Origin of the sequence: Micromonospora sp. WMMD729, assembly GCF_049315225.1 — a bacterium.
Taxonomy (GTDB): domain Bacteria; phylum Actinomycetota; class Actinomycetes; order Mycobacteriales; family Micromonosporaceae; genus Micromonospora.
Map to the genome: position 1 here is coordinate 2917801 of NZ_CP186059.1, position 56565 is coordinate 2974365.

Sequence of the window (56565 nt, forward strand, 5' to 3'; positions counted from 1 at the left end):
GCTGTCGGTGCTCGGGTCGGTCCTCGGGCTCGTCTGCGCCGGCCGGATCCGCACGGCCCGTACCGCCCGCCAGCGCGCCTGGTGGGGCCTGTTGGCCGCGTGGGCGCTCGGCGGCACCGCCATCTGGGCGATGCACTTCATGGCCATGCTCGGCTTCGCCGTCGACGGCACCCGCATCCGGTACGACGTGCCCCTCACCGCCGCCAGCACCGCCATCGCGGTGGTCGCGGTCGGCATCGGTCTGGCCATCGTCGGCACCGGCCGACTGAACCCGGTACGCCTGATCGCCGGCGGCGTGTTCACCGGCGCCGGTGTCGCCGCCATGCACTACACCGGCATGGCGGCGATGCGCCTCAACGGCAGCCTCAACTACGACACCCTCCGGGTCGTGCTCTCGGTGGTCATCGCGGTCGTCGCCGCGACCGTCGCCCTGTGGCTCGCGATGACCGTCCGGCGCGGCCTGGCGATCTTCGGCAGCGCGCTGGTCATGGGCGTCGCCGTGAACGGCATGCACTTCACCGGCATGAGCGCCCTCTCGGTGCACCTGCACGAACGCTCCGGCGGGGTGACCGGTGCGGGCGTGAGCGCCCTGCTGGTGCCGATCGTCGTGGCGGTGATCTTCGGGGTGGTGGGCCTGCTCTACGCCCTGCTCGCGGCTCCCACCGACGACGACCTGGCCGCCGCCGCGTACCTGGACGCGCGGCGGACGCCGACGCCCGCCCCGGCCGCGCCGACGCCCGCCCCGGACCCGGTCGGGCTGCGCGCCCGCTCCACCCTCGGGCAGCCCGGCACCCCGTTCCCGTCGCGCCGGGACACCCCGCCGCGCTGAGACGCGCCCGCGGGGACGATCAGGCCACCGGGACCCGGTCCAGGAAGCCGAGCACCTCGCGGACCTGCCCGTTGCCGTCCAGCACGGCGACGTCGAAGCCCACGACCGGCGCCTCGACCCCGTCGGGTCCCAGCTCCCAGGTGAACCGGACCTGGTCGTGGTGGCCGTCGACCGGGCCGGCCAGCCGGAACGTCAGGCCGGGGAACTGGCCCTGCACGGCCGCGATCGTCGCGTCGATCGCGTCGCGGCCCTCGGCGACCGTGAGCGGGTCGACGTAGCGGGCGTCTGGGGCCCACACCTCGGCGATCTGGGTGCGTCGGCGGGCCGGGTCGGTCTCGTTCCAGATCGCGATGTACCGCTCGGCAAGTGCGTCGAAGCTCGTAGCCATGACTGCTCTCCTCATCGTCGGGCGGCCGTGGGCGCCGCTCTCGGGACAGATGGTTGCGGCCGACCGGGGTCCCTGTCGATTACGTCGGAGGTAATGGTCCGTGCGCCGGCGCGCTCACTAGGGTCGGTCGCGTGACGACGACCAGACCGGCCCGACGGGTCGGAGAGCTGCTGCGCGACTGGCGCCGGAGCCGCCGGATGAGCCAACTGGACCTGTCGATCGAGACGGGGATCTCGGCTCGACACCTGAGCTTCGTGGAGACCGGAAGGTCCCGGCCGAGCCCCGAGTTGATCCTGCGGCTGGCCGAGCAGCTCGACGTGCCACTGGCGGATCGCAACACGATCCTGCTCGCCGGCGGGTACGCGCCCGCCTACCCTCGCCACGAGCTGGACGACCCGGAGCTGGCGCCGGTGCGTGCCGCCGTGCGGCGGATCCTCGACGGCCACGGCCCGTACCCGGCGGTGCTCATCGACCGGCACTGGCAGCTCGTGGAGGCCAATCCCGCCGTGGCGGTGTTCACCGAGGGCGCGGCCCCGCACCTGCTCGTCCCTCCGGTGAACGTCCTGCGGCTCAGCCTGCACCCCGAGGGCATGGCCCCGCGGATCGGCAACCTGCCCGAATGGCGGACGCACCTGCTCACCCGGCTGCGCCAGACGGCCGCTGCCGCCGGCGACGCGGCCCTGCACGACCTGCACGAGGAACTGCGCGGCTATCCCGGCGACAACGACCGTTCGCCGGCCATCGACGATCCGGTCTCGCGGGTCGCCGTCGGGCTCCGGTACCACCACCACGGCCGGGAGCTGTCCTTCCTCAGCACCACCACGGTGTTCGGCACCCCGCTGGATGTCACCGTCGCCGGGTTGGCCGTCGAGTCGTTCTTCCCCGCCGACGCGGCGACGTCGCGTGCCCTCGGCGCACGAGGCCGCGACGGCGTCCCACCAAACTGACCCAGGTGCTCCCGCCGTGCGGGCGGCGCGGCGGGTCGGTGTTGAATGCGGAGGTGTCCGCCACCCCCGCGAGCCAGCCGGACACAGAGGAGGGTGAGATGAACTTCCAGCGCCTCGGCCCGAGTGGCCAGGAGATCCCGGTCGTCCAGCGCGACGGTACGACCTTCGACCTGCGGCCCCTCACCGCCGACCTGGACGGGACGTTCTGGGCGTCGGACGGGATCGCGCGCACCCGGGCCGCGCTCGATCGTGGCGAGCTGGCCGAGCTGTCCAACGCGGACAGCCTGCGGGTGGGTGCTCCCGTCGCCCGACCTCACAAGATCGTCTGCATCGGTCTCAACTACCGCGACCACGCCGAGGAGACCGGCGCCGCGCTGCCCGCCGAGCCGGTGGTCTTCATGAAGGACCCGATGACGATCGTCGGGCCGTACGACGACGTGCTCGTCCCGCGCGGCTCGACCAAGACCGACTGGGAGGTGGAACTCGCGGTCGTCGTGGGGCGGACCATCCGGTACGCCGACTCCCCGGAGCAGGCCCTGCGGCACGTCGCCGGGTACGCGGTGTCGCACGACGTCTCCGAGCGCGCCTTCCAGTTGGAGCGCGGCGGCCAGTGGGACAAGGGCAAGAGCTGCGAGACCTTCAACCCGCTGGGACCGAGCCTGGTGCCGGCCGATGAGGTCGCCGACCCGCAGTCGCTCGGGCTGCGGCTCTGGGTCAACGGGGTACTACGCCAGGACGGGTCCACCAAGGACATGATCTTCCCGGTCGCGCATGTGCTGTGGTACCTCAGCCAGTTCATGGTCCTGTACCCCGGCGATGTCATCAACACGGGAACGCCGGCCGGGGTGGCGCTCGGCCGTCCCGACCAGCCGTTCCTGCGCGCCGGTGACGTGGTGGAGTTGGAGGTCGACGGGCTGGGCCGGGCCCGCCAGGCGCTGGCGGCGGCATGACCGGGGAGTTCGCCGGACTGGCCGCGATCGTCACCGGCGGCGCGTCCGGCATCGGCCGCGCCACGGCGGTGGAGTTGAGCGCCCGGGGTGCCCGGGTCGCCGTCCTCGACCTCGACCCGCGCGGGCTTCCGGAGGGCATCGCCGGCATCACCGCCGACGTGTCGAGCCGGGCGTCGGTGGAGGCGGCGGTCGCCGAGGCGGCGACCGTGCTCGGCGGCCTGGACGTGGTGGTCAACAACGCCGGCATCGGCGCGACCGGCACCGTCGCCGACCAGGGCGACGACGAGTGGCACCGGGTGCTCGACGTCAACGTCGTCGGCATGGCGCGGGTCGTCACCGCCGCCCTGCCCTGGCTGCGTCGCTCGGACCACGCGTCGGTCGTCAACCTCTCGTCCATCGCGGCGCTCAACGGCCTGCCCGGCCGGGCGCTCTACTCGGCCAGCAAGGGCGCGGTGCTGTCGCTGACCCTCGCCATGGCCACCGACCACGTCCGCGAGGGCATCCGGTTCAACTGCGTCTGCCCCGGCACGGCGGACACGCCCTGGGTGCAGCGGCTGCTGGCACAGGCGGACGACCCGACGGCCGAGCGTGCGGCGCTGCGGGCCCGCCAACCCATCGGACGACTGGTCACCCCGGAGGAGGTCGCCAACGCGATCCTCTACCTGGCGTCGCCCCGTTCGGCATCGACCACGGGTACGGTGTTGGACGTCGACGGTGGGGTCACCCATCTGCGGGTCCGGCCGTGACGACGGGCGGGGGTGTGCTTGCGGATCGCGCTCTTCGTGACCTGCCTGGCCGACACCATGTTCCCGCAGGCCGCCACGGCGACCGTGCGGCTGCTGGAACGGCTCGGCCACCAGGTCGTCTTCCCGACCGAGCAGACCTGCTGCGGGCAGATGCACGTCAACACCGGCTACCGGCGCGAAGCCGTGCCGCTGGTACGCCGGCACGTACGGACCTTCGACCCGTACGACGTGATCGTCGCCCCGTCGGGCTCCTGCGTCGGGTCGGTGCGGCACCAGCACGCGATGGTGGCCCGGCACGCGGGCGACGAGGGTCTGGCGAGTCGGGCCGAGTCGGTGGCCGAGCGGACGTACGAGTTGTCGGAACTGCTCGTCGACGTGCTCGGGGTGACCGACGTGGGCGCCTACTACCCGCATCGGGTCACCTACCATCCGACCTGCCACTCGCTGCGGATGCTGCGGGTGGGCGACCGGCCGCGACAGTTGTTGCGCGAGGTGCGCGGCCTCGACCTGGTCGAGTTGCCGGCGGCGGAGCAGTGCTGCGGCTTCGGCGGCACGTTCGCCGTGAAGAACCCGGAGACGTCCACGGCGATGCTGGCGGACAAGATGCGCCATGTGCTGGACACCGGCGCCGATGTGTGCGCCGCCGGTGACGTGTCCTGCCTCATGCACATCGGCGGTGGGCTGTCGCGGCTACGGACGGGGGTGCGTACCGTGCACCTCGCCGAGATCCTGGCCTCGACGGAGACGAGCGGCGCAGCGGCGGCCCGGTCGTGACCCGCCCGACGTTCCTCGGCATGCCGACGACCGCCCCCGGCGGGGTGGGGCACCTGCGCGGCGACGAGTCGTTCCCGACCGCCGCGCGACGCGCCCTGGCCGACCCGCAACTGCGGCGGAACCTGCGGCACGCGACCACCACGATCCGGGCCAAGTCCGGATCGGTGATCGCCGAACAGACCGACTGGGAGCAGTTGCGCGCGGCCGGCGCGGCGATCAAGGCCGACACCCTGAACCGCCTTCCCGACCTGCTCGAACAGCTTGAGGTCAAGGTCGCCGAGGCCGGCGGTGTGGTGCACTGGGCGGCGGACGCCGTCGAGGCCAACCGCATCGTCACCGACCTCGTCCGGGCCGCCGACGCGGACCGCGTGATCAAGGTCAAGTCCATGGTGACCCAGGAGATCGGCCTCAACGAGGCCCTCGACGCCGCCGGGATCACCGCCGTGGAGACCGACCTGGCCGAGCTGATCGTGCAGCTCGGTGACGACCGGCCGAGCCACATCCTGGTACCCGCCATCCACCGCAACCGGGCCGAGATCCGCGAGATCTTCCTGCGCGAGATGCCCGGCGTCGACCCCGCGCTCACCGACGACCCGACGGCCCTGGCCGCCGCCGCGCGCCGGTTTCTGCGCCAGACCTTCCTGAGTACGCCGGTGGCGATCTCCGGCGCGAACTTCGCCGTCGCCGAGACCGGCACCCTCGCCGTGGTGGAGTCCGAGGGCAACGGCCGGATGTGCCTCACCCTGCCGGAGACCCTGATCACCGTGATGGGCGTCGAGAAGGTGGTGCCCACCTGGCGTGACCTGGAGGTCTTTCTCCAACTCCTGCCGCGGGCGTCGACCGGGGAGCGGATGAACCCGTACACCTCGATGTGGACGGGCGTCACCCCGGGCGACGGGCCGCAGACGTTCCACCTGGTCCTGCTGGACAACGGGCGCAGCGCGGTGCTCGCCGACCAGGTGGGCCGGCAGGCGCTGCGGTGCATCCGCTGCTCGGCCTGCCTCAACGTGTGCCCGGTCTACGAGCGGGCGGGCGGCCACGCGTACGGGTCGGTGTATCCGGGACCGATCGGGGCCGTGCTGTCGCCCCAGCTCACCGGCGTCGAGGACAATGCGTCCCTGCCGTACGCGTCGACGCTCTGCGGCGCCTGCTACGACGCCTGCCCGGTCAAAATCAACATCCCGGAGCTGCTGGTGCACCTGCGCGCCGAGGCCGTCGAGTCGCGGCGGCGACCCACCGCCGAGTCGATCGCGATGGCGGCCGCCGCGTACACGATGGACCGACCCCGCCTGTACGCGGCCGGTCAGGGCGCGGCCCGGCTGAGCCGGTTCGCCGGTCGGCAGGGCCGGGGCCTGCCCCCGCCGCTGAACGGCTGGACCGCCAGCCGCGACCTGCCCGACCCGCCGGCGCAGACCTTCCGCGAGTGGTGGGAGGCCCGATGACCTCCCGCGACCTCGTCCTCGGCCGCCTGCGCGCCGCGCTCGCCGCCGGCGGTCCCGCCGATCCGGTGCCGGTGCCGCGGGACTACCGGCGGGCCGCCGACGCGGACCTCGACCAGTTGACGCAGCGGCTCACCGACTACCGGGCGCACGTGCACCGGGTCCCCGAGGCAGGCGTCGCCGACGCGATCGCCGACATCGTGCCGGCGGGCGGCACGGTCGTCGTACCCCCGGGTCTGGCACCGACCTGGCTGCCGCCGACGGTGACCGCGCTGCCCGACGACGGCCTCGACCACGCGCGGATCGGCGCGGCGGACGGCGTGGTCACCGCCGCCGCCGTCGCCATCGCCCAGACCGGGACCGTCGTCCTCGACGGCTCACCCGACCAGGGACGCCGCGTGCTCAGCCTGCTGCCGGACCTGCACGTCTGCGTGGTCCGCGCCGACCAGGTGGTGGCCACCGTGCCCGAGGCCCTGCAACGGCTGACGCCGCAACGCCCGCTGACCTGGATCAGCGGACCGTCGGCCACCAGCGACATCGAGCTGATCCGCGTCGAGGGCGTGCACGGCCCTCGCCGCCTGCACGTCCTCCTACTGCCCTGACCCACGCCTGTCACGTTCTGTGACGGCGCTCATGTGGGCGCCCTTAATCGAACGGACTAGTCTGTTCGATTAAGGGAGGGATCATGGCGACGAAGACCAGGAAGACCACCACCGAGGAACGGATCCTCAGTACCGCCGCCGACCTGTTCTACGCCCATGGCCTACGCGGCGTCGGCATCGAGCAGGTCATCGCCGAGAGTGGGGTGGCCAAGTCGACGCTGTACGTCCATTTCCGTACCAAGGACGAACTTGTGGCCGCCTACCTGCGGCGTACCGACGACTCGTGGATGGCGCAGTTGCAGCGGGCCGCCGAGCGCGCCGGTGATCGGCCGGCGGATCAGCTCATCGGCCTCTTCGACGCCCTCCTGGACGCATTCGACCGACACGGCTTTTTCGGATGCCCCTTCGTCAGCGCCGCCGTGGAGGCATCGTTGGACTCGGAAGCCCGCGCGATCACCATGCGGCACATCGAGCGGCGCCAGACGTGGCTCACGGAGTTGACCAGGCGAGCCGGTGCGAGCGATCCGGCGGGCCTCGCCCGCCAGATCGGGCTCCTGATCGACGGCGCGTTGGCCTCGGGCCGCCTTCTGCAGGACCGATTGGTCGTGCACGAGGCGAAGGACGCCGCCCGGTCGCTCGTCGCCCAGCAGACGGCATGAATCCGAAACGTGCTCATCAGGAACGGAAAGGTGAGGTAGCGCCATGCGCGCGGTAGTGCTCAACGAATTCGGCGGTCCGCTTGTCGTCCAGGAGGTCGACACGCCGGTCCCCGGCGCGGGGCAGGTGCTCGTCCGAGTCGCCGCCAGCGGTGTCAATCCCCTGGACGCCAAGATCCGCGAGGGCAAGGCGCCGCACGCCCGGAACCATCCGCCGGTCGTCCTGGGCCTGGACCTGGCCGGAGTCGTGGCCGAGGTCGGGCCCGGCGTCGTCGGATTCGCCGAGGGTGACGAGGTGTACGGGCTCACCGGTGGCGTCGGCGACGTTCAGGGTTCGCTCGCCGAGTACGCGGCCGTCGACGCCCGGTTGCTGGCCCGTACGGCGGGGTCGCTGAGCCTGCGCGAGGCGGCGGCGCTGCCGCTGGCCGTCATCACCAGTTGGGAGGCGCTGGTGCACCGGGCGCAGGTGCGGGCGGGCCAGCGGGTGCTGGTGCACGGCGGGGCCGGCGGCGTCGGCCAGGCCGCCATCCAGATCGGCAGGGCTCGGGGCGCGGAGGTCTTCGCCACCGGATCGTCCCGGAACCTGGAGACCATCGCCCGGCTCGGCGCGACGCCGATCGACTACAACGCCACCGAGGTCGCGGACTACGTGGCCGCGCACACCGGCGGCGAGGGCTTCGACGTCGTCTTCGACACCGTGGGCGGGGCCACCCTGGACAAGTCCTTCACCGCCGTGCGCACCTACACCGGCCGCGTCGTGAGCGCACTCGGCTGGGGTACGCACAGCCTCGCGCCGCTGTCGTTCCGGGGCGCCAGCTACTCCGGCGTGTTCACCCTGTTGCCACTCCTGACCGGTCAGGGACGCGAGGCGCACGGCGAGATCCTTCGCGAGGCCAGCGCCCTCGCCGACGCGGGCGCCCTGCGGCCGATCGTCGACCCCCGCCGGTTCACGCTGGACACCGTCGCGGATGCCCACGCCGTCGTGGAGTCCGGCACCAGCACCGGCAAGATCGTCATCGACATCTGACTCTTCCGGCGATCTCGTTGGCGATGCGCCGGTAGTCCACTCGCTCGGTCGGCATCAGTCGATGCTCACGGGTCGGAGTTGGCTCAGGACGGTGGGGTCGGTGATGCGGTCGTCGGCGGCCAGCATGATCGCCTTGGACAGGATCGTGGCGAGCATGGGGTCGTCGTCGAAGGGCAGGTGCAGGCGGCCCGTCTGGGTGCGCGCGGCCACGATGCACAGGTACCTGTCGTCGGGCTCCATCATGATGTTTCCCGAACCGAGGTGGATCCGGTACGTGCGCAGGTTGCCCCGCACCCGCAGGTACCGCTCGGCGAGGTCGACCCGGTCGGCGATGGCCATCCGGGGCAGCAGCCGGGCGAGCGCGTCCCGGCGTACCTGCGCGGACGGGGTCAGTTCGGCCACCGCCGTCCGGTGCCAGTAGGCGGAGAAACGGTTCTCACCACGGTCGGCCCACTGCGGGTCGGTGGCGATCGAGGTGACGCCCACGAACAGGTCCACGTCGCGCATGGCCTCGGTGAACACCAGCGGTGGTACGTCGATCATCCGCGCGGGTTGCCACGTCTTCCCGTCGTGTCGGGCGAAGCGCACCTGGTCGGTCGAGCAGTACTCGGCGTCGTAGCGGCGCTCCTCCTGGTCGTCGACGAGCGCGTGGTGGAAGGACGCCCGCCACGCCCCGCCGCCGAAGACCTTGGTGGCCTCGCTGTCGTACCCGCCGTCCCACGTCCCGAGGTAGCCGGCCTGCCAGCCACGAGCCCGTAGCAGGGCGTTGGCCTGCCGGTAACGCAGGATGTGCGCGGCGAACCGGTTGGAGTAGGTGTCCGTCTTCTCCTCGGCCGGCGTGTGCAGGTAGACCTCCCGGAACGCCTGCTTGAACGGTTGCGCCAGGCCGGCGGCGACCAGGTGCGCGCGCCAGGCCAGCACCTCGACGGTGTCCGCGCGGGCCGGATGCCACAACCGGACCGAACCGGGGGCGAGGGCCTGGCCGTCCCGGGCGACGATCATCCACCGGTCGCCGTCGCGCCGGGGCAGACCGGCCGTCCAGCGCCGACCGTCGGCGCTGGTCTCCCAGAGCAGCCGCCGTCCGTAGGTCGCGGTGACCGGGTGGTCGAGCAGGCGCGACGACCAGTCGGGGTACGACCAGACGCGCTCCTCCGACAGCAGCCCCTCCACCCGTTGCCGCTCGCTGACCAGCGTCGCGCCGACCTGCTTGACCAGGCCCCGCAGTTCGGCGAGGTCGTCCGCGTGGGACTGTTTCACCTGCGTCGGGACGCCCTTGAGGGTGACCCCGTCGCGGGCGAAGACCAGACGCGCCCGCTCGCCGACGATCTCGACCGTCGCCTGGTACGGGCCGACCGCCCGGCACAGCCGCCCGTCCGGCCCGAGCCCGTGGTCGTCGACGGCCAACTCCATGACCTCGCTGAGCGACCACCCGCGCCGCGCCCCGAGCTGGGTCAGCGCGGCCTGGACCCGGCTGCGCACGGCCTTGTTGCGGACCGTCACGGCGAGCCGGGCCAGCGTGCGCAGCGGCACGTCACCGTCGCGCTCGGCCAGCAGTCGTACCGCCGCGATCGCCGTCCGCGGGGCGTACGGGAATCCGGCGGCCTGGCGCGGCGCGGACGCCGCGCTCGTGGTGGCCCGGGCCAGCAGCTCCGTCGCCCGCTCGTCGCGCTCGCGGGACAGCGCCCAGACCAGCCCGCGCAGCAGGCGGTCCGTGTCGTCGTGGACGCTGCGCCCGTGGGCGGTGAACGCGTCGAGGAGCCGGCGGACGACCTGCCGGCCGCCGTGCGCGGCCACGAGCAGTTCGTCGAGGCGGCGTAGCCACTTCGCGGTCGCCGCCGGCTTGTCCAGCGCGACGCAGTGTTGCAGCAGCTCCGGCACGCCGGTTGCGGCGAGGTCGACGCCCAGGTCGGCGCGGACGGACGGCCCGAAGGTGTCGCCGTGGTGCAGCAGCGACGACGGCAGGCGGCTGCCGGTGGCGCGGTCGATGGCATGGCCGAACATCGTGACGGCTCGTCGGCGGGGCGCCGCGGCGAGGTAGTAGTCGTCGAGCAGTTTGTTGCTCAGGGCGCGCAGCGCCGGCACCAGGTCGGTCAGCTCGGCGGGCGTCAGGCGCGGCGCGATCACCGCGGGCAGTTCCAGGTGGGCGCCGTTGTCGAAGCAGTGGCCCTCGGCGGCGACGTGCAGGCACCAGAGCAGGTCCGCGCGCGTGAAGGCGACATCCTCGGTGGCGAGGTTGCGCACCACGTCGTTGAGCGCGGTCGGGGTCGACGCGGACGCCGACTCCCGGTGCATGGCCAGGGCGGCGCGGCGGCGCTCCTCGGCCGGCCATGACTCCACGGTGGACCACTCGGGCACGTTCCGCACCGAGGACCCCCAGTAGTGGGTGCTGACGATGCGCAGCACCGCCCGGATCCGTTCGTCGGCCTCGGCGAGACCGGCCTCCACCTGCCGCCGGTCCGCGTCGCCGAGCCGGGGGAGCAGCGCCGTCCAGTCACCCATGTCAGCCACCCACCAACGCGACGAGCCGGACGAACGCCACGTCGGGGTCGGCCCGCAGGTCGATCTCCTCGTCGAGGTCGTCGACCTGGTGGTCGCCGACCAGCAGCAGGAAACCGTTGTGGGCGAAGGCCGCGCAGGCCCGGTCCGCCTGCGCCTCCCAGTCGAGCCGCCGGTCCGGGGCGACCCGGTAGCCGTTCAGCGTGGCCTCCGTGTCGGTCGGCTGCACCAGGCCCCGGAAGTGCCGTGGCCGCTCGGCGTTGAACCGCGCCACCTCCTCGCGGACCCGCAACCGGACCAGCTCCCGCGCGGAGATGCGTTCCGGTAGGCCCGTCAACGGCCAGCTGTCGACTGCCCTTCCGGTCGCCGTCTCGTCCCGAACCATCACCGTGACCATGCGTTGTGCTCCTCGCCCTCAGCTGAGCGGCAGCATGGCACGACCGTCCGACGAAAACGCGCCACCGCGACTCCGACGAGCAGGGACCTCGAACCGGGCGACAAGGAAGGACCGACGGTCCGGCCGCTCAGCCGACGACGAGGGTGGCCAGCAGGGCGGGGTGATCGGTCGCCCCGCCCATACCCATCGACCGGGCGCAGCACAGGCTGACGTCGGCGCCGGCCAGGACGTGCTGCACCGCGCCGTCGCCGACGCGGGAATGACCGGGCGGCACGCAGGACCCCACGTCGTCGAGGCCGAGGTTGAGGTCGCCGCTCAGCAAGGTGGCCGAGTAGCCGCTGCGCCGACCGATGGCGGGCAGGATCTCGTCGACCAGGTGGCCGCACTGGGCGAGCGCGACGGCGCGGCTGGTGGCCGCCAGGTGGGTGGTGCAGGCGGTGAGCGCTCCGTCGACGTGGACGCAGAGCCAGGGTCGTTCCTCGGGGTCCGCGAGGTCCTGCGTCGGAAGGATTCCACTGTGCACGGCGTACCGGCTGGTGGTCGCCGGCAGTCGGGTCAGCAGACCGATGCCGTACGCCTGGCCGTTGCGGCACCGGGTGTCGGCGCCGCTGGGCCGGTCGCCGGCGGCCTGGAAGCCGGTCACGATCCTCGCGCGGCCGTGGACCGCCGCGAACACCGCCTCCAGCGTGGGCACGTCGTCCGCGCAGATCTCGTTGAGGGTGACCAGGTCGGGTCGCTCGGCCCTGATCAGATCGGCGGCCCTGGGCACCGCCCGGCCGGTGTAGCAGGAGGCGCGACCGCTGTTGCACAGGTTCATCTGCGCCACCCACAGGGACGTGGGCGCGGGGGAGGCCGGGACGGGCCGGGCCGGCACACCGGCGACGGCGACCAGGCAGGCGACGGCGAGGGCCCGACGGATCGCACGGTACGTGCCTCGGTGGCGGCTGGTGGCGCCGGGCGGATCTGTGGACATGCGGGCTCCGGCCGGGCGGCGACGATCGTCGCCGAGGTGCCCGCGATCCTACTGCCGGCCGTCGCGGACAAGGAGCCCTATGGTGGATCATGCGCCCGCTCCTGCCCGAAGACGACGGAGCCCTGACGCGCTGACACGGGCCGTGCGGGGAGGGTGGACCCCGCACGACCCGTGCCGGTTCAGCGGTGCGGCCGGGGTGCGACGCGCGGGAGGACGTACGGCGGACCGGCGAAGATCAGGTCCGACTTGATCTCCTGGTACGCCCGCTTGGGCTGGTAGTTCTCGTCGTAGATGGTGGCCAGACCCTCCGGCGGGTCGTTGAACCAGTCCGGCACCCACGAGTACTTGTCACTGAAACCCCAGACCGTGTACGACAGGCAGTCGCGTACGGCGAGACACGCCTTCATCAGCACGCTGAAGTTGGCGGCCGACGCCTGCAACCGGGGGTTGATCTCCTCGGAGTTGCCGGCCTGGACGCCTGCGGTCATCTGGCTACGGACGTCGACCTCGGTGAACGCGGTGGCCAGACCGAGCGCGGAGAAGCGCTTGAGGGCGGCCGTCACCTGGAGGGTGTCGAAGTTGCCGTACTGGGTGCCCAGGTGGCCCTGCGAGCCGACGCCGTCGATCGGTACGCCCTTGGCGCGCAGCCCCTTGGCCATGTCGTAGACGAACTGCGTCTTGTCGTCGGCCGGATTGCCCGAGCCGAACGCCTCGATGTTGTAGTCGTTGTAGAACAACAGCGCCTTCGGGTCGGCGGCGCGGGCCCAGCGGAACGCGTCGGCGATGTAGTCCGGACCCAGGTTCTGCGCCCAGAAGCCCTTGTAGTGCAGTGTCGACGGGGTGTCCCAGGGGTCGCTGACCGCCTCGTTGACGACGTCCCACTGCCAGATCTTGCCCTTGTAGCGGCTCACCACGGCAGTGATGTGCTTGCGCAGCAGCTCGCGCAGCTCCTGCTTGCTGATGGTGCCGTCGGCGACGCCGCTGGTCAGCCAGGCGGGCAGTTGGTTGTGCCACACCAGCACGTGCCCGCGGACGCTCTGGTGGTTGCGCTGGGCGAACTGGATGAGCTGGTCGGCCTCCGTCCAGTTGTAGGTGCCCCGGGTGGGCTCCAGGCTCTCCCACTTCATCGCGTTCTCGGCGGTGACCGAGGAGAACTCGGTGGCGGCGATCTGGCGGTAGCGCGGGTCGGTGGCGTCGTTGAGGGCTTCCGCGTTGACCGCGGTGCCGATCCTCAGGCCGTGGCGCTGGCCGAGGGCCGCGAGCGTCTGGGTGGTCGGGTCGTACGGCCGGCTGGCGGTGGCCGGAAGCGCGTTCAACGCCGCAGCGGTCGCGACGGCGACGACGCCGGCGCTGATCCACCGTCTTGGCTTCATCTGCCTGCCTCTCGATAATGATCGACAGATGTCGATCTTTGAAGGAAGGGTGCGGCCCGGGATGAAAGGGCGCGGGGGCGTGGCTTCGAAGGACCGGAAACTCGTTCGAAACATTATGGCCGTCGATGGGCCCCGTCAACTCTGAAAACTTCCGGAAAAGAGTCGGGTGAGCTGCGCGACTGTGGATAGTCATCGGATGAAAGTTTCGCCGCTGAGCGGCGTGGCCGACCCACCAACGGCAGTGGGGGTGGCACCGACCTTCACGGGTCGGTGCCACCCCCACGCGATGCGGGTCGGTAGCGGATCAGTCGGTCAGCCGCGCCTCGATCGCCTCGATGACACGCGGACGCAGCTCCGCGGCGCGGATCACGGCGTCCACCGAGCCGACCTCGACGGCCCGCTGGATGTTGTGCACCCGGTCGAACTCCGTGGCCACCTCGCCGAGCTTCTCCGCCCGCACCGAGGACCGCAGCTCGTCGAGCTCGGCCGTCAGCGCGGCGCGCTCGGTGCCGGACGCGGCGGCGACGCGGGCCTCCAGGGCACGTACCCGCTCGTCGGCGGCCGTCCGGGCGTTGACGTCGGCGGAGAACACCACCGCGGCGGCGGGAGCGCCACCGAGCACCGAGGCGAACGACCCCTCCAACGCCAGCACCGTCATGCTCGGGTTCAACGCCTTCGAGAACACCACGAACGCGCCACCGTGGTACCGCGAGATCACGCAGAACACGATCGGACCCCGGAAGTTGACGATCGCCCGGCCGATCTCCGCGCCGTACTCCAGTTGCAGCTTGCGCATCGACTCGGGCGAGCCGTCGAAGCCGGACAGGTTGGCCAGCACGACCAGCGGACGGTTGCCGCTGGCCGCGTTGATGGCCCGCGCGGCCTTCTTCGACGAGCGCGGGAACAGCGTGCCCGCCGTGTAGGTGTCCGGGCCGTCGGTGGGCGGGAACCCCCGGCGCGGCACCGACCGGGACTCGATGCCCAGCAGGCACACCGGGATGCCGCCGAGGTGGGCGTCCTGCACGACCGCCGTGTCGGCGTCCGCCATGCCCGCCCACCGCTCCAGCACCGGCCGGTCCTGGTCGGCCAGGGCCCGCAGCACCGTCCGGATGTCGAACGGCTTCTTGCGGTCCGGGTTGGCCTCGGCGGAGAAGATCTCGCCGACCGTGCGGAACGGGCTGCCCGCCACGTCGTGCGGGAACTCCGAGATGTCCCGGTCCACCGGGTCGGTGGTGGTCACCCGCCGCGGGGCGTCCTCGCCGGGCGCGACGTACGTGTGGTCGTAGTGGGCCATCAGCACGTCCCGGGCGGCGGTCAGGTTCGGCGCCCAGTACTGCGCCTGCCCGTTCGGGCCCATCACCCGGTCGTACCCGCCGATGCCGAAGTTGTCCTCGGCGGAGACGCCGCCGGAGAAGTCCAGCGACTGCTTGCCGGTGAGCACCATCGCCGAGTCCGGGGTCATCACCAGCACGCCCTTGGTGTGCATGAGCATCGTGGCCTCGGCGTTCCAGTACGGCTGCGCGCCCACGTTGATGCCCGCAACCACGATGTTGATCTCACCGCCGGCCTGGGTGAACTCGACGATGCGCTTGAGCGCCGCCGCCACCCAGTCCATGTTCTCGGTACCCGAGGTCATCGAGATCCGGGCCCCGGCGGACAGCGCCCACCACTCCACCGGCACCCGCATCCGCTCCGCCAGGTCCAGCGCGGCGATCACCCGCCGGCACTCCGGCTCGGACAGCGCGCCCAACGACTTCGTCGGGTCGCCGAGCAGCACGACCCGGGTCACGCCCTGCGGGTGTCGTGCGGTGGGCGCGGTGACGACGCCGGCGACGATGGCGGCGCGGTTGCGCCCCTTGGGCCGGTCCACCGGCACCAGCGCGTACGCGTCGTCGAGGTCGTGCTCGACGAACTCACCGAGCCGACCGGTCAGCTCGTACGGGTACACCGTGTTGCGGCTGCTGGCCCGCAGCACCTTGAGCCGGTACTCGTCCAGCGGCTCGACCGGCTCGGCCGGCGGCTCGCCCACGGTCAGCTCCGCGCCGCCCTGGGCGTCGAACGAGATCCGTACCGCGATCTTGGTCAGCTCGCCGGTGCGGCGGTCGCGCTGCCGCGCGATGAACAGGATCTCCTCCAGGCCGGCGCCCACCGTCGTCGGGCGTACCCGCCCGGCGATCATCTCCATCTCCTCGCGGGTCAGCTCGCTCGGCGGCCACACGTAGACGACGATCCGGTTGGTGGTGAACCGCGTCTTCGACGGCCGGCGCGACTGGGCCCGGCGGATCGAGTCGAGGCAGGCCGCCACCGCGTCCTCGGCGGTGGGCAGCGCCACCAGCCGGCCGTCCTGCTCGCGCAGCTCGGTCAGGTCACGGACCTGGGCGAACGCCACCAGGCGCTCGTCGGCCGGGTTCTCCCGCGCCACGCACTGGAAGAGGTAGACCTCCTCGTCCGACGACGGCAGCCGGGTCAGGTCGAACTTGTGCAGCCGCTCCAACTGCATCCGCTGCGCGATGTACGGGTGCAGACCGCGGATCAGCCGGTCCTCGACCATCCCCGCGTCCGAGGGGCGGAAGGTGAAGTGGTGGTGCATGACCGCCCCGCCGCGACCCGCGACGGTGGCGGTGAGCCGACGGACCTGCGCCGGCAGCGGATGGGCGGCGAGCACGTCGCGCAGCGCGGCGGCCATCGCGTCGAAGTCCTCCGGCTGGTTCTCCCAGCCGAGGTAGATGTCGGCGTCGACCGACTCCTCGGTGGCGGCCAGCTCGGCGAGCCCGCGCAGCGCGTCGCCGAGCCCGTCGAAGCGGACGGCCGCGGAGACCACACTGGAGTCCGCCCGCTCGGCGACCACGAAGGCGCAGTCGCCGACCTCGCGGGTCCGCACCCGGCTGAGCGCCTTGTTGCCGTAGTAGCGGCGGGTCAGCACCTCCAGCATCACCGTGTTGTCGAGGTGGTGCCGCACGAGCCGCTGGCCGAGCAGCCGGACCAGCGGCTCGGTGCTGCGGACCATCTCGGCGATGCGCTCGGCGCGGTCCGGCGCGTCCGGGTGGGCGTCCAGGTGTCGCAGGTGGGCCCGGACCTGCGCGTAGACGCGGGCCCGGTTGCGGCGCAGCAGCGGCTGCGCGAACCAGGCGAACACCACGCCCCGGGCCAGGTCGGCGATGGCGGGGAAGCGGACCTGCGTCGCGGCGATCAGCCGTTCCAACGCCAGACCGGCGGGCTCGCGCAGCGACTCGTCCGGCGGGGTCTCGCGCAGCCACTCCCGCAGCAGCGCCGCCACCACGGTGGCGTCCACGGACGCGCGCTGCTGGGCCAGGAAGATCCGGAACACGGCGGCTTCCAGGCCGGGGGAGCGCTCCAGGTCGGTGACGCCGTAGTGGCCGAGAGCCTTGGCGAGCTTGGCCTGGAAGGCGTCCGGCAGCCCGGCCCGCTCCACGTCGAGGCTCTGCAGGTAGGTGTGCAGGTACTCCCGGTCGCTGCGCGCGTGGGCGCCGCCGTCCTCGCCGGTCGGCCGGTTACGGCTCAGCTCGGCCAGGTCGGCGAAGACGTCGACGAGGTCCACCTCGGCGGCCAGCGGCCGGTGCCCGTCCTCGGCCGCCAACCGGCGTACGACGAGGTAGTCGTCGAGCACCCGGCGGTCGTCGTGCGGGTCGACGTCGAAGCCGAGCAGCAGGCCGCGCAGGTCCTCCTGACCGCGCCGGCTGCGCTCGTACGCCGACCGGCCGGCGTCGGCGGCGGGCAGGTCCAGCTCGACGGTGGGACCGCTCGGGCCGGCCACGGCGTCGGACGCCTCGTCGGCGACCGGCTCCAGCCGCAGCAGCGGCGCACCGGCCTCCACCTGGCTGCCCACCGAGACGGCGCACTCCTTGAGCCGGGCCTTGAACGGCGCGCGCAGCACCGTCTCCATCTTCATGGCCTCCAGCACCAGCACCGGTGCGCCCGCCTCGACCTCGGCGCCCACCTCCAGCGGGGTGGCGACGACCAGTGCGGGCATGGGGGAGCGCAGGACGCCACCCTCGTCGCGGCTGACCCGGTGCGTCACGCCGTCCACCTCGACCAGATGGGTCGGGCCGTGCGTGCCGGTGAGCAGGCGGTACCGGGCGCCGTTGACGGCGATCTGGCCGGTGTGCCGGTCGAAGCGGTCCAGCTCGACGTCGGCCGTGCGGACGTCGCCGCCCACCTCGATGCCCACCCGGAACCGGTGCGCGCCGATCCGGGCCACCCGCAGCCGGTAGGTGACGCCGCGCAGCTTGAGGTCCAGCGGTCGGCCGCTGGCGTGCTGCACCTGCGGACGTCCACCGGCGGCGGTCGACAGCAGCCGCTGCCGCTCGGCGCGCTCCTCCTCCTCGTACGACTCGATCGCGGCGGCGGCCAGCGCGACGGCGGAGTGCCGGTGCGTGACGAGCCGGCCCTCGCCCCGGACCCGGTCGATCCAGCCGGTGTCGGCGCTGGCGTCGATGACCTCGGGCTGGTCGAGCAGGTCGAGCACGAAGCTCTTGTTCGTGGCGCCACCGTCGATGATCACGGTGGTGTCGGCCATCGCCCGCCGCAGCTTGCCCAGTGCCTCGTCCCGGTTCCGCCCGTACGCGATGATCTTCGCGATCATCGAGTCGAAGTCGGCCGGGATGGTGTCGCCCTCGCTGACGCCGGTGTCCACCCGGATGCCCGGCCCGGCGGGCAGGTCGAGTCGCGCGATCCGCCCCGGGGACGGCGCGAAGTCGCGGTCGGGGTCCTCGGCGTTCAGCCGCGCCTCGATGGCGTGCCCGCGCTCGACGGGCGGGTCACCCACGAGCCGGCCGCCCGACGCGACGTGCAGCTGCGCCTTCACCAGGTCGAATCCGGTGGTCAGCTCGGTGATCGGGTGCTCGACCTGGAGCCGGGTGTTGACCTCCAGGAACGCGAACAGCCGGTCGCCGGGGTGGTAGAGGAACTCCACGGTCGCCGCGCCCCGGTAACCGACCGCCACGGCGAGCCGCTCCGCCGACGTCTTCAGCTCGGCGGCCTGCGCCTTGTCGAGCACCGGCGAGGCCGACTCCTCGATGACCTTCTGGTTGCGCCGCTGCACCGAGCAGTCCCGTACGCCCAGCGCCCAGGCGGTGCCCTGACCGTCGGCGATCACCTGCACCTCGACGTGCCGGGCGCCGGTGACCAGGCGCTCCAGGAACACGATGCCGCTGCCGAACGCCCGCGCCGCCTCCTGGCTGGTGCGCTCGTACGCGTCGGCGAGTTCGGCGTCGTTGGTGACCACACGGATGCCGCGCCCGCCACCGCCGGCCGTCGCCTTGAGCATCAGCGGGTAGCCGATCTCGGCCGCCGCCGCCGTCGCGGCGTCCAGGCTCTCGACGGCACCGCGGCTCCACGGCGCGACCGGCACGCCGACCTCCTCGGCGATCAGCTTCGCGCCGATCTTGTCGCCGAGCTGGCGCATGGCCTCCGGGCTCGGCCCGACGAAGGTGACCCCGATCTTCTCGCACAGCTCCGCGAAGGCCGGATCCTCGGCGACGAAGCCCCAGCCGACCCACGCGGCGTCGGCGCCGGTCTCGGTCAGGGCGCGCTCGAGCGTCGCGAGGTTCAGGTACGGGCGGGCCGACGCCGGACCGAGGTCGTAGGCGATGTCGGCCTCGCGCACGAAGGTGGCCGTGCGGTCGACGTCGGTGTGGAGGGCGACCGTCTCGATCCGGCTGCCCGTCTCCGCTGCCAGCTCCCGGACCGCGTGGATGAGCCGCATGGCGGCCTCACCACGGTTGACGATGGCGACACGGTTGAACACCCGACTGACCCCTTTGGTAGACCATGATGTACGTGCCGAGACACGACGGCTCCCGGCAGTGATCACTTTTCCGGCTCGGAGCGCACGGCGCCATGGTGCAACGGCCGAACCAACCGCCGCTGAATTGTAGAGACCCCACAAAACTTTTTGGCTGTCAGTCGCGGAGCGCCGGATAGATGTCCCCTCTTCGCGATGAACGCCCCGACATCACCTTTCGGCTTCTTCACCCCATTGCGCCCACCCTGGGCGCGTCGCCGACCCCTGACCGAGCGGACGCGCCACGGCCGACCGTTCGCCGTGACGCGCCGCGGCCCACCCCGGGACGGCGAACGGCCCGCGCCCCTGCACGGGCGCGGGCCGCTGGAACGTCTTCGTCCTACTTGGACGGCTCGGGCAGCTTGCAGTCGACCTTGGGGTTGGCCCCGATGTAGTTCAGCGGTCCGGCCACGATCGTGACCAGGATCGTCCCCGCCTCGGCGCAGTTGGTGTCGTCGCCGCTGTAGTAGCCCCGCTGGCCGGCGGCGACCGCGCCGATCACCAGCCAGATCACGACGATGACTCCGAGTATCGAGGTGCCGCGCATCGCTGCCTCCTGAAGGAATGTGGTGTATCTGAGGTGCAGGCGTTGTACCCAATCGGGTCGCGTCGCCAAACGGTGGGCGCGGTGTACCCGGCCGCATCGTCCGTCCGGCCGATGTCGGCATCGGCCGCCCGCACCACGTCTCCCCGCGCGGCTATCGGATCGCCGACCGACCCGGCCGCCGCGCGGGGCATCGGACGTAGAACTGCCTCACGGCCCGCCGAGGAGGACCCATGGACGTCCCGACACCGTCGCTCTACATCGACCGCCCCCAGGACGTCGCGGTCGCTGCCCGCGCGCTCGCCGAAGGCGCGGTCGTCGCGGTGGCGTTCGCCAACGTCTACGCCCTCGTCGCCCGCCCGGACCCGGCCACCGTACGTCGGGTGAACCTGGCCAAGGGTCGGGCCGTCGACCAGGTCGGCAGCATCACCACCGCGATCGGGCGCATTCCGGGGATGTTCGACTGGACCCGCATCTCGCCGCGGTTGCCGGTCGGCCGGGTACGGGCCCTGATGGACACGCTCTACGGGGCCGGGCCGTTCGGCTTCCGGGGTCCGGCCGCCAGCCGGCTGCCCGAGCACCTCACGCAGGTCGACGCCGGACTGCGTACCGCCCAGGTCATCGCTCCCGGCCTCACCTGCCCGTCCAACGCGTTCCTCGAGCGTGCGCTCGTCGAGGCCGGCACCGACCATCTCTACATCACGTCGGCGAACCGGTCCCGACACCACACCGGAGCCCCCGACGAGCCGGCCCACTGGAAGGCCGGGGCGCTCGCCGCCGACTTCGCCCACCTGCGCGACCTGGTCGTGCTGGCCCACCCGGACGAGGCGGTGGCCCGGGCCGCCTACCCGGGCTACCTCACCACCTCGGTCACCCTGCTCTCGTTCCACGCGCCGGTCGGCGAACTGGAGGAACCGCCGGTGCTGACCGTGGACCGGCACGGCTCGCTGCACGTCGACGACGTACGTCGGGCCGCCGTTCCGCTGGGCCTTCAGGTCCGCCTCGGCGCGACCGCCGGGCAACGGCTACGGGCCCGGGGGTACGCGGGCGCGCTGGTGTGACCATGCGGTCGGCTCAGTGCGGCGGTGCGGGGGACTCCGGCGGTTTGCCGCGGCTGCGCCGGTGGTCCGCGTAGGCGACCCCGGCCAGCACCAGCATCGCGCCGACCGAGGCGGCCAGCGGTGGCAGGTACAGCGCCACGGGCGCGATCGTCAGCAACGCGAGGAGCCCGCCGGGGCGGGACGGCGACACCCGGCTGAACACCTCGTACTCGAACGACGACCGGCCGATCAGGAACAGCGCCGGGCCGCCGAGGATCACCGCCACCCAGGCCGGCGGCGTACGACCGAAATGCTCGTGCAGCACCAGGTCGAACCCGGAGGCCGTGGTCACCACCCCGGCGATCATCAGCAGGTGGGTGTACGGGGCGGTGAACAGGAACTTGGCCGGCGCACCGGACATCTTGATGGCCGTTGGCAGCAGTTGGCCGGACTTGTGGACGTAGATCCGCCAGAGCAGCAGGGTGGTCACGAACGCCACCGCGAACGACGCGATGTTCTGCGCCTCGGTGTGCGCCAGGTTGAACATGGTGCCGATGGTCAGGATGGCGTCGCCGAGCGCGATGATGAAGAACTGCTGGTACCGCTCGGAGAGGTGCTCGGCCGTGACGTTGCGCTGCGGCTCCGGCACCACCCCGAGCCCCGGCACCGGGTACGCCAGCCGGAAGCCGGTGTAGTCGATGGCCAGCGCGATGGCCCAGCACGCCAGCCGGGCGTCACCGGCCACGAACGCGCCGATGATCCAGGGGATCGCCGACACCACGAACCAGCTGAAGATGCGCAGCGCCCGGCGCTGGGTCTGCGGTTCGCGACGGACGGCCGGCATCAGGAACAGCCCGCGCCCGAGGTGGATGGCCACGTACGTGCCCGCGAAGACGATGCCGCGCGCGTTGAACGCCTCCGGGATCGCCGTGGTCATCAGCAGCGCGCCGAACATGACGGTGGAGATCAGCAGCTTGATCTCGGTCCGTTCCGGGTCGTACAGGTCGGTGACGAGGGTGGTGATCGCCCACGTCCACCAGACGGCGGCCAGCAGGATCAACGCCTGCCCCGCGCGGTGCCAGTCCAACTGGGTGACCATGCCGCGCGAGATGAGCGCCAGCGCGACCACGTACACCAGGTCGAAGAAGAGTTCGAGCAGCGTCACCCGGCGGGGGGAGTCCGGGTCGCGCACCGGTGGTTGCGTCCTGCCCGGCCCGGGCTCCGGCGCGGAGTAGTGCACGCTCGCTCCTGCAGTGCCGGTGGACTCGGCGGACCGTCCGGCCCACCTCGACCGACGCTAGCCAGCGGCGCACCCGCGCACCCCGGGATTCGTCGCACCGTCCCCCGACCGGGCGCTCGGTCGACGATTTCGCGGGCGGCCGGGTCCGGTGATCGGCCCGGGGTCGACCAGGACGGGCGTCGTCCCCACCGTGCTCGGGCGCCCGGAACGAGCGAACCCCCGGCCGTCCGCACGGACGGCCGGGGGTTCGTGGTGGCGCGTCAGCCCTGGTCGCCGCCGGGCAGGACGGCACTCGCCTGGTCACCGGCGCCGGCCAGCACCCGAGCCTGCTGGGGCCAGCTGGCCAGCCCGGGCGCGGCGCGCAGACCGGCGGCCCGGATCAGGTCGCGCAGCGCCGGCTCGTCCAGCTCGCCGAGCTGGCGGTAGGTGCGCACGCCGGCCGCCTGCAACGCGGCCGCCATCTTCGGACCCACCCCCTGGATCCGGCGGAAGTCGTCCGCCGGGCCGGTCGGGTCGGTGTCCGCCGTGGCTGCCGGGATCGACGCGGCGTCGGCCGCGCGGACCGGCGGCGTGGCCCGCGCCGGCTCGGCCTCGTCGACGTCCGCCGCCGTCCCGGCCGCCGCGACCGCCGGCGTCGTCTCGGCCGGCGTCGTCCCGGTGTACGCGCTCTCGGCGGCAACGCCGTCGGCCTGCTCGGTCGGCGCGGTCTCGACCGGGGTGGCGTCAGTGGCGGTCGGGCCGGTCTCGGCCGGCTCGATCGGCGTGGTGGCGACCGGCGTGGTGTCGGCGAGCTCTGCCGGGGTGCTGTCGGGCGACGGGGTGTCGGTGCTGTCGTCCAGCGGCTGGCGCGGTGCGATCACCGCCGGGGCGGGCTGCTCGTCGACCGTGCCCGGCTCGTCGACCGGGTCGGTCCGCTCGGTCGCCGGAAGGGTCGGCGGGGCTTCGGTGAGGGCCATGTCGCCGGGGTCGACGGCGTTCGGCGCGGAATCGTCCGGCGTGGTCACGGCGGCCGGCGCGCTGACCGTGTCCACCGGAGTCGGCTCGTCGGCGACCGCCGCCGGAGCGGGGTCGATGGTCGCCGTCGGCCGGGCCTCGTCGGTCGTGGCCGGTGGCTCCGGGTTGCTGACCACGGCCAGGCCGGCGACCGGGTCACCGTCCACGATGGGCCGGGTGGTGGCCCCCGCGCCCTGCCGGCCGCGCAGCAACCATCCGGCGGCCAGGCCCAGCAGCACCGCCACGACCACTATCAGCGAGTGTCCGATAGACCACTCCACGGCGAACCTCCCTCACACCTCGTCGAGAAAGTCACGAAAAAAACTCGCCGCAGCTTCGCACACCCGCTCGGACGACGACAGACAGGACCGGCGGCAGGCGTCCACCACCTCGCGGGGTGCCCGGCGGGTGACGCAGAGTCGTACCTACCTGCCCGTCCACCAACGGCGGAGACGAAGCGACCCGGGTACGACATGTGCATGTCGTACCCGGGTCGCTGGTGCCGTGGTCAGTCCTCGTCGCCCTCGTAGGTGTGGAAGTCGTCGACGAAACGGCGTCGCAGCGGGGGGACCCGGCTGGTCACTCCGAAGTAGCCGCGCGCGCCGAGCAACGCGAGCCGCCCCACCACCGGCTTGTACATCCGGTCGTCGCCGCTGGTGCCGCTGCGGTGCAGCGACTGCTCGACCCGTGCGAAGCCGTACGGCACCATCGCGGCCTCGTAGTCCGCCACGGCCTGCACGAGCGTCTTGTCCCCGGCGGCGGCGCTGGTGAGGTGCTGACAGAGCAGGCGGGCGTCGCGCAGCGCGGTGTTCGCCCCCACCCCGCGACCCGGGGTCATCGTGTGGATGGCGTCCCCGAGCAGGGTGACGGTGCTGCTCTTCCACGGTGGCGTCGGCTCGGACGTGCTCACCCTGATCGGCAGGACACTGCCCGGATCGCTGATCCGCAGCAGTTCCCGCAGGTGCGGGTGCCAGTTGGGGGTCAGGTCCAGCGCGACCCGTTTCAGATCCTCGCCCCGGCGTTGCAGGACGTCGGACGGGAACCGGCGGGCGGTGCTCCAGATGATCAGGTTGATGTAGTCGGCGCTGGTGTGCTCCGACAGGCCGGACCAGTCCCGCAGCAGGGCGGCGTCGTCGGCGCCGACGCCGGGCTTGACCGCCCCGTCCGGGTCCCACTTGAACTCCATCACGTGCAGCACACCCATCGTGCCGCCGGCGCCGAAGATCAGCGAGATGCCCCGGCCGACGCGCTCGGGCACGAGGCTGCGGGTCTGCGCGGTCAGCGGGATGCGCGTGGCGATGTTGATGGTCCCCGCGTCCCGGATCACCGCGTGCGGCAGGTACTGGCGGCGTACCGCCGAGTGCGTGCCGTCCGCCGCCACCAGCAGGTCGCCGGTGGCGCTGGTTCCGTCGGCGAAGTGCGCGGTGACCGTGCCGTCGTCGTGCTGCTCGTACCGGACGAAGGTCTTGTCGAACTGCACCACGTCGGCGAGGCCGGTCAGCAGCACCTGGCGCAGCACCATCCGGGCCACCGAGTGCTCGGTGTGCACGGGATCGACGGCCGGCCGCAGCTCGAACGACGCGGTCTCGCGCAGCCGCTGCGTGACGACGTTGAAGTAGCTCGGCGGCCGGGCGCAGGTGGCCAGGAACGTGGCGAACAACCGCGGTGGCAGGCAGTCGCGCAGCGCCCGGCTGCCGGTGGGACCGATGCCCACCCGGTAACCGAGCAGCCCTTCGCCGCTGTGCCGGTGCCGTTCGTAGACGGCGACGCTGATGCCGGCGCGGCGCAGCCCGTGCGCCAGGCACAGGCCGCCGGTGCCGGCGCCGATGATCAGGACGTGCGGGCCGGTGGTGGACATGTCAGCCGGCCGGGTGGGGCGCCGCCGCGTCGGCCGCGTCCCAGCGGTAGAAGCACTCGGCGATGGCGTCCTTCGGGGAGCGCCAGGTCGACAGGTACGGCGAGGTATGCGCCGCGAGCCGCTCATTGACCTGCTGGAACAGCGGATGGGTACGGGCGGCGGCGAGGGCGCCCGGGTCCACGTCCGAGGTTTCGATGAGGTGCACGAACACGTCGTGCAGGCCGTACAGGGACCGGTGCGTGACACCGGTGAGGCCGGGCAGTTCGGTGGCGTCGGACTCGGCGAAGATCTGGGCGACCCGCCCCTCCGCGCCCGGGATGATCCGGCTGACGATCAGTAGACGACTCATGGGACCCCTTCCGCCGGTGGCCGATCCCGACCCGCGGGCCGGTGGTCACGTGCTCGATGCGGTCACCGTGCCGCAGGCTGTGTCACGTCACCGTCACGTGCGCCGCCCGGCCCGTGACGGCCGAGCGGCGGTGTCCCGGCCGGCGGCTGCGGACGGCTGGCCGCCCGGATCGGGGCGAGCGTGTCGTCGAGCAGGGCGCTCATCGCCGGGCTGGGTTCGAGACGCAGCTCGCGGCGCAGCAGGTCGCGGTAGACGTAGAAGGCGTGCACGGCCTCGAAGGCGTTGCCCTCGGCGAGGTGGATCCGCACCACCAGCCGGTGCGGCGTCTCGCGCAGCGGCTCGGCGGCCATCGCTTCCAACGCCGCCTCCAACGCCTCACCGTGCCGACCGGCCGCGAGGTGCTGGGCGGACACCTGCTCCAGCATGTGCAGGCGCAGTTGCCGCAGCCGCTCCCGGTCCAACAGCACCCAGTCGTCGTACCAGCCGGGCAGCAGGTCGTGCCGGCCGGCGGCGAGCGCCCCGGCGGTGCTCCGCGGGTCGTCGCCGTTGCGCACCCGGGCGGCCGTTCCGACGAGGTCGTCCACGTCGAGGCGGACGGCCGGGGCCAGTCGGACGGTGTCGCCGGCCACGATCATCGGGCAGCACGGGTCCTGCCGCAGCCGCCACAGCGCGGTCCGCAGCGACGACAGCGCCCGCTCCTCGGACACGTCGGGCCAGAGCAGCCCGGCGAGCTGGCTGCGGGTGGCGCCGGGGCGCAGCCCGATCAGCGCGATGACCCGTTGCAGCCCGCGTGGCACCACGATGTGCGCGGTGGCGTGCAGGAGGCGGAAACCGCCGAGCAGGTGCAGCGTGAGGTCACCCGGGTCGGGACCTGCGGCGCTCGGCACGGACGAATCAGCGGCCACGGCGGCACCCCCTGCGGAACGCTCGTCCCGACTGTCTGCTGTGTCCCGGATCGGCTGCCCGCGTCACCACCGTCGGCTCCGTCGATGGAATCCGACCACGGCTGTCCAGGCGCGGCACCACCCGCCGGAGCCGCCGGGCTGACCACCGTGAAGATTATCAATTACGGTCACGGTGAGTCAACGCCCATGTTGGTCCCATCTCACCCATGAAATCGGTTCTGAACTGGTAAAACGTCGATCCGCTGCGGCGGGCTGCACAAGGGACGCATAGCTCATACACAGGTTGCGTCAACGCAGCGTCACCATTGGGCGTCCTCGGCCGGCCCGTCGCGGTGACGCCGCCGTGACGACGACTGCCGCATCGTGGCGGCAGTCGTCCAGCGCGTCCGAGAGGCCATCGGCCCCGCCCGGACGCCGTGGGGGGAGGCCCAGCCATGGACCGATCGCTGATCATCGCGAAGGTCGTACCGACCGCGCAGGAGCAGGTCGCCGAGATCTTCGCCGAGTCGGACGCGACCGAGCTGCCGCACCTGGTCGGCGTCCGGCACCGCGCGCTGTACCGGCTGCACGACCTCTACGTGCACCTGCTCGAGACCGAGCAACCGGCGCAGCCGGCGGTCGAGGCCGCCCGGGGGCACCCCGAGTTCGTCCGGGTCAGCGACCGGCTCCGGCCGTACGTCTCGCCGTACCTGCCGACCTGGCGCTCCCCGCGCGACGCGATGGCGCGCTGCTTCTACCGGTACGACGCCCCGGACGCCGGGGGGCGCTCGTGACCGCCGTCGCGGGGCAGGAGGAGCAACTCTGGTCCCGCTGCGCCGGCTGCGCGAGTCTGCTCTACCGCAAGCGGCTGCGCCGCAACCTGGACGTCTGCCCGGAGTGCGGTGAGCACTCCCGCCTCGGCGCGCCGGAGCGGCTGCGGCAACTCGTCGACCCGGGCTCCCTGCGCCTGCTGCCCGACCGGCTGCCCGAGGCGGACCCGCTGGACTTCGTCGACGTGCTGCCGTACCCGCACCGGCTCACCGCCGCCCGGGCCGCCACCGGCCTGCCCGAGGCCGTCCTCTGCGGCACCGGCACCATCGGCGGGCACCCGGCCGCCCTGGCGGTGATGGACTTCCGTTTCCTCGGCGGCAGCCTCGGCGCCGCGGTGGGCGAACTGATCACCCGTACCGCCGAGCGGGCGCTCGACGACCGGGTGCCGCTCATCCTGGTCACCGCGTCCGGCGGCGCACGGATGCAGGAGGGCGCCCTGTCGCTGATGCAGATGGCCACGGTCAGCCAGGCGATCGCCGCCCTGCGCGAGGCGGGCCTGCTCACCATCAGCGTGCTCACCGACCCGACCTACGGCGGCGTGGCGGCGTCCTTCGCCACCAACACCGACCTGGTGCTCGCCGAGAGCGGTGCCCGGATGGGCTTCGCCGGTCCCCGGGTGATCCGCCAGGTCACCGGTCGGGCCCTGCCGGAGGGGTTCCAGACCGCCGACTTCCTGCTGCGCCACGGGCAGGTGGACATGGTGGTGCAGCGCCGGTCGTTGCGCGGTCGGCTGGCGGCCCTGCTGGCCGCGGTCCGCGCCGGCCGTCCGGCGCGGACACCCGTACCCCGTCAGGAGCCGGCGCGGGACCACGAGCGCCTGGCCGACGCGGTCCCGCCGGCGGCGGCCGACGGGCAGCGACCGGCGGCCGACGGCGGCCCGCCGCCGGAGGTGGGCGACGCCTGGGACACCGTGCGCACGGCCCGCCACCCCGGTCGACCCACCACCCTGGACTATCTGGACTCGGTCTTCGACGGGTTCGTCGAGCTGCACGGCGACCGGCTCGGCGGGGACTGTCCCGCCATCGTGGGCGGGATCGCCCGGTTGGCCGGGCGGCACGTGATGGTGATCGGCCACCAGAAGGGGCACACCACCGCCGATCTGGTCGCCCGCAACTTCGGCATGGCCAGCCCGGCCGGGCACCGCAAGGCGTTGCGGCTGATGCGTCTCGCCGCCCGACTCGGCCTGCCGGTGGTCACCCTCGTCGACACGCCCGGCGCCGATCCGGGCATCAGCGCCGAGGAGCAGGGGCAGGCGGCGGCGATCGCGGAGAACATCCTGACCCTCACCGTGCTGCCGACCCCCGTCGTCACGGTGATCACCGGCGAGGGCGGCAGCGGCGGCGCGCTGGCCCTCGGTGTCGCCGACCGGGTGCTGATGCTCCAACACGCCGTTTACTCGGTGATCAGCCCGGAGGGCTGCGCCGCCATCCTCTGGCCGGACCGCTCCGCCGCCCCGCAGGCGGCCCGCGCGCTGCGGCTGACCGCACCCGACCTGCGCCGCCTCGGGGTCGTCGACGAGATCGTCCCCGAGCCGGCGACGGCCGCCCACGACGACCCGGCCGAGACCGCCCGGCGGCTGCGCGCCGCCCTGCTGGCCAACCTGCTGCCGCTGCTGGACGTGCCGCCCGCGATGCTGGTCCGGCTGCGACGGCAGCGCTTCCGCCGGTTCGGCGCCACCCGCGCCGGTGCCCAGGTGGGTGCCCGGTGACCGCCGGCGCCACGGTGTCCACCGCCGACGGTCCGAACGGCCGGGCGGACGTCGACGGGCAGCTCCCCACGGCGAATCCGGGGTCCGACCCGGACGGCGAGCAGGTGCTGGCCGGGCTTCGTCGACAGGCGCGGCATCTGCTCGCCGAGTTGGCCGGGCCGGTACGCCGGATCCGGTTGCGCAGCGGGGCGACCGTGCTGGAGATCGAGTGGCATCCGGACGAGGCGGTCGGACGGTCGGACGTACCCCCGCCGCTGCCGGTGGCCGCGCCCACGCCGCCGCCGACCGCGGCCGTGCCCGGGCCGCCGGCCGCGCTGATCCGCCCCCCGGTCCCCGGACGTACGGCGGTCCGGGCGCCGATCGTCGGCACCTTCTACCGCGCGTCGGAGCCGGGTGCGCGGCCGTTCGTCGCCGTCGGCGACCTGGTCCGACCCGGCCAGCCGGTGGGGATCGTCGAGGCGATGAAGCTGATGAACGAGGTGAGCGCCGAGCGGGCCGGCCGGGTCGTCGCGATCCTCGTCGAGGACGGTCAGCCGGTGGAGTACGACCAGCCGCTGGTCGAGCTGGATCCGGCCTGACGGCGGGGGTGCCCATGTTCGAGACCGTGCTGATCGCCAACCGGGGCGAGATCGCCCTGCGGGTGCTGCGGGCCTGCCGGGAACTCGGCGTCCGTACGGCGGTCGTCTACTCGGCCGCCGACGCGGACTCCGCGGCCGTCCGCCTCGCCGACCAGGCCGTGCGGATCGGGCCGGCGTCCAGCCGGCGCAGCTACCTCAACGCCGCCGCGATCGTGGAGGCGGCCCGCCAGGTCGGCGCGCAGGCCGTGCACCCCGGCTACGGCTTCCTCTCCGAGGACGCCGACTTCGCCGAGATCTGCGCGGACAACGGGCTGGTCTTCATCGGCCCGCCGCCGGCGGTGATGGCGGCGCTGGCCGACAAGTCCTCGGCCCGGGCCCTGATGAGCCGGGCCGGGCTGCCCCTGCCGGCGGGGAGCGTCGCGCCGGTGGCGACCGCCGCGGCGGCGGCCGAGGTCGCCGACTCCGTCGGCTATCCGGTGATCGTCAAGGCCGCCGCCGGGGGCGGCGGCCGGGGGATGACCGTGGTACGCCGTCCGGCCGAGCTGGCCCGGGCGTACGCGCGGACCCGGGCCGCCGCCCAGGCCGCCTTCGGCGACGACCGGGTGTACGTCGAGCGCTACCTCACCGAGGCGCGGCACGTCGAGGTGCAGGTGCTCTGCGACGCCCACGGCAACGGCGTGCACCTGGGCACCCGCGACTGCTCGGTGCAGCGGCGGCACCAGAAGCTCGTCGAGGAGGCCCCCGCGCCCGCGCTGTCCGCCGCGACGCTCGACGCCATCGCGGAGACCGCGCTGCGGGGCGCGCTGGAGGTCGGCTTCGTCGGCGCCGGCACGCTGGAGTTCCTGGTCGACGCCGAGGAACGCTTCCACTTCCTGGAGATCAACTGCCGGATCCAGGTGGAGCACCCCGTCACCGAGATGGTCACCGGGATCGACCTGGTGCACGAGCAACTGCACATCGCGGCCGGCGTGCCGCTGCGGTGGCGGCAGGACGAGATCCGCCTACGGGGCGTCTCGGTGGAGTGCCGGGTGAACACCGAGGACCCGGCGCGCGGATTCGCCCCCACTCCCGGACGGCTGGAGCGGTTCACCCCGCCGGGCGGCCCGTTCACCCGGGTGGACACCCACGCCCGCGCCGGCTACCTGGTCGGCCCCTGGTACGACTCCCTGCTGGCCAAGGTCGTGGTCTGGGCGCCCGACCGGGAGTCGGCGCTCAACCGGCTGGAACGCGCCCTGGACGAGTTCGACATCGCGGGTCCGGGCGTGCACACCACCATCGGATTCGTCCGGCGGGTGCTCGACGACGCCGGGTTCCGCAAGGGCCGCTACACCACCGGCCTCGTCGACCGCCTGCTCGCCGCGCCCGCGTCGCGGCCGGCGGCCACCCCCACACCCCGCGCCGCGCCCGCCGCGGAGCCCGACGTAACCCACAGGAGGACCCGATGACCGTCACCCATGGTCGCCCGATGACCACTGAGATCACCGACATCCTGGTGGCGCACTGCGGCCTGGACGCCGAGACCGCGGCCCGCTCGCCCGCCGCGTCGCTGGAGGAACTGGGCATGGACTCGCTCGCCCTGCTGGAGCTCTCCGCGGTCGTCGCCGACCGGTGGCAGGTGAGTATCGGCGAGGAGGCCGGGCAACTGAGCATCGCGGCGGTGGCCGACCTGGTCGCCCGCCGTGCCGACCCGCCCGGGCACACCGAGAACTCGGTGGTCATCGACGCGCCGCTCGCGCTGGTCTGGGACGTCACCAACGACGTGGCGAACTGGACCGAGCTGTTCACCGAGTACGCCGTGGTGGAGATCCTGCACCGCGACGGGCACACCGTACGGTTCCGGCTCACCATGTACCCGGACGAGAACGGGGTGGCGTGGAGCTGGGTCAGCGAGCGCACCGCCGACCCGGTGAGCCGTCAGGTGCGGGCGCACCGGGTGGAGACCGGGCCGTTCGAGTACATGCGGATCCACTGGCGCTACACCGAGGAGGACGACGGCACCCGGATGACCTGGACGCAGGACTTCGCCATGAAGCCCACCGCGCCGGTCGACAACGCCGCCATGACCGAGCGGATCAACACCAACAGCGTCATCCAGCTCGCGGTGATCAAGGATCGGGTGGAGCGGATCGCCCGGGAGCGCGCCGGCCAGGACGGCTCGGTTCCGGCGCAGGCCGGACCCGTCGACGGCGACGCCTCGGCGCAGGTCGGCGCCACCTCGCGGGAGGTCGGCGATGAGTGACCTGGGCACCCGGCTGATCGCGGCATCGGACGTACCGGCCGACCGGCGACGCGGCGGTGAGCTGCGGGTGCTGTTGGGCCCGCGCACCGTCGGCAGCACCTCCGGCTTCCTCGGGGTGGCGACCCTCGCGCCGGGGGAGCGGATCGCCGAGCACTATCACCCCTACAGCGAGGAGTTCCTGTACGTGTCGCGCGGCACGATCACCGTCGACCTGGACGACCAGCCCACCGAGGTGGCCGCCGGTGAGGCGCTGTTCGTCCCGGTCAACGTGCGGCACCGGTTGCGCAACACCGGCACCGAGCCGGCCGAGGTGGTCTTCCACCTGGGCCCCCTGGCCCCGCGCCCGGAGCTGGGGCACGTCGACACCGAACTGGTCGAACAGCGGGGTGGGTCGTGAGCGCGAGGAGTGAGCCGGGTTTGCGAGCCCCGCAGTCGCGAACAGGGGGTAACGCGGTGAGCGCGAGGAGTGAGCCGGGTTTGCGAGCCCCGCAGTCGCGAACAGGGGGTAACGCGGTGAGCGCGAGGAGTGAGCCGGGTTTGCGAGCCCCGCAGTCGCGAACAGAGGTGGCGTCGTGACCGGGCGACGCACGGTGGTGACCGGGGTGGGCGTGGTCGCCCCCGGCGGCGCCAGCCGGGACCGGTTCTGGAAGACCATCACCGAGGGGCGTACGGCCACCCGGCGGATCAGCTTCTTCGACCCGTCGCCGTTCCGCTCGCAGATCGCCGCCGAGTGCGACTTCGACCCGCTCGCCGCCGGGCTCACCGACGTCGAGCGGCGGCGCGCCGACCGGTACGTGCAGTTCGCGCTGGCCTGCTCCACCGAGGCCATCGCCGACGCCGGTCTGGTGCTCGACGACGCGGAGCGGGACCGCGCCGGGGTGGTGCTCGGCACCGCCGTGGGCGGCACGATGGCCCTGGAAGAGGAGTACGTGCGGGTCAGCGAGCACGGCCGGCGGTGGCTCGTCGACGCGACGCTCGGCGGCCCGTACCTGTACCAGGCGCTGGTGCCCAGCAGCCTGGCCGCGGACGTGGCCTGCCGGCACGGCCTGCACGGCCCGGCGCAGGTCGTCTCGACCGGCTGCACGTCCGGCATCGACGCCATCGGCTACGCCCACCAGATGATCGTGGACGGCGAGGCGGACATCGTGCTGGCCGGCGCGGCCGACTCGCCGATCTCACCGGTCACCGTCGCCTCGTTCGACGCGATCAAGGCGACCAGTCCCGACAACGACGATCCGGCGCACGCCTCCCGCCCGTTCGACGCCGACCGGCACGGGTTCGTGCTGGCCGAGGGCGCGGCCGTGCTGGTGCTCGAGGAGGCCGAGCACGCCCGCCGGCGCGGCGCCCACGTCTACTGCGAGGTCGCCGGCTACGCCAGCCGCAGCAACGGCTACCACATGACCGGGCTGCGTCCCGACGGGCTGGAGATGAGCCTGGCCGTCAGCGACGCGCTGCGGCAGGGCCGGATCATTCCCGAGCAGGTCTCCTACATCAGCGCGCACGGCTCGGGCACCCGGCAGAACGACCGGCACGAGACGGCCGCGTTCAAGCGGGCGCTGGGGCAGGCCGCGTACCGGGTGCCGATCAGCTCCATCAAGTCGATGGTCGGGCACTCGCTCGGCGCGATCGGATCGATCGAGATGGCCGCCTGTGCCCTCGCGATCGAGTTCGGGGTGGTGCCGCCGACGGCCAACTGGAGTACCCGGGACCCGGAGTGCGACCTGGACTACGTACCCAACGAGGCACGGGAGGTCCCGGTGAACGTGGCCCTCTCGGTGGGCAGCGGGTTCGGCGGCTTCCAGTCGGCGATGGTGTTCCGCCGGCTCCCGGCGGCGGCGTGAGCACCGCCCGGGCGGTCGTCACCGGCATCGGTGTGGTCGCGCCCAGCGGCGTCGGGGTGGACGCGCACTGGCGTACCGTCCTGAACGGCACCCGACGCACCGGGCCGATCACGCTCTTCGACCCGGCGGGCTACCCCACCCGCCTCGGCGGCGAGGTGCCCGACTTCGTCGCCGCGTCGTACGCCGAGAGTCGACAACTGGTGCAGACCGACCGGTGGACACACCTCGGCTTCGCCGCCACCCGCCTGGCGCTGGCCGACGCCGGGCTGCCCGAGCGGGCGCCCGATCCGTACGGCTACGCGGTGACCCTGGCCAGCTCGTCCGGGGGCAACCTGTTCGGCCAGCGGGAGCTGCAACGGCTGTGGGGCGGTCCGTCGCGCACCGTCGGCGCGTACCAGTCGATCGCCTGGTTCTACGCGGCCAGCGTCGGGCAGCTCTCCATCCACCACCAGTTCAAAGGGCCGAGCGGGGTGCTGGTCGCGGAGGCGGCCGGCGGGCTGGACAGCCTGGCGCACGCCGCCCGGGCGGTACGGCGGGGCACACCCGTGGTCATCGCCGGGGCGACCGAGTGTCCACTGAGTCCGTACGCCCTGGCCTGCCAGCTCCGCTCCGGGCTGCTCAGCGACGTGGCCGACCCGGAGCGGGCGTACCGGCCGTTCGACGCGACGGCCAGCGGCTACCTGCCGGCCGAGGGCGGCGCGGTGTTCGTGGTCGAGGAGTTGGGCCACGCGCTGGCCCGGGGCGCCCGGATCTACGGCGAGGTCAGCGGCTGGGGCGCCACCCACGACGCCGCGCACACCACGGCCGACAGCGCCGGCGACCCGATCCAGTACGCGCGGGCGATGCGGCTGGCTCTGGACCGGGCCGGCGTACCGGCGACCGGTGTCGACGTGGTGCTGCCCGACGCCCTCGGGGTGCCCCGCTACGACCGCAGCGAGGCCGCGGCGCTGCGCGCCGTGTTCGCCGACCGGCCGCCGCCGGTCACCACCCAGAAGCCGCTGACCGGCCGGGCCCACCAGGGCGGCTCGGCGCTGGACGTGGCCACCGCGCTGCTCGCGTTCGCGCACGACACGCTGCCCGCCTCGGTCGGCCCCGACGAGGTCGCCGACGGGTGCGAGCTGGACTTCCTGCGCGAGCACCGCCGGCCGCGCAGCCGCCTCGCGCTGGTCTGCGCACGGGGCTTCGACGGGTTCAACAGCGCGCTGGTCCTGCGGGGCGCCGCGCCGACGGAAGGAGAGACGCCGTGAGCGAACAGCGGGCCCGAGTGGTGTTCCTGGTGCGGGTGCCGGCGCCACGTACGGAGGCGTTCCTCGCCGCGTACGAACAGATCCGGCACCTGGTCGCCGACGGCGTGCCGGGGCACCTGGTCGACCAGGTGTGCCGCTCCTCCACCGACCCGGAGCAGTGGCTGATCACCAGCGAGTGGGCGAGCCTGGCCGACTTCGAGGCGTGGGAGCGCACCGAGGAGCACCGCGACCTGGTGCGGCCGATGCGCGAGTGCTTCACCGACGCCCGTTCGCTGCGCTTCGAAATCCACGCCCAGACCCCCGAGCGCGTCGCGCTGCCGTAACCACCCCTCCTTGTGCGTCGATCTTGCAGATTCTGTTGTTGATACGCCGACGAATGTGGCCTATGTCTGCGCAGAACGTGCAAGATCGACGCGGGTGGCGTTGCTCCGGGGCCTTAACGTACGGCGTTATGGGATTCGTGGATGTGGTGCTCGCCGCCGCGGTCGCCGTGGCCAACCTGGCTGTCGCCGCCATGCTGCTCGCCCGGAGCCGGGGCGGCGCGACCACGCCTCGAATCTTCGGCCGTGCGCAGCCCGTTCCGCGCCTACGGGCCGTGATGCACGCCTGCCTGGGTTTGGGGCTCGGCGTCGGCTGGCTGGTCAAGGACGTCTTTCCTGCCGGCTCCACGGCGGACGCGGTGGTGTACGACGTGACAAGGGTCCTGCTGGCGGGCGTTCTCGTCGCCGCCGTACTGGTCGCCGTCAAACACCCGCGACCGACGCGGGACAGGGTGGCCCGGTCGTAGCGAGCGCGACTCTTCGGCTCGGCGTAGGGTCCCCGGTCCATGAAGGTGCTGATCTCCGTGGACCTGGAAGGCATCTCGGGGATCGTGCATCCCACCGAGACGAATCCCGATCGGTACGACTACGAGCGCGGTCGGACCGCGATGACCGCCGAGGCGAACGCGGTCATCGCGGGCGTCCTCGATGCCGCGCCTGACGCCGTGGTGTGGGTCGCCGACGCGCACGGGTCGTTCCGCAACATCCTGCCGGAGGACCTCGACCGCCGTGCTCACCTGGTGCGCGGCAGACCCCGTGCGCTGGGCATGCTGGCCGGGCTGGACGAGCACACCGACGCCGTCATGTTCATCGGTTATCACGCTCGGGCCGGTGCCGGCCCTGCCGTACTGGCCCACACGATGAGTGACGCGATCCTCGACGTGCGCGTCGCGGGGCGCTCGCTGGGCGAGATCGGTCTCAACGCCGCGATGGCGGGACATGTGCCGGCTCCGGTGGTGCTGCTCAGCGGGGACGACGCCGCCTGCGCCGAGTTCGGTGAGCTGGTGCCCTCGGCGGTCACGGTCGCCGTCAAGCAGACCCTTGGCCAGGCCGCCGCGGTCGCCCTGCATCCGCGGGAGGCGCGCGAGCGGCTGCGTCGCGCTGCCGCCGATGCCATCACCCGACGCGCCTCGATTCGCCCGTGGACGCTGGCCGGACCGTTGGACGTCGAGGTGGACCTGTACGGCCCCTACATGGTCGACCTCGCCGTCCTGGTGCCGGGTGTGGCCCGGGTCGGCGGCGGCCGGACGGTCGCCTTTCGCGCCGCCGACGCCGCCGAGGCGTACCGGCTCGTCCAACTGCTCGTCCAACTCGCCAGCATCAAACCGGGCTGACGCGGAAAGCGACCGACAGGGCCACGGAGACTCAGTCGAGTGACCAACTCGTCAGTTTCAGCGGATTGAGCATCAGCCACACGTTCGTGATACGTCCGGCGCTGACGTCGAAGGTGGCCATTCCGTAACGACGCTCCCCATCAGTCAGCATGTATCCGAGACCGTCCGCCGTGTCGCGTCGCTCAAAACGGAGGGCGGGTTGCTTGCGCATCACTCCCATGAGCCACCGCGCCACATGGTCCGAACCACGGACAGCTTGACGTGCGGCATTGACGAATCCGCCGCCGTCCACTCGCAGTTCGACATCTGGGGCCAGCACGCGCAACAGTTCTTCGATCTTTCCGCCAACCGTTGCGTCGCGGAATGCCCGAACGACTTCATCATGCTGTCGCGGAGAAACCTGTGCTCGCCGTCCCCCTCGAACGTGCTGACGTGCGGACGTCGCCAATTGCCTCACGGCGCCGGGTGAACGGCCTACCACACCGGCAATCTCGCCGAACGGCACGCCGAAGACATCATGCAGGACGAACGTCACTCGCTCCGCTGGGGTCATGGATTCGAGAACCGTCAGCAAAGCCATGCTGACGGTTTCGTCGAGGGAAACGCGATCGAGCGGATCGGCGGCGATATGACCGGAGCTCGTCGGCTCCTTCGCCGCGTCCGCAAAAAGGTCGGCCGGGACCGGCTCCGGTAGCCATTGTCCGACGTACGTCTCCCGTCGTGCCCGCGCGGAGCCCAGCATGTCGAGTGAGATCCGGCTCGCGACTCGCATCAACCACGCAGCGGGCGTGGCGATCGCCTCGCGTTCCTCGGCCTCAAGGCGGTACCACCTGACATACGTCTCCTGTACGACATCTTCCGCGTCGGCCAGGGTACCCATCATGCGAAACGCCAGCGACATCAAGTGGCGTCGTTCGGCGGCGACGGAATCGAAAGCCCGCGCTTCATCGCGCTCGGCTTCTCCGGACCCTGCGGATTCGACAGGAAGATCTTCCGACATCAGGCGCCCTTGTCAGACGGTGGGGATCCCGGAAATGGGGTACCGCACGGTGCCTACCCGGTGGGCGCCACGGGGAACCATGGCATCAGGTGCCCCTTCCGCGTCCACGGTCACGACCTCGCGGTCGTCGCCACGGTCAGCCAGCGTGGCCCGGAAGAGGTCATCGTGGTAGAAGCGGTCGGGCCCGGCGATCTCGACCTCGCTTCCCGGCTCCAATGTCGTGGCAGCCTCGGCGAGCAGCTCGATGACCTCGTCCAGCTCGACGGGCTGGATGAACGACCGGGGAGCGAGGACCTTGCCGTCCGCCGTGTGCTGGTCAATGAGGACGGGAATGTAGCTCTGGAACTGAGTGGCTCGGATGATGGTCGCGGGAATCGAGCCGGATCGTGCGGCCTTCTCTTGGGCTACCTTGCCGAGGTAGTACCCAATCTCAGACGCGTCTCCTTGCCCCACGCCGACGATGGAGAGCAGGACGTGACGACGCACACCTGCCCGCTCACCCTCCGCGTCCAGATTGTTGATCGATCCCTCGAAGAACGAAATTGCCCCCTCCGCGTCAAAGCGGGGGGTGTTCAGGACGTTCACGATGGTGTCGACCCCGACGAGGGCCTCGGCGAGCCCTTCGCCGGAGATCGCGTCGATCCCGTCATCGAGTCCTCCCGAGACCACCTCGACGCCCCTGGCCTCCAGCTTGTCAGCAAGGGGGGAGCCGACACGGCCGCGCCCGCCAGCGATGAAAACCTTCACTTTCTACTCCATTCCGGGCCACACGTCGCCGCCCTCACCAATATGACGACGTAGGCCAGGGATATGTCAGGCTTCGAGGCAAATCGGGCTGAGAGCCCCTCAGCGGCTGCGACCGGCGGGGCAGCTGAGGCGGACCGCGCCGCCGACCACCGCCGTGACCCACTGGGAGCGCGTAGGGTCACCGGGTCATGAAAGTACTGATCTCCGTCGACCTGGAGGGCGTCTCCGGGATCGTGCATCCCACCGAGACGAATCCCGATCGGTACGACTACGAGCGCGGTCGGACCGCGATGACCGCCGAGGCGAACGCGGTCATCGCGGGCGTCCTCGATGCCGCGCCTGACGCCGTGGTGTGGGTCGCCGACGCGCACGGATCGTTTCGCAACATCCTGCCGGAGGACCTCGACCGGCGTGCCCACCTCGTGCGCGGCAGACCCCGTGCGCTGGGCATGCTGGCCGGGCTGGACGAGCACACGGATGCCGTCATGTTCGTCGGTTATCACGCTCGTGCCGGTGCCGGCCCTGCCGTGCTGGCCCACACGATGAGTGACGCGATCCTCGACGTGCGCGTCGCAGGCCGGTCGCTGGGCGAGATCGGTCTGAACGCCGCGATGGCGGGACATCTGAAGGCTCCGGTGGTTCTGCTCAGCGGAGACGACGCCGCCTGCGCCGAGTTCGGTGAGCTGGTGCCCTCGGCGGTCTCGGTCGCCGTCAAGCAGACCCTGGGCCAGGCCGCCGCGGTGGCCCTGCATCCGCAGGAGGCGCGCGAGCGGCTGCATCACGCTGCCGCCGATGCCATCGCCCGACGCGCCTCGATTCCCCCGTGCACCATGACCGGGCCGTTGGACGTCGAGGTCGACCTGTACGGCCCCTACATGGTCGACCTCGCCGTTCTGGTGCCGGGTGTGGCCCGGGTCGGTGGCGGCCGGACGGTCGCCTTCCGCGCCGCCGACCGTCAGGCGGCGATGAGGCCCCTGGCATCTTGACAGAATTGGCGGACCGCCGGGGTGCGTCGGTACGGAGACAGCGCGCCAACGAGGTTGCGGACGTGCTTGATACACCTGGCAGAGGTGACCTGGCCGGTCAGGGTCTGGACGGCCTCGTCGCCGAGGGCGAGTGCCTTGTCCAACTCGGGGTTTTCTTGCTTGACGTATGTGGTTGCGAGCAGCGCGTTCCGCAGAGCACCTTCGCGGGTGTACTCGTTGCTCTGGAGCCGTAGTGCTGACCGCAGATGCTCGCGGGCACGTGGCCAGTCTTCGAGCTTCACGAAGCAGTAGCCGGCCTGTGCGTGGGCCTGTGCCTCGTTGACCCAGTAGGACCAGTCGGGGTCGCCGTGCTGCGGTCGGCTGTCGGTGAATCTGTCGAATGCGTTGTCGAGGGCGCGGCGGGTTTCGGTCATCGACCGGCTGTTGGCGTAAGCCTCCGCCGCGCGCAGATCCAGGATTGTTGTCACCTTGGGGCTCGTACTGGGGTAGCTGGCCCGCGCGGTCTCGGCGAGAGTCACTGCTTGGCGAAGCTGACCGAGATCCTTGGCCTGGCAGGACATGAAGCCGAGGATGTTGGCGCCGAGTCCGCGGTCACCCGCAGCATTCGCCTGGTAGAGCCCGGCAATCCAGAATCGTTGCGCCTGGGTGTGATGGCCGCCGTCGAAGGAGAGCCAGCCGGCGAGACGCAACAGCTCACCGGCGGTGCCGTGTAGGCGGCGGCCGACCGTGTCGCTGTAGCTGCGATCGCGAAGCGCCCCGACCACGGCGCTCAGGTGCTGGCGGACGAGGCCCAACGTCTCGCCGCTGCCGAGATGGTCATCCATCCGGCGCAGGCTGGCGGTCACGGCATCCAAGTGGTCTACGACTTCGGCGGACAGAGGGCGGCCCACTGCCGAGGCGATGTCCGGTGGCGGCTCGGCGATCATCCATTCGTGCGCCGGTGAGGTCAGGGCGGAACCGAGCAGAGTGAGGAACATCCGTCGGTGCATCATCCCCTCAGGTTCGTTCACCACCTCGGCTGCCCGCAAGGCCCCGTCTGAGGACCACGGCAGGTCCAAACCGGTGGAGGCGGGGGCTGCCTCGAACCCGTCGTCCGGCCAGCCCAGTTCATCGAGACCGATCCGCCGTTGCAACTGTTCGGACAGCAGCGCCGTGGTCAGCGAGGGCCATGGGCTGCGGGGAACGTCGCCCCTCTTCCACTTGTACGGCGTCTTCGGGTGCAGCCGCTCTGCACGTCCGTATCGCTCGGCGCACTGATTGAGACGTCGAGCGAATTGCTCCGGCTGCCAGCCCACCTCAGCCAACAACCGCGTCAACGCCTCTCCGCTGGGTGCCATCCTCCGACCCCTCCTTACGCGTAGCGGTCGCCACACGAACAGTAGCGAAGCGGACCGACAAGAGGGGGCGTGGCACGAGTTCGCACCGATAGGCACCGAGCGCACCTGCTTGCACGGCGCGGTGGACAGGGTCCACTGGATGAGTCGATCGGCTGTCCCGCCGAGATCGAGTTCGCCTGGCGGGTCGAGGGACGCCGTTGTACCCAAGGTGAGGTGCCGTCATGGTTTCCGGAGTTGTGGTGATGGTGTTCGGTGGTCTGGTGCCGGGGTTCCTGCTCGGGCTCTGGGCCTTTCGGGTGAAGTCGAGATGGTGTCCCCACTGCGGTCAGCCCACTCAGCCGCTAGCGCAGGGGCGGGGCCGGTGAGCCGGCCCGCCCTGGAGCGTGACGAGCCGGTCGGGCGGCGGGTGGCCCGGTGGCGGGTGCGTCGCCGGATGACCCAGCAGATGCTCGCCGACCGGCTGGGCAAGTCGAAGAGTTGGGTCGACAAAGTCGAGCGCGGCGTACGCCGCCTGGACCGCTATCCGGTCGTGCGGGAGATCGCCGAGGTGCTGCGCGTCGACCCGGCAGTCCTGCTTGAACCCGGTCAACCATCGCCGGTCGTGGCCAAGGGCCTGGACGGCGTGGACGGGGTACGCGGCGCCTTGGCTCACTACCACCAGCGGCCAGCCCGTGCCGTCGCTGCCGACGAGGTGCGGCGGCACATCGCGCACGCGTGGCTCACCTACGAGCATGCCCACTATGCCCAGCTGCTGCGGGCCTTACCTGCCCTGCTCGACGCCGCCCACGCCACACCTGCCCTGCTGGTGCCCGCGTACCGGGTCACCGCCGGCGTGCTCGTCAAACTCGACGAGCCGGACCTCGCGTGGCTCGCCGCCGACCGGGCCGTCGCCGCCGCCGGCGACCCCGTCCACGCCGGAGCCGCCACCGTCAGTGTCGCGCAGGCGCTGCGCGCCCTGGGCCGTGACCGCCTCGCCCTCACCGCGGCCGTCGCCGCCGCAGGCACCGCCGCCGATGTTCGGGTACGCGGAACACTGCTGCTCCAGGCCGCGATGGCGGCTGCCGGCTGCGGCGATCACCGGTGTGCCGGCGACCTGCTCGACCACGCCGCTGCCCTGGCCGACCGCCGGATGGGCAGCGACGATCCGCACCACACCGCGTTCGGCCCCGTCGTTGTGCTGCTCGCCCGCTTCCTCGCCGCTCTGCGCCTCGGCGACACCGACCTGGCCCTGCGCCACCACCGGACCGCTGTCCGTCGCGACGACTGGTCCCTGCTGCCCGCCGAGCGCCGGGCGGCGCACCTCGTCGACGCTGCCCGCGCCCACCTCGACAGCGGTGACGTCGCCGGGGCCGGGCGCGCGCTGGCCGACGCCCACGTCATCGCACCCGGCGAGATCCGCTGTCGCCCTGCCGCCCGTACCCTCATCGCCGAGATCGCCCATCGTGGCCCGGCGGCTGCCGGCGTGGCCCGGCTGGCCGACCTCATCGGCCTCTCCCGTGCCTGATCGACTCGGCTTCCCGGAAACCGTGGTGTCCGAGCGGGTGGGACAGCCCGGCTTGCAGGAAGCCGAGTCGATCATGAGTTGGAGCGGTATGTGGCAATCGGTCCGGGCGCTCAACTTGATCTAGCCATTTGCATCTAGCGATGCCCAGCGCGGCTGTCGTAGGGTTCCGGCAGCACCTCGAAAGATGCCGGAAATTGGCTCCTATGCCCTACTTTGCGCTGCGCGTCGAATGGTGGGGGCAATGAATCATTTCGCCGAAAACCTTACGGTAGATGACCCAGGCTGGGTGGACGAAGTCCTGTTCGCCGGCCGTCCGACCGATGTTTGTCTCCGCCTGCCGGAGCCGATCGACCGGGCCACCCTGCACCGGTTGGTGACCGCCGCGCAGGACCGGCTGACCGCTGCCGGACTGCGTCCCGGTGGCGCCGCCGCGCTGCGGTTGCCGCCGTCGCTGGCGTACGTCGTCAACCTGCTCGCCACCTGGCGGGCGGGCGCGCAGGCCATCCTGCTCGACCACCGGCTGACCGACCACGAGGTGGACCGGGCGCTGACCCGACTCACCCCGCAGGTGGTCGTCGCGCCGCTGCGCACCGGCGGTGGCGCGTTGAAGGTGTTCGTCGACGTCACCGAGAGCGTCACCCGCTACGCCGACCGTCCGGCCGTCAGCGGCCACGCCGTGATCCAGCTCAGCTCCGGTTCGACCGGCCCGTCCAAGGTGATCGGCCGGACCGCCGCCGACCTGGTCGCCGAGGTGCGCCGCTACACCCGGATCGACGGGGTGGCGCTGCCCGGCGAGCGGATCATCCTGCTGCCCTCCATGGTGCACGTGCTGGGTCTGGTCGGCGGCCTGCTCTACGGGCTGCACGCCGGCGTGGAACTGGTGCCGCCGCAGCGCCTGGGCGGCGACGCCGTCCTGGCCGCGATCGCCGCCGAGGAAACCCCGGCCACTGTGCTGGGCGTGCCGTTCCACATCGGTCTGCTCGCCTCCAGCCGGCCGACCGGCCCACTGCCGCAGTTCCGGCGGATGACCACCGGCGGCGAGCTGGTTCCGGCCGCGGTGGCCCGGGCGTTCACCGACCGGTACGGGGTGCCGCTGGGCAACATGTACGGGATGACCGAGGTCGGGGTCATCGGCACCGACCTGTACGGCGTACACCGCCCGTCGATCGCCCCCGTGCCCGGCATCGAGGTCCGCGAGTCCGGCGGTGAGCTGTGGGTGTCCTGCCCGGCGTCGCCGTACGTCGGGCTGAGCGACCCCACCCGCTGGGCCGACGGCTGGCTGCACACCCGTGACGCCGGCACTGTCGACGCCGACACCGGCCTGGTCACCGTGCGCGGTCGCCTCGACTCGCAGGTCTCCGTGGGTGGCCTGAAGGTCGACCTCACCGAGGTCGAGGCCACCGTGGCGGAGCTGCCCGGCGTGGCCGCCGCCGTGGTGGTCTGGGACGACGGCATCATCGCCTACGTCCAGCCCGACGGCCCGCTGTCCGAGGAGATGCTGGACAAACTCCTCGCCGAACGGTTGGCCGGCTACAAACGACCCCGGGTGCTGCACCTGCTCGACGCGTTGCCCCGCACCACCACCGGCAAGCTGGTCCGCTCGACGGAGGCGCTGCGGTCGGCGGTGACGTCGTGACCGGCCCGCTGCGCCAGCTCGACGCCGCCACCCGCGCAGACACCCGCGCCGCCAGCCGCGCAGACACCCGCGCCGCCAGCCGCGCGCGGCGACCCTACGGCGGGATCCGGCCGACCGCCGGTGTCCCGACCGGCCCCGACCTACGCGGTGTCCCGATCGGACACCGTCACCTGGCATTCGCAGAGAGGGTATCCATGAGAGCCGAGGTCCGCGCCTTCGTCGTCGAGCAGCTCGTCGACATGAACTACGACGTCGAGGGGCTCGACGACGACACCACGCTCGGCCCGTCCGGCGTCGACCTGGAATCGCTGGCCCTGTCCGACCTGGCCGTCCGGGTCGAGGACCACTTCGGTCTGACGTTCGCCGACGACGAGTCGGAGAAGCTGGCGCTGATGACGGTCGGCGAGTTCACCACGATGGTCGCCGACCGCGTCGCCGAGGCGAAGCGCGACGACGTCTGATGACCGGTCAGCCCGACCTGGGGCGAGCTGACCTGCTGACCATGCTCGCCGAACTCACCGCGAAACCCGCCGACGAGGTCCCGGACCGGGTCGGCTCGATGGAACTGGCCTGGCTCGTGCACCTCGTCGAGCAGCGCTACCAGCGTCAACTCGACCTCACCGACGACGACCTGGCCAACATCCGTACCGTCGACGACGCCCTGACGGTCCTGCGGGCGTCGTTGACCGCTCCCGCAGATGGCTGAGCCGCCCGTCGTCCAGCTCGCCGGTGTACACGCGGTCAGCGCCCTGGGTCGGGGCGCGGAGGCGCAGCTCGCCGCCGCGCCGGCCTTCGGTCCGGTCCACCGCTTCGACACGGCCGCCCGCCGGGTCACCGTGGCGGCCACCCTGCCCGAGGTCGGCACCCTCGCCGACGAACTGGCCGACGCGATCGACGCGGCCTGCCGGTCGGCCGGCCTGGACCGCGCCCGGCGTGCGGAGTCCGCACTGCTGCTCGCCGTGCACGGCGGCCCGGCGCCCGGCGTCGAGCCGGTCCCGTCCGCGCTGGCCGGCCGGCTCGCCGTCCGATGTGGACTCTCCGGCCACACCCGGGTCTACACCAGCGCGTGCGTGTCGGCGAGTACGGCGGTTGCCGACGCCGCCACCCTGATCAGCCGGGGGGAGCTGACCCGGGTGGTGGTGGCCGCCGGCTACCTCGTCGAGCCGGACCAGTTCGCGCTCTTCGACGCGGGCCGCGCCCTCGCCGACGACGGCGCGGTCCGCCCGTTCAGCGCCGGCCGCCGGGGGCTGCTGCTCGGTGACGGCGTGGCCGCCGTGGTGGTCGAGTCCCGTGCCGCGGGGCGGCGCGGCGTGGAGCCGGTGGTGACCGTCGCGGGTTGGGGCCGCGCCGGGGACGCGTACCACCCGTGCCAGCCGGACCCGACCGGGGCCGGGCTGGCCCGCGCGGCCGGCGCCGCGCTGCGCCGGGCCGGACTGCCACCGCAGGCGGTCGGGTACGTCAACGCCAACGCCACCGGCACCGCGCAGAGCGACGCCGCCGAGGCCGCGGCGCTGCGGCGGGCCCTCGACGGGTACGCCGCCGAGGTGCCGGTCAGCTCCACGAAGGGGTTGCACGGGCACGCGTTGGAGGCGTCCGGGCTGCTCGAACTGGTGGTCACGGCGATGGCGCTGCGGGCCGGCGAGTTGCCGGTCAACGCCGGCTGGCAGGCCCCCGACGAGGCGTGCCCCCTCAACGTCATCACCGGCGCCCCGCGCCGCACGACGCCGACCCACGCCCTCACCCTCAACGCCGCCTTCGGCGGGGCTAACACCGCCCTCCTGGTCGGCGTGCCATGAGCACCCACAGCACCCCCTCACCCCTGCCCATCCCCTCGCGATCTTGCACTTCCTGTGGCGACATAAGGGGCGAAGAACGCAGTCCGACCGCAGAAACTGCAAGATCGCGGGACGGGGGCGGGGGCGGGGACGGGGGCGGGGGCGCGGGCGGGGGTGGGGTGCGGGAACTTGCGCGGGCCTGCTGGCCGGAGCCGGGGGACGGGGTGGTGCCGGGGGTGCCGGGGTTCGTGCACTCGGCGTTCGCGCCGACGGTGGTGGCGGTCGCCGAGCGGTGCCTGCGGCGGCGGTACGGGACCTCGCCGGCGCCGGAGGAGGTGCGTACGGCCATCGTGCTGGTCAGCGCCAGCGGTGACCGGGCCAGCGCCGCACACGTCCGCGCCACGGTCGAGGCCGGTGGCCGGGTCGGGCCGCTGTTCTTCTACCAGTCCGTACCCAACAGCGTGGCCGGGCACCTCGCCGCCCGCTGGGGGCTGCGCGGCCCGGTGGTCTGCCTCAGCCCGACCGCGGACCCGTACGCCGAGGGCACCGCGCAGGCGGCCCTGCTGCACGACGACGGTGACGCCGACGAGGTGTTGCTGATCCTGATCGAACAGACGCCCGACCTGTCCACCGAGGCGGTCGCGGTGCTGCTGGGGGGAGGAGCACGACCATGAAGAAACCGGGACTGCGCGGCCGGTTGGCCGCCGACACCGAGCTGGGCGCGGGCAACATGCTGGCCCGCGTGCTGGCGCACGGCGCCGACCCGGACGGGCCGGCGCTGACCTTCGACACCGCCGTCGACGGGCACCCGGCCGAGGCGCCACTGACGCTGGGCCAGCTCGACGAGCGGGTCGCCGCCCGCGCCGCGTGGCTGCACGAGCAGGGGATACGCCCCCGCGACCCGGTGGCCGTCTGGGCCACCGCCGCCGCCGACATGGTGCTGAGCTTCCTGGCGCTGGCCCGGCTCGGCGCGATCCCGGCGCTGATGAACGGCAAGCTCCGCCCGGAGATCGCCGCCGAGTACATCCGTCGGCTGCGCGGCGTCGGTGTGCTCGCCGACGACGCGCACACCGCCCTGCTGGCCGGACACGAGCTGGGCGTACCGGTGCTGGGCACGCCCGCCAAGGCCGGTACCGGCGACCCGGCGACGGCCCCGGCGCACTACCGGCACCACCCCGACGACCCGATCGTGATCACCCACACCTCCGGGACGACCGGGGTGCCCAAGGCGGTGCTGCACTCCCACGCCAGCCTCTTCGCCGCCACCCGGCACCTGCTGAGCATGCCGCAGGCGCAGGGCACCAGCCGGATCCTCAACGCGCTGCCCGCGCCGCACACCGCGACCGTGCTGATGGTCAACCAGGCGTTGGGCAACCGCGCGCAGATGTTCCTCCTGTCCGAGCAGGGTGGCGAGCGGGTCCTCGACGCGATCCAACGCTGGCGTCCCGACGGGGTGTTCGGTTTCTCGGTCACCTGGGCCGAGCTGGCCCGGTTCGACCTGTCCGGGTACGACCTGGACTCGGTGCGGCTCTGGTTCAACACCGGTGACTGTTCGCACGAGCCGCACATCCGTCGCCTCGTCGCGGTCGGCTGGCACGACACGGTCACCCGGGACGGGGTGGCGCGGGTGCCCGGCTCGCTCTTCATCGACGGGCTGGGCTCCAGCGAGATGGGGCACTCGATGTTCCACATCACCCACCGCGCCGACACCGACCGGTACGGCCGCTGCATCGGTCGGCCGTACCAGTTCACCAAGGTCGCCGTGCTGGACGCCGACGGCGAGCCGGTGCCGGTCGGCGAGGTGGGATTCCTGGGCATCGACTCGCCGTCGCTGTTCCGGGGCTACTGGAACGACTCGGCCACCACCTACCGGTTCCGCCAGCGCGGCTGGTACCTGACCGGCGACCTGGTCCGCGCCGACGCCGAGGGCCGGTACTACCACCTGGACCGCGCGGTCGACTCGGTCGACGCCGGGGACGGGCGCCGGTTCTTCACCGCCCTGTCCGAGGAACGGATCCTCGCCACCTGCCCGGACGTCACCGACTGCACCGTCGTCATCGTCGCCGAGGACGGGCGGGTGGTGACCGACGTGCTGCTGGAGTTGGCCGCCGGTGCCGACGAGGCCGAGGACCGTACCGAACGGGTCCGCGCCGCGCTCGGCGCGGACGTCGGCGGCACGCTGCGCCGGGTCGTGCCGGTACGCTCCGACGACATCCCGGTGACCGTGACCGGCAAGGTCCGCAAGGTGGCCCTGCGGGAGCGCTACCTCACCGAGGCCGCGTCGTGACCGGGCGGGTCGGAGCCCTGTCGTGACGGCGCTGATCACCGGGATGGGTCTGTTCAGTCCGGTCGGGCGGGGCGTCGAGGAGACGTTCGACGCGTTGACGAGCGGACGGTCCGGGCTGACCCGCCCACCCGAGGGCCATCCGGCGGCGGGCTCGCTGGACGTCGCCGGCCTGCTGCCCGACATCGACCCGCGCAGCGTCCTGCCCGGACCGGAGAGCCGGGTGCTGGACCGGACCGTGGTGCTCGCGCTGCTCACCGCCGCCGACGCGCTCGCGGACGCCGGCATCGAGGTGGGGCGCGACGTCGACCCCGCCCGGATCGGGGTGATCGTGGGCGGGGTCGGCGGGATGGCCACCCTGGAGTCGCAGGTGCTGGCCCGGTCCGCGCGGGGGCGATCGGCGGTCAGCCCGTACCTGCTCACCGGCATCCTGCCGAACATGCCGGCGGCACGGATCGCCATCGCGTACGGCATCCGGGGCTACAGCTCGTCGGTCGGCACGGCCTGCGCCTCCGGGGCCCAGGCGGTGGCCGACGCGGTCCGGCTGATTCGCTGCGGGGAGGCCGACGTGGTGGTCTGCGGGGCCAGCGAGGCGCCGCTCTTCCCGACCTTCACCGACACGTTCGGCAACGCCCGGGCGCTGGCCCGCGCCGGGACCGACCCGACCCGGGCGAGCCGGCCGTTCGACACCGCCCGCAGCGGATTCGTGCTGGCCGAGGGCGCGGCGCTGCTGGTCCTCGAACGCGCCGAGCACGCCGCCGCGCGCGGGACCCGGGGGTACGCCGAGGTGGCCGGCTACGGTGCGACCACCGACGCGTACCACCCGACCGCCCCGCGTCCGGACGGCGCGGGCGCGGCGGCATGCATCCGGGGTGCGCTGCGCAGTTCGGGAGTGCCCGCGGCGGCGGTCGGCTACGTCAACGCCCACGGCACCGGTACGAAACTCGGCGACATCGCGGAGACCACGGCCCTCGCGGACGTCTTCGGAGACGGTGGCGTGCCGGTCAGCTCCACCAAGGCGCTCACCGGTCACCTGCTCGGGGCGTCCGGGGTGCTGGAGACGGCGGCGACGGCGCTGGCGCTCGGCCGAGGGCTGCTGCCGCCGACGTATCACCTCGACGACCTGGACCCGGCGTGCCCGGGGGACCACATCCGGGGGGCGCCCCGCCGGACCGACGCGGAGTACGCGCTGACCAACTCGTTCGGGTTCGGCGGCCAGAACGTGAGCCTGGTGCTCGCGCGGGTCGCCGAGCCGAGGAGGTGAGCGACGCGCATCCCGGACGGGGGGCGTCCGGACGGCAACACGGACGAAGCGATGGGGAAGGGCATTCGAGGACATGGACATCCGTGGTATCGACCACATCGAACTCTACGTAGGTGACGCCCGGCAGGCGGCGTTCTGGTTCAGCACCGCCGTCGGGTTCCAGCTCCGCGGGCAGGGGGGCCCGGAGACGGGGCTGGCCGGGCAGCGCTCGCTGCTGCTCCGACACGGCGACATCCGGCTGCTGCTCACCTCCGGACTGGACGTCGACCATCCGGCGGCCCGTTACGTGCACCGGCACGGCGACGGCATCGCGGTGATCGCCGTCGAGGTCGACGACGTCGCGGCCGCGTACGCCGAGCTGCTGGCCCGGGGTGCGACGGGCGTGACGCCACCGACCACGGTGACCGGCGCGGACGCCGAGGTGGTGACCGCCGAGGTGGAGGGCTTCGCCGACGTGCGGCACCGCCTGGTGCAGCGCCGGGGCGACCGGGGCGACTTCCTGCCCGGGCTGATCACGCCAACCCCGCCCGGGGTGCACGACGCCGAACCGGTCCTCGCCGAGGTCGACCACCTGGCGGTCTGCGTACCGCCCGGGGACCTCGACGGAACCGTCCGACACTTCGAGGAGCTGTTCGGCTTCGCGCAGATCTTCGAGGAGCATGTCGAGGTCGCCGGGCAGGGGATGAACTCGAAGGTGGTGCAGAGCCCGTCCGGCGGCGTCACCGTGGTGCTGCTGGAGCCGGACCGGACCCGCCGCCCCGGGCAGATCGACGCTTTCCTCGACCAGCACTCCGGTGGCGGAGTGCAGCACCTGGGGCTGCGCACCGACGACATCGTGGCGGCCGTGGAAGCCCTGGGCCGACGCGGGGTCCGCTTCGCCGGCACCCCCGGCGCCTACTACGACACCCTGGAGGCGCGGGTGGGGCGGGTGGACGCGCCGCTGGACCGGCTGCGCGAGCTGGGCGTGCTCGTCGACTCCGACCACGGTGGACAGTTGTTGCAGATCTTCGCCGAGTCGATGCACGTACGTCGCACGCTGTTCCTGGAGCTGATCGAGCGGCGGGGCGCGAGCGGCTTCGGCAGCGGCAACATCAGGGCGCTCTACGAGGCCAAGGAGCGCGAACTCGCCACGTTGCAGGGGGTGGGGGCGTGAGCCTGACCGCTGCCGAGCAGGCGTTGCTGCCCTCCGACGAGGACGTGCGGCACTACGCCGAGCACGGCTGGTACCTGTCGAAGAAGCTGTTCACCGACGACGAGGTGGACGCGCTGGTCGCCGCCGCGCAGCTGTACTACGACGGCGAGCGGGACCGCCGCCTGCCGGTACGCCCGCCGAAGCTCGCCTACTGGGAGCCGTCGAACGGGCCGGTGCAGCGGCACAACGACTACGTCCACCACGAACACGACGGCCTCGGCGCGATCCTGCGCAAGCCGCTGCTCGGCGCGGTGGCCGCCCGGCTGGCGCAGGCCGACGAGATCCGCGTCTTCCAGTCCACCCTGATCCTCAAGCCACCGATCTCCGGCGAGCCGAGCAACATCGTGCCCTGGCACTTCGACAAGCACTACTGGGCGTCCTCGTCGTCGGAGAAGATGCTCACCGCGTTCATCCCCTTCCACGACTGCGGGGAGGAGATGGGCACCATCACGATGGTCGACGGTTCGCACCTGTGGAAGGAGATCGGCGCGGACGACACCGTGGTGCGGCACTTCGCCGACCGGGACCGCGGCCAGCTCGAGGAGATGCTGGCCGAGAACGCCGCGTACAACGGCGCGGAGATCCGCAAGATCCCGATGGTGATCCCCCGGGGACACGTGAGCTTCCACCACTGCCGCACCTACCACGGCAGCGGCCCCAACGTCAGCGGTCGCCCCCGACAGGCGGTCTCGCTGCACCTGCAGGACGGCGACAACGCCTGGCGGGAGTATCCGCTCTCGGACGGCACCCTCGCCGCGTACAACCACGACGTGCTGGTCCGTCGCACTCACGAGGGGCGGCCGGACTACGCGGATCCCGACTACTGCCCGGTCATCTGGCGCGACCGCGCCCAGCAGGGAGGTTGACAATGTCACGGTACGACTGGGGTAAGACGCACCCGGGCATCGAGCGGCTGGAGGCGGCGGTGACCGAGCGGCGCGACGCCGTGGTCAAGCACCCGCTCTACGCCAACCTGGACACCCACGAGGCGCTTGTCACCTTCATGGAGCACCACGTCTTCGCGGTCTGGGACTTCATGTCGCTGCTGAAGTCGTTGCAGCGGCAGTTGACCTGCGTCACTGTGCCGTGGATCCCGACCGGCCCGACCGGCAGCCGCCGGCTCATCAACGACATCGTGATGGTCGAGGAGAGCGACGAGCTGGGCGAGGGCTACATCAGCCACTTCGAGCTGTACGTGCGGGGGATGGCCGAGGCCGGCGCGGACACCACCGCCGTGAACGCCCTCGTCGACCTGCTGCGCGGCGGCCGGCCGGTGACCGACGCGCTCGCCGCGGCCGGGGCGCCGGCCGCGTCCGCCCGGTTCGCCGCGACCACCTGGCACATCATCGAGTCGACTCCGGTGCACTGCCAGGCGGCGGCCTTCGCGTTCGGCCGCGAGGACCTGATCCCCGACATGTTCACCCAGGTCGTCGCCGTCAACGAGCGCAGCAACCGGCTGCACACGTTCGTCGACTACCTGGAGCGGCACATCGAGGTCGACGGCGAGCAGCACACGCCGATGGCCATGCAGATGCTCGCCGACCTGTGCGGCGACGACGACGCCAAGTGGCAGGAGTGCGCCGACACGGTCAACACCGCCCTCGCCGCCCGGGCCCGGCTCTGGGACGACATCCTCGCCGCCGTCAAGGGCCCCGCGTGAGCGACGCCGACCCGGTCCGGCTCTACCGCACGGTCCGGCTGATCCGCCGGTTCGAGGAGCGGGCGGTGGAGCTGGTCCACGGTGGGCAGATCGTCGGCGGCATTCACCCGTATCTCGGTCAGGAGGGGATCGCCGCCGGCGTCTGCGCCGCGCTGGGCGTCGACGACGTGCTCGCCGGCACGCACCGCGGGCACGGGCACGTGCTGGCCCGTGGTGCGGACCCGGCGCGGATGCTCGCCGAGCTGTGCGGCCGGGTCACCGGGCTCAACGCCGGTCGGGGCGGCTCGATGCACGCCGCCGACCTGAGCATCGGCGTGCTCGGCGCGAACGCGATCGTCGGCGCGTCCGGGGCGATCATCACCGGCGCGGTCTGGGCCCGCCGCCGGCAGGGTCGGGACACCGTCGGGGTGAGCTTCTTCGGCGACGGCGCGGTCAACGAGGGGATGCTGCTGGAGGCGTTCAACCTGGCCGCGCTCTGGCGGGTGCCGGTGCTGTTCGTCTGCGAGAACAACGGCTACGCCACCACCATGCCGGTCGCCGGCGCGGTCGCCGGCAGCATCGCCGGCCGCGCCGCCGCGTTCGGCATCCCGGCCGTCGACGTCGACGGCCAGGACCCGGAGACGGTACGCGCCGCCGCCTGCGCCGCCGTCGCGCGGATGCGCGCCGGCGGCGGCCCCGAGCTGATCGAGGCCCGTACCTACCGCTTCGACGCCCACCACACCTTCGAACACGGGGTACGCCTCGACTACCGGACGCCCGACGAGGTGTCCCGGGGTCGGTCCCGGGACCCGGTGGACATCCAGGGCTCCCGGCTCACCGACGCCGACCGGGCCGCCGTGGACGCCGAGGTCGAGGCGACCCTCGACGCGGCGGTCGACTTCGCCCTGGCCAGCGCGCACCCGGACCCGGCCGACGCGCTCGCCCACCTGTACGCCAGCGGCCTGACCGCCCGCACCGGAGGTGGTTGAATGACCCTTCCCACCGGAGGTGGCTGAGGTGCCCCGACTGTCGTACCGGCGGGCGTTGACCCGGGCCCTCGCCGACGAGCTGGCCCGCGACGAGTCGGTGTTCCTGCTCGGCGAGGACGTCCAGGTCGGCGCGTCGCTGGTGACCACCGGGCTCGCCAAGCGGTTCGGCACCGACCGGGTCCGCGACACTCCGCTGTCCGAGCAGGCGTTCACCAGCTTCGCCACCGGCGCGGCGCTGGTCGGGCTCCGACCGGTGATCGAGTTCCAGATCCCGTCGCTGCTGTTCCTCGTCTTCGAGCAGATCGTCAACCACGCGCACAAGTTCCCGTTGATGACCGGCGGGCAGTGCGCCGTGCCGGTCACCTACCTGGTGCCCGGCTCCGGGTCACGCACCGGATGGGCCGGGCAGCACTCGGACCACCCGTACAGCCTCTTCGCGCACGTCGGGGTGGTCACCGCCGTACCGGCCACCCCGGCCGACGCGTACGGGCTGCTGGTCACCGCGATCCGGCACGACGATCCGGTCGTCGTGTTCGCGCCGGCCGGCGCGATGGACGTCCGCGCCGACGTCGCCGCGCTGGAACCGGTGCCGCTGGGTCGGGGCCGGGTGCACCGGCACGGCGACGACGTCACCGTGGTCGCGGTCGGGCACCTCGTGCACGACGCGCTCGCCGTCGCCGAGGAGTTGGCCGGCGAGGTGTCGGTCGAGGTCTTCGACCCGCGCACCCTTTACCCGTTCGACATCGACGGCGTCTGCGAGTCGGTGGCCCGTACCGGCCGTCTCGTCGTCCTCGACGACGCCAACCGCTCCTGCGGCATCGCCGCCGAGATCATCGCCTCGGTCGTGGAGCGGGTCCGGCTGCTCGCCCCGCCGCGCCGGGTGACCCGACCCGACGGCGCGGTGCTGCCGTTCGCCCCCGCCCTGGACCGGGCCGTGCAGCCCGGCCGGGAGCAGCTCACCACCGCCATCCACCTGACCATGAAGGACGGCTCATGATCGACCCGAACTATCCCTGGCCGTCGGCCGACGGGGCATGGACCGACCTGCCCGAGCCGGCCCGCCGGGCCATGGTGGCCGCCGGCGCCGCCGCCTGGGAGCGCGTCTTTCACGGCCGCGCCACGTACAACAAGCAGTGGCGGCTGGCCCGGCCTCCGGTGCTGGCCGCGGACACCTGGCGGGAGCTGAACGACGTCTGCGACCGGCTGGCCCAACTCATCCTCGACGCCTGCCGCCGCCGGGTGCACACCGCCGGCGAGCTACGTCGGTTGCTCGGTGTCCCGGCGGGGGAGACCCGCCTGTTGGACGAGTCGGAGCCGCTGAGCGAGGCGCTGTTGGCCGCGTACCGGCCGGACGTGATCTTCACCGACGGCGTGCCGAAGTTCGTCGAGTACAACATCGACAGCAGCCTCGGGGGAGGGTTCGACGCGGACACCGTCATCCAGCGGTTCGCGCAGCTCTACACCGAGCACGGGCTCCTCGACGACCTGCCCCTGCGGGCCGCGCCGTCCCTGCTGGACCAGCGGTTCGTGGCGATCCGCGACGAACTCGGCCTGCCCGAGGGCACCCGGCTGGCCCTGTTGATGGACTTCGACGCCGACTACCCGGGCCTGGACGACCCGGAGACGTTCATCCGGATCCTCAGCCCGCTCGCCGTCCGGGCCCGGGACTTCGGCATCGACCTGGTCATCGCGCCGCTGTCCACGGCCACCCTGGACGCCGCCAACCGCCTCGTCGTGGACGGCGCGCCGGTCGACGCGCTGTTCCGGCTCTTCGTGCCGAACCGGGTCACGCCCACCGCCGGCCTGGACGCCGTGGCCGGCGCCCTCGCGGCCGGCACGCTGCCGATGTACGTGTCGACGGCGGCCTGGCTGCTCGGCAACAAGACCACCTTCGCCTGGCTGTGGGAGGACGTCGACACGCTGCCGGCCGACGACGCGACGCTGATCCGCCGGCATGTGCCGTACACGGTGCCGTTGACCGTCGCGGTGCTCGACCGGGCGATCGCCGAGCAGTCCTCGCTGGTGGCGAAGCCGGCCGACGGCTCGGCCGGGCACGGCGTGCTGATCGGGCCCGAGCTGAGCCCGTCGGACTGGGTCGAGGGTCTGCGCGCGGCCGTCGACCGGGGCGGGGCGATCCTGCAGCAGTACCTGCCGGCGGACCGGGTGCCGATGGACTTCGTCCAGATCGAGACCGGCGAGACGGTCACCGCCGACGTCCCGTACTCGCTGGCCCCGTACCTGTTCGGTCGAACAGCGTCCGGCGGCCTGGCGCGGGTCGGCTACCCCGGCGGCGACGGCATCCTCAACCTCGCCCACGGAGTCCTCCTGACCGGAATCCTCCTCCACGACTGACCCACCCGGTTCTGCCCGTCGATCATGAAGTTATTGTCCCGACACGCCGATGACGGTGACGATAACTTCATGATCAGCGCGCGGTGGAGTCTCTGCGGTGGCGGGACAGGGCGCGGAGGGTTTCGGCCGTCGCTATCGCGTCGCTGCGGCCGCTGCCGTGCCGGCCGTCGGTGCTGTACAGGGTCGGGTCGGCCGTCAGCGGGTGGTCGGTGAGGTGCACGTGGACCGTTCCCAGGCGTTCGGCCAGCCGTGCGGTGTGGGCGGAGAGGCGACGCATCCGTTCGCCGAGGCCGGCCCGGACCTGTTCGGGCACGGCCGGGCTGTGCGACACGTCGAACATGCCCACGGTGATCACGTCCGCGCCCGCCTCGCGGAGCGCGCCGATCATCGCGGTCAGCTCGACGTCGACCGCGTCCGCGTCGTACGCCGGATGAAAGGCGTCATTGCCGCCGCAGACCACCAGCGCGAGGTCCGGTGCGGCGGCGAGCGCCGGGGCGAGCTGGCCGGCCCGCACCTGGTGCGCGCGCAGACCGCGGCGGCCCAGATTCAGGTACGCCAGCTCGGGGCGTACGGCCCGCAGTTCGGCGGCGAGCCGGTCGACCCACTGCACGTCCGGGTAGCCCGGCGTCGGCTCGCACATGCCCTCCACCACACTGTCGCCGAGCGCCACGAACCGTCGCCACGGGTGCGCGCGCAGCAGTTCGGTGGCCTCGCCGGGACGCAGACAGTACGGGTCCGTCGATTCGCTCAGCGTCGATGGCATGCCGGCACGCTAGCCGACCGCCGCCTCCTCGGCCAGGCTCACCTCGGCCAGGTACACGCAGGTCCGTTCCTCGTGTGAGGAGTAGTAGCTGACCCACAGCCGGTCGTCGTGCCACACCAGACCGGGGTAGCTGGTGTCGCCGCCGGACGGCAGCGTCACCAGTTCGGTAAGCGTGCCGTGCTCGGGGTCGACCGCGCAGATCGCGGTCCGGATGTCGCCGTCGAGCAGGCGTACCCCGGCGATCAGTCGCCCGTCGGGCAGCCGCCGCAGCGCCGGGCCGCCCACGCGTACGCCCAGGTCGGTCCAGGTCCACTTTCGGTACGGGGGGTCCGCGCGCCCGAGCTGCGCGGTGGGGCTGGCACCGTCGCGGCGCAGCAGGCAGTGCGCGACGCCGTCCGGAGCGAAGGTCAGCCCGGACTCGTTGGGGTAGCCGCCCTCGAACAACGTCGGCACCCACGGCCGCAGGTCGAGCCCGTCGACGCTGCGGTAGAGCCGGGCGAACCGGGGATCCCGGGTGGCGTAGCCGACGCCGTACATGGCGTCGCCGTGCCAGGCGGCCTGCCACACCCACACGTCCGGCTCGCCCACCGGCGTCGGCCCGTTCCAGGCGTGGCCGTCGTCGGAGAGCCAGGACACCGTCGTGAACGTCCCGGTCCGGGCCGCGGCCAGCAGTTGCAGCCGCCCGTCGGGC

The 56565-nt window shown here is 72.5% G+C and carries 54 protein-coding genes (2 of these 54 cut by a window edge); 37 read left to right on the top strand and 17 right to left on the bottom strand.

The genetic code is table 11. The features are described from left to right. Window positions 1–829, top strand: the 3' portion of a protein-coding gene (locus ACN263_RS13430) for an MHYT domain-containing protein (protein ID WP_422740130.1). 56 nt of this gene lie to the left of the window's left edge; 829 of the gene's 885 nt are visible here — the last part of the coding sequence; its start codon lies off the left edge, out of view; it ends in the stop codon at window positions 827–829. Window positions 830–848: 19 nt separating this feature from the next. Here the strand turns inward: ACN263_RS13430 and ACN263_RS13435 are convergent, their stop codons facing one another. Beyond that, window positions 849–1217, bottom strand: a complete 369-nt coding sequence (locus tag ACN263_RS13435) for a nuclear transport factor 2 family protein (RefSeq protein WP_422740131.1) — start codon at window positions 1215–1217, stop codon at window positions 849–851. A gap of 131 nt (window positions 1218–1348) precedes the next feature. On the opposite strand from ACN263_RS13435, the gene ACN263_RS13440 reads away from it, so the two are divergent. The 8 genes from ACN263_RS13440 (at window position 1349) to ACN263_RS13475 (ending at window position 8358) form a co-directional block, all read left to right on the top strand. After that, window positions 1349–2164, top strand: coding sequence for a helix-turn-helix domain-containing protein (locus ACN263_RS13440; RefSeq protein ID WP_422740132.1), 816 nt, complete (start codon window positions 1349–1351; stop codon window positions 2162–2164). A gap of 98 nt (window positions 2165–2262) precedes the next feature. Next, entirely contained in the window at window positions 2263–3114 is an 852-nt protein-coding gene (locus ACN263_RS13445; RefSeq protein WP_422740133.1) for a fumarylacetoacetate hydrolase family protein, read from the top strand. Next, window positions 3111–3860, top strand: coding sequence for an SDR family NAD(P)-dependent oxidoreductase (locus ACN263_RS13450; protein ID WP_422740134.1), 750 nt, complete (start codon window positions 3111–3113; stop codon window positions 3858–3860). The genes ACN263_RS13445 and ACN263_RS13450 overlap by 4 nt, the downstream gene beginning before the upstream one ends. Before the next feature lie 18 nt (window positions 3861–3878). Next, entirely contained in the window at window positions 3879–4634 is a 756-nt protein-coding gene (locus ACN263_RS13455; protein ID WP_422740135.1) for a (Fe-S)-binding protein, read from the top strand. A 20-nt stretch (window positions 4635–4654) separates the two neighbouring features. After that, window positions 4655–6076: a LutB/LldF family L-lactate oxidation iron-sulfur protein gene (locus ACN263_RS13460; protein WP_422740136.1), complete on the top strand. Its 1422-nt coding sequence runs from the start codon at window positions 4655–4657 to the stop codon at window positions 6074–6076. Then, the gene (locus tag ACN263_RS13465) at window positions 6073–6675 is read left to right on the top strand and encodes a LutC/YkgG family protein (protein ID WP_422740137.1); all 603 of its coding nucleotides are present in this window, start codon (window positions 6073–6075) and stop codon (window positions 6673–6675) included. The genes ACN263_RS13460 and ACN263_RS13465 overlap by 4 nt, the downstream gene beginning before the upstream one ends. 83 nt (window positions 6676–6758) lie before the next feature. Beyond that, a complete protein-coding gene (locus tag ACN263_RS13470; protein ID WP_422740138.1) occupies window positions 6759–7334 on the top strand; it encodes a TetR/AcrR family transcriptional regulator in 576 nt (191 codons plus the stop codon). Window positions 7335–7377: 43 nt separating this feature from the next. Further along, window positions 7378–8358 (top strand): zinc-dependent alcohol dehydrogenase family protein, encoded by a 981-nt coding sequence (locus ACN263_RS13475; protein ID WP_422740139.1) that lies wholly within the window; start codon window positions 7378–7380, stop codon window positions 8356–8358. Window positions 8359–8412: 54 nt separating this feature from the next. On the opposite strand, the gene ACN263_RS13480 is transcribed toward ACN263_RS13475, so the two are convergent. The 6 genes from ACN263_RS13480 to ACN263_RS13505 form a co-directional block, all read right to left on the bottom strand. After that, the gene (locus ACN263_RS13480) at window positions 8413–10857 is read right to left on the bottom strand and encodes a DUF4132 domain-containing protein (protein ID WP_422740140.1); all 2445 of its coding nucleotides are present in this window, start codon (window positions 10855–10857) and stop codon (window positions 8413–8415) included. A 1-nt stretch (window position 10858) separates the two neighbouring features. Then, the gene (locus ACN263_RS13485) at window positions 10859–11251 is read right to left on the bottom strand and encodes a hypothetical protein (RefSeq protein WP_422740141.1); all 393 of its coding nucleotides are present in this window, start codon (window positions 11249–11251) and stop codon (window positions 10859–10861) included. A 127-nt stretch (window positions 11252–11378) separates the two neighbouring features. Further along, complete coding sequence (locus tag ACN263_RS13490) at window positions 11379–12224, bottom strand: endonuclease/exonuclease/phosphatase family protein (protein ID WP_422740142.1); 846 nt, start codon at window positions 12222–12224, stop codon at window positions 11379–11381. 179 nt (window positions 12225–12403) lie between these two features. Further along, window positions 12404–13597 carry an endo-1,4-beta-xylanase gene (locus ACN263_RS13495; protein WP_422740143.1) on the bottom strand — a complete coding sequence of 398 codons (1194 nt, stop codon included), beginning with the start codon at window positions 13595–13597 and terminating at the stop codon, window positions 12404–12406. A gap of 304 nt (window positions 13598–13901) precedes the next feature. Then, window positions 13902–19364 (bottom strand): carboxyl transferase domain-containing protein, encoded by a 5463-nt coding sequence (locus ACN263_RS13500; protein WP_422740144.1) that lies wholly within the window; start codon window positions 19362–19364, stop codon window positions 13902–13904. Window positions 19365–19740: 376 nt separating this feature from the next. Further along, complete coding sequence (locus ACN263_RS13505; protein ID WP_306271566.1) at window positions 19741–19947, bottom strand: hypothetical protein; 207 nt, start codon at window positions 19945–19947, stop codon at window positions 19741–19743. Window positions 19948–20177: 230 nt separating this feature from the next. Between ACN263_RS13505 and ACN263_RS13510 the strand changes: the two genes are divergently transcribed. Continuing rightward, the gene (locus ACN263_RS13510) at window positions 20178–21005 is read left to right on the top strand and encodes a hypothetical protein (protein ID WP_422740146.1); all 828 of its coding nucleotides are present in this window, start codon (window positions 20178–20180) and stop codon (window positions 21003–21005) included. 13 nt (window positions 21006–21018) lie between these two features. Here ACN263_RS13510 and ACN263_RS13515 read toward each other — a convergent pair whose 3' ends face one another. From ACN263_RS13515 to ACN263_RS13535, 5 genes are all read right to left on the bottom strand, one after another. Further along, on the bottom strand, window positions 21019–22224 hold the full coding sequence (locus tag ACN263_RS13515) for a low temperature requirement protein A (protein WP_422740147.1): 1206 nt from the start codon (window positions 22222–22224) through the stop codon (window positions 21019–21021). 260 nt (window positions 22225–22484) lie between these two features. Further along, the gene (locus tag ACN263_RS13520; RefSeq protein ID WP_422740148.1) at window positions 22485–23498 is read right to left on the bottom strand and encodes a hypothetical protein; all 1014 of its coding nucleotides are present in this window, start codon (window positions 23496–23498) and stop codon (window positions 22485–22487) included. 227 nt (window positions 23499–23725) lie between these two features. Continuing rightward, on the bottom strand, window positions 23726–25075 hold the full coding sequence (locus ACN263_RS13525) for an FAD-dependent oxidoreductase (protein ID WP_422740149.1): 1350 nt from the start codon (window positions 25073–25075) through the stop codon (window positions 23726–23728). Between the two features lies 1 nt (window position 25076). Beyond that, a complete protein-coding gene (locus ACN263_RS13530) occupies window positions 25077–25424 on the bottom strand; it encodes a TcmI family type II polyketide cyclase (protein ID WP_422740150.1) in 348 nt (115 codons plus the stop codon). Window positions 25425–25486: 62 nt separating this feature from the next. Continuing rightward, complete coding sequence (locus tag ACN263_RS13535) at window positions 25487–26329, bottom strand: AfsR/SARP family transcriptional regulator (protein ID WP_422740151.1); 843 nt, start codon at window positions 26327–26329, stop codon at window positions 25487–25489. A 434-nt stretch (window positions 26330–26763) separates the two neighbouring features. Here ACN263_RS13535 and ACN263_RS13540 point away from each other — a divergent pair, with 434 nt between their 5' ends. The 11 genes from ACN263_RS13540 to ACN263_RS13590 all read left to right on the top strand — a co-directional run bounded on the left by ACN263_RS13540 (window position 26764) and on the right by ACN263_RS13590 (window position 36406). Continuing rightward, window positions 26764–27102 (top strand): TcmI family type II polyketide cyclase, encoded by a 339-nt coding sequence (locus ACN263_RS13540; RefSeq protein WP_422740152.1) that lies wholly within the window; start codon window positions 26764–26766, stop codon window positions 27100–27102. Continuing rightward, window positions 27099–28847, top strand: a complete 1749-nt coding sequence (locus ACN263_RS13545) for an acetyl-CoA carboxylase carboxyltransferase subunit alpha (protein WP_422740153.1) — start codon at window positions 27099–27101, stop codon at window positions 28845–28847. The genes ACN263_RS13540 and ACN263_RS13545 overlap by 4 nt, the downstream gene beginning before the upstream one ends. After that, the gene (gene accB / locus ACN263_RS13550; RefSeq protein ID WP_422740154.1) at window positions 28844–29425 is read left to right on the top strand and encodes an acetyl-CoA carboxylase biotin carboxyl carrier protein; all 582 of its coding nucleotides are present in this window, start codon (window positions 28844–28846) and stop codon (window positions 29423–29425) included. Before ACN263_RS13545 ends, accB begins: the two co-directional genes overlap by 4 nt. 14 nt (window positions 29426–29439) lie before the next feature. Then, window positions 29440–30870 carry an acetyl-CoA carboxylase biotin carboxylase subunit gene (locus tag ACN263_RS13555; protein WP_422740155.1) on the top strand — a complete coding sequence of 477 codons (1431 nt, stop codon included), beginning with the start codon at window positions 29440–29442 and terminating at the stop codon, window positions 30868–30870. Next, window positions 30867–31664, top strand: coding sequence for an SRPBCC family protein (locus tag ACN263_RS13560; protein ID WP_422740156.1), 798 nt, complete (start codon window positions 30867–30869; stop codon window positions 31662–31664). Before ACN263_RS13555 ends, ACN263_RS13560 begins: the two co-directional genes overlap by 4 nt. Next, a complete protein-coding gene (locus ACN263_RS13565) occupies window positions 31657–32061 on the top strand; it encodes a cupin domain-containing protein (RefSeq protein ID WP_422740157.1) in 405 nt (134 codons plus the stop codon). Before ACN263_RS13560 ends, ACN263_RS13565 begins: the two co-directional genes overlap by 8 nt. Window positions 32062–32236: 175 nt before the next feature. Beyond that, window positions 32237–33505, top strand: a complete 1269-nt coding sequence (locus tag ACN263_RS13570) for a beta-ketoacyl-[acyl-carrier-protein] synthase family protein (protein WP_422740158.1) — start codon at window positions 32237–32239, stop codon at window positions 33503–33505. After that, entirely contained in the window at window positions 33502–34752 is a 1251-nt protein-coding gene (locus tag ACN263_RS13575) for a beta-ketoacyl synthase N-terminal-like domain-containing protein (RefSeq protein WP_422740159.1), read from the top strand. Before ACN263_RS13570 ends, ACN263_RS13575 begins: the two co-directional genes overlap by 4 nt. Further along, window positions 34749–35075, top strand: coding sequence for an antibiotic biosynthesis monooxygenase family protein (locus ACN263_RS13580; protein ID WP_422740160.1), 327 nt, complete (start codon window positions 34749–34751; stop codon window positions 35073–35075). Before ACN263_RS13575 ends, ACN263_RS13580 begins: the two co-directional genes overlap by 4 nt. Before the next feature lie 128 nt (window positions 35076–35203). After that, window positions 35204–35539, top strand: coding sequence for a hypothetical protein (locus ACN263_RS13585; protein WP_422740161.1), 336 nt, complete (start codon window positions 35204–35206; stop codon window positions 35537–35539). Between the two features lie 39 nt (window positions 35540–35578). Next, window positions 35579–36406: a M55 family metallopeptidase gene (locus ACN263_RS13590; protein WP_422740163.1), complete on the top strand. Its 828-nt coding sequence runs from the start codon at window positions 35579–35581 to the stop codon at window positions 36404–36406. 31 nt (window positions 36407–36437) lie between these two features. Here the strand turns inward: ACN263_RS13590 and sigJ are convergent, their stop codons facing one another. Further along, window positions 36438–37406: an RNA polymerase sigma factor SigJ gene (gene sigJ, locus ACN263_RS13595; RefSeq protein ID WP_422740164.1), complete on the bottom strand. Its 969-nt coding sequence runs from the start codon at window positions 37404–37406 to the stop codon at window positions 36438–36440. Window positions 37407–37418: 12 nt separating this feature from the next. After that, a complete protein-coding gene (locus ACN263_RS13600; RefSeq protein WP_422740165.1) occupies window positions 37419–38153 on the bottom strand; it encodes an SDR family oxidoreductase in 735 nt (244 codons plus the stop codon). Between the two features lie 233 nt (window positions 38154–38386). Between ACN263_RS13600 and ACN263_RS13605 the strand changes: the two genes are divergently transcribed. Continuing rightward, window positions 38387–39139, top strand: coding sequence for a M55 family metallopeptidase (locus ACN263_RS13605; RefSeq protein ID WP_422740166.1), 753 nt, complete (start codon window positions 38387–38389; stop codon window positions 39137–39139). On the opposite strand, the gene ACN263_RS13610 is transcribed toward ACN263_RS13605, so the two are convergent. Continuing rightward, window positions 39109–40476 carry a hypothetical protein gene (locus ACN263_RS13610; RefSeq protein ID WP_422740167.1) on the bottom strand — a complete coding sequence of 456 codons (1368 nt, stop codon included), beginning with the start codon at window positions 40474–40476 and terminating at the stop codon, window positions 39109–39111. The genes ACN263_RS13605 and ACN263_RS13610 overlap by 31 nt on opposite strands. A 242-nt stretch (window positions 40477–40718) precedes the next feature. On the opposite strand from ACN263_RS13610, the gene ACN263_RS13615 reads away from it, so the two are divergent. The 15 genes from ACN263_RS13615 (at window position 40719) to ACN263_RS13685 (ending at window position 55111) form a co-directional block, all read left to right on the top strand. Continuing rightward, window positions 40719–40841: an NADH pyrophosphatase zinc ribbon domain-containing protein gene (locus ACN263_RS13615; protein WP_422740702.1), complete on the top strand. Its 123-nt coding sequence runs from the start codon at window positions 40719–40721 to the stop codon at window positions 40839–40841. After that, window positions 40838–41980 carry a helix-turn-helix domain-containing protein gene (locus ACN263_RS13620; protein ID WP_422740168.1) on the top strand — a complete coding sequence of 381 codons (1143 nt, stop codon included), beginning with the start codon at window positions 40838–40840 and terminating at the stop codon, window positions 41978–41980. Before ACN263_RS13615 ends, ACN263_RS13620 begins: the two co-directional genes overlap by 4 nt. Before the next feature lie 241 nt (window positions 41981–42221). Further along, the gene (locus tag ACN263_RS13625) at window positions 42222–43616 is read left to right on the top strand and encodes a class I adenylate-forming enzyme family protein (RefSeq protein WP_422740169.1); all 1395 of its coding nucleotides are present in this window, start codon (window positions 42222–42224) and stop codon (window positions 43614–43616) included. 194 nt (window positions 43617–43810) lie between these two features. Continuing rightward, the gene (locus tag ACN263_RS13630) at window positions 43811–44077 is read left to right on the top strand and encodes an acyl carrier protein (RefSeq protein ID WP_422740170.1); all 267 of its coding nucleotides are present in this window, start codon (window positions 43811–43813) and stop codon (window positions 44075–44077) included. Continuing rightward, entirely contained in the window at window positions 44077–44322 is a 246-nt protein-coding gene (locus tag ACN263_RS13635; protein WP_422740171.1) for an acyl carrier protein, read from the top strand. The genes ACN263_RS13630 and ACN263_RS13635 overlap by 1 nt, the downstream gene beginning before the upstream one ends. Then, entirely contained in the window at window positions 44315–45412 is a 1098-nt protein-coding gene (locus ACN263_RS13640) for a beta-ketoacyl synthase N-terminal-like domain-containing protein (protein WP_422740172.1), read from the top strand. Before ACN263_RS13635 ends, ACN263_RS13640 begins: the two co-directional genes overlap by 8 nt. A gap of 158 nt (window positions 45413–45570) precedes the next feature. After that, window positions 45571–46065 (top strand): beta-ketoacyl synthase chain length factor, encoded by a 495-nt coding sequence (locus tag ACN263_RS13645; protein ID WP_422740173.1) that lies wholly within the window; start codon window positions 45571–45573, stop codon window positions 46063–46065. After that, the gene (locus tag ACN263_RS13650) at window positions 46062–47678 is read left to right on the top strand and encodes a class I adenylate-forming enzyme family protein (RefSeq protein WP_422740174.1); all 1617 of its coding nucleotides are present in this window, start codon (window positions 46062–46064) and stop codon (window positions 47676–47678) included. Before ACN263_RS13645 ends, ACN263_RS13650 begins: the two co-directional genes overlap by 4 nt. 22 nt (window positions 47679–47700) lie before the next feature. After that, a complete protein-coding gene (locus ACN263_RS13655) occupies window positions 47701–48939 on the top strand; it encodes a beta-ketoacyl-[acyl-carrier-protein] synthase family protein (RefSeq protein ID WP_422740175.1) in 1239 nt (412 codons plus the stop codon). A 73-nt stretch (window positions 48940–49012) separates the two neighbouring features. Continuing rightward, a complete protein-coding gene (hppD, locus tag ACN263_RS13660) occupies window positions 49013–50092 on the top strand; it encodes a 4-hydroxyphenylpyruvate dioxygenase (protein WP_422740176.1) in 1080 nt (359 codons plus the stop codon). Further along, window positions 50089–50997, top strand: a complete 909-nt coding sequence (locus ACN263_RS13665; RefSeq protein ID WP_422740178.1) for a phytanoyl-CoA dioxygenase family protein — start codon at window positions 50089–50091, stop codon at window positions 50995–50997. Before hppD ends, ACN263_RS13665 begins: the two co-directional genes overlap by 4 nt. Window positions 50998–50999: 2 nt before the next feature. Further along, window positions 51000–51791: a DUF3050 domain-containing protein gene (locus tag ACN263_RS13670; RefSeq protein WP_422740179.1), complete on the top strand. Its 792-nt coding sequence runs from the start codon at window positions 51000–51002 to the stop codon at window positions 51789–51791. Further along, complete coding sequence (locus tag ACN263_RS13675) at window positions 51788–52759, top strand: thiamine pyrophosphate-dependent dehydrogenase E1 component subunit alpha (RefSeq protein WP_422740180.1); 972 nt, start codon at window positions 51788–51790, stop codon at window positions 52757–52759. The genes ACN263_RS13670 and ACN263_RS13675 overlap by 4 nt, the downstream gene beginning before the upstream one ends. 28 nt (window positions 52760–52787) lie before the next feature. Beyond that, on the top strand, window positions 52788–53756 hold the full coding sequence (locus ACN263_RS13680) for an alpha-ketoacid dehydrogenase subunit beta (protein WP_422740181.1): 969 nt from the start codon (window positions 52788–52790) through the stop codon (window positions 53754–53756). Continuing rightward, window positions 53753–55111: a hypothetical protein gene (locus ACN263_RS13685; RefSeq protein WP_422740182.1), complete on the top strand. Its 1359-nt coding sequence runs from the start codon at window positions 53753–53755 to the stop codon at window positions 55109–55111. The genes ACN263_RS13680 and ACN263_RS13685 overlap by 4 nt, the downstream gene beginning before the upstream one ends. A 73-nt stretch (window positions 55112–55184) precedes the next feature. On the opposite strand, the gene ACN263_RS13690 is transcribed toward ACN263_RS13685, so the two are convergent. Together ACN263_RS13690 and ACN263_RS13695 are read right to left on the bottom strand one after the other, a co-directional pair. Further along, on the bottom strand, window positions 55185–55874 hold the full coding sequence (locus tag ACN263_RS13690) for an SGNH/GDSL hydrolase family protein (protein ID WP_422740183.1): 690 nt from the start codon (window positions 55872–55874) through the stop codon (window positions 55185–55187). Window positions 55875–55883: 9 nt separating this feature from the next. Then, window positions 55884–56565: the 3' portion of an exo-alpha-sialidase gene (locus ACN263_RS13695; RefSeq protein WP_422740184.1), read on the bottom strand. Its footprint extends 260 nt past the window's final position; only the last 682 of its 942 coding nucleotides appear in the window; the start codon falls outside the window, past its right edge; the stop codon is at window positions 55884–55886.

What these genes read in the sequence shown, in the direction of transcription:
- ACN263_RS13585 (WP_422740161.1), top strand. Translation starts at nt 35,204, where the DNA reads ATGGGATTCGTGGATGTGGTGCTCGCCGCCGCGGTCGCCGTGGCCAAC.
- ACN263_RS13615 (WP_422740702.1), top strand. Translation starts at nt 40,719, where the DNA reads ATGGTGTTCGGTGGTCTGGTGCCGGGGTTCCTGCTCGGGCTCTGGGCC.
- ACN263_RS13635 (WP_422740171.1), top strand. Translation starts at nt 44,077, where the DNA reads ATGACCGGTCAGCCCGACCTGGGGCGAGCTGACCTGCTGACCATGCTC.
- ACN263_RS13470 (WP_422740138.1), top strand. Translation starts at nt 6,759, where the DNA reads ATGGCGACGAAGACCAGGAAGACCACCACCGAGGAACGGATCCTCAGT.
- ACN263_RS13690 (WP_422740183.1), bottom strand. Translation starts at nt 55,874, where the DNA reads ATGCCATCGACGCTGAGCGAATCGACGGACCCGTACTGTCTGCGTCCC.
- ACN263_RS13525 (WP_422740149.1), bottom strand. Translation starts at nt 25,075, where the DNA reads ATGTCCACCACCGGCCCGCACGTCCTGATCATCGGCGCCGGCACCGGC.
- ACN263_RS13685 (WP_422740182.1), top strand. Translation starts at nt 53,753, where the DNA reads ATGATCGACCCGAACTATCCCTGGCCGTCGGCCGACGGGGCATGGACC.
- ACN263_RS13485 (WP_422740141.1), bottom strand. Translation starts at nt 11,251, where the DNA reads ATGGTCACGGTGATGGTTCGGGACGAGACGGCGACCGGAAGGGCAGTC.
- ACN263_RS13460 (WP_422740136.1), top strand. Translation starts at nt 4,655, where the DNA reads ATGCCGACGACCGCCCCCGGCGGGGTGGGGCACCTGCGCGGCGACGAG.
- ACN263_RS13490 (WP_422740142.1), bottom strand. Translation starts at nt 12,224, where the DNA reads ATGTCCACAGATCCGCCCGGCGCCACCAGCCGCCACCGAGGCACGTAC.
- ACN263_RS13495 (WP_422740143.1), bottom strand. Translation starts at nt 13,597, where the DNA reads ATGAAGCCAAGACGGTGGATCAGCGCCGGCGTCGTCGCCGTCGCGACC.
- ACN263_RS13505 (WP_306271566.1), bottom strand. Translation starts at nt 19,947, where the DNA reads ATGCGCGGCACCTCGATACTCGGAGTCATCGTCGTGATCTGGCTGGTG.
- ACN263_RS13610 (WP_422740167.1), bottom strand. Translation starts at nt 40,476, where the DNA reads ATGGCACCCAGCGGAGAGGCGTTGACGCGGTTGTTGGCTGAGGTGGGC.
- ACN263_RS13670 (WP_422740179.1), top strand. Translation starts at nt 51,000, where the DNA reads ATGTCACGGTACGACTGGGGTAAGACGCACCCGGGCATCGAGCGGCTG.
- ACN263_RS13510 (WP_422740146.1), top strand. Translation starts at nt 20,178, where the DNA reads ATGGACGTCCCGACACCGTCGCTCTACATCGACCGCCCCCAGGACGTC.
- ACN263_RS13590 (WP_422740163.1), top strand. Translation starts at nt 35,579, where the DNA reads ATGAAGGTGCTGATCTCCGTGGACCTGGAAGGCATCTCGGGGATCGTG.
- ACN263_RS13475 (WP_422740139.1), top strand. Translation starts at nt 7,378, where the DNA reads ATGCGCGCGGTAGTGCTCAACGAATTCGGCGGTCCGCTTGTCGTCCAG.
- ACN263_RS13560 (WP_422740156.1), top strand. Translation starts at nt 30,867, where the DNA reads ATGACCGTCACCCATGGTCGCCCGATGACCACTGAGATCACCGACATC.
- sigJ (WP_422740164.1), bottom strand. Translation starts at nt 37,406, where the DNA reads ATGTCGGAAGATCTTCCTGTCGAATCCGCAGGGTCCGGAGAAGCCGAG.
- ACN263_RS13530 (WP_422740150.1), bottom strand. Translation starts at nt 25,424, where the DNA reads ATGAGTCGTCTACTGATCGTCAGCCGGATCATCCCGGGCGCGGAGGGG.
- ACN263_RS13555 (WP_422740155.1), top strand. Translation starts at nt 29,440, where the DNA reads ATGTTCGAGACCGTGCTGATCGCCAACCGGGGCGAGATCGCCCTGCGG.
- ACN263_RS13630 (WP_422740170.1), top strand. Translation starts at nt 43,811, where the DNA reads ATGAGAGCCGAGGTCCGCGCCTTCGTCGTCGAGCAGCTCGTCGACATG.
- ACN263_RS13450 (WP_422740134.1), top strand. Translation starts at nt 3,111, where the DNA reads ATGACCGGGGAGTTCGCCGGACTGGCCGCGATCGTCACCGGCGGCGCG.
- ACN263_RS13565 (WP_422740157.1), top strand. Translation starts at nt 31,657, where the DNA reads ATGAGTGACCTGGGCACCCGGCTGATCGCGGCATCGGACGTACCGGCC.
- ACN263_RS13625 (WP_422740169.1), top strand. Translation starts at nt 42,222, where the DNA reads ATGAATCATTTCGCCGAAAACCTTACGGTAGATGACCCAGGCTGGGTG.
- ACN263_RS13650 (WP_422740174.1), top strand. Translation starts at nt 46,062, where the DNA reads ATGAAGAAACCGGGACTGCGCGGCCGGTTGGCCGCCGACACCGAGCTG.
- ACN263_RS13640 (WP_422740172.1), top strand. Translation starts at nt 44,315, where the DNA reads ATGGCTGAGCCGCCCGTCGTCCAGCTCGCCGGTGTACACGCGGTCAGC.
- ACN263_RS13465 (WP_422740137.1), top strand. Translation starts at nt 6,073, where the DNA reads ATGACCTCCCGCGACCTCGTCCTCGGCCGCCTGCGCGCCGCGCTCGCC.
- ACN263_RS13480 (WP_422740140.1), bottom strand. Translation starts at nt 10,857, where the DNA reads ATGGGTGACTGGACGGCGCTGCTCCCCCGGCTCGGCGACGCGGACCGG.
- ACN263_RS13540 (WP_422740152.1), top strand. Translation starts at nt 26,764, where the DNA reads ATGGACCGATCGCTGATCATCGCGAAGGTCGTACCGACCGCGCAGGAG.
- hppD (WP_422740176.1), top strand. Translation starts at nt 49,013, where the DNA reads ATGGACATCCGTGGTATCGACCACATCGAACTCTACGTAGGTGACGCC.
- ACN263_RS13435 (WP_422740131.1), bottom strand. Translation starts at nt 1,217, where the DNA reads ATGGCTACGAGCTTCGACGCACTTGCCGAGCGGTACATCGCGATCTGG.
- ACN263_RS13445 (WP_422740133.1), top strand. Translation starts at nt 2,263, where the DNA reads ATGAACTTCCAGCGCCTCGGCCCGAGTGGCCAGGAGATCCCGGTCGTC.